This window comes from Shinella sp. M31 (genome assembly GCF_049199205.1).
Taxonomy (GTDB): domain Bacteria; phylum Pseudomonadota; class Alphaproteobacteria; order Rhizobiales; family Rhizobiaceae; genus Shinella.
Genome location: NZ_JBLZPH010000083.1, coordinates 18,331 through 70,159, shown reverse-complemented (window position 1 = coordinate 70,159; position 51,829 = coordinate 18,331). Strand labels below are relative to the sequence as shown.

Annotated in this window: 46 protein-coding genes and 1 tRNA gene; 12 read left to right on the top strand and 35 right to left on the bottom strand. The window is 63.3% G+C overall.

Going from position 1 to position 51,829, the window contains the following annotated elements:
• The 3 genes from ACOZKU_RS14315 to tpiA form a co-directional block, all read right to left on the bottom strand.
• The coding region (locus tag ACOZKU_RS14315) for a CTP synthase (protein ID WP_421579508.1) at window positions 1-1,476 on the bottom strand (1,476 nt) is incomplete at its 3' end.
• A gap of 136 nt (window positions 1,477-1,612) precedes the next feature.
• A complete protein-coding gene (gene secG, locus ACOZKU_RS14310) occupies window positions 1,613-2,122 on the bottom strand; it encodes a preprotein translocase subunit SecG (protein WP_421579443.1) in 510 nt (169 codons plus the stop codon).
• A 132-nt stretch (window positions 2,123-2,254) separates the two neighbouring features.
• Complete coding sequence (gene tpiA / locus ACOZKU_RS14305; protein WP_314094091.1) at window positions 2,255-3,025, bottom strand: triose-phosphate isomerase; 771 nt, start codon at window positions 3,023-3,025, stop codon at window positions 2,255-2,257.
• Between the two features lie 158 nt (window positions 3,026-3,183).
• On the opposite strand from tpiA, the gene ACOZKU_RS14300 reads away from it, so the two are divergent.
• Both ACOZKU_RS14300 and ACOZKU_RS14295 read left to right on the top strand, forming a co-directional pair.
• Complete coding sequence (locus tag ACOZKU_RS14300; protein ID WP_421579442.1) at window positions 3,184-4,761, top strand: caspase family protein; 1,578 nt, start codon at window positions 3,184-3,186, stop codon at window positions 4,759-4,761.
• 15 nt (window positions 4,762-4,776) lie between these two features.
• Entirely contained in the window at window positions 4,777-5,382 is a 606-nt protein-coding gene (locus ACOZKU_RS14295; RefSeq protein WP_421579441.1) for a hypothetical protein, read from the top strand.
• Between the two features lie 4 nt (window positions 5,383-5,386).
• Here the strand turns inward: ACOZKU_RS14295 and ACOZKU_RS14290 are convergent, their stop codons facing one another.
• Window positions 5,387-6,271 carry an alpha/beta hydrolase gene (locus tag ACOZKU_RS14290; protein WP_421579440.1) on the bottom strand — a complete coding sequence of 295 codons (885 nt, stop codon included), beginning with the start codon at window positions 6,269-6,271 and terminating at the stop codon, window positions 5,387-5,389.
• 296 nt (window positions 6,272-6,567) lie between these two features.
• On the opposite strand from ACOZKU_RS14290, the gene parE reads away from it, so the two are divergent.
• Window positions 6,568-8,634, top strand: a complete 2,067-nt coding sequence (parE, locus tag ACOZKU_RS14285; protein WP_421579439.1) for a DNA topoisomerase IV subunit B — start codon at window positions 6,568-6,570, stop codon at window positions 8,632-8,634.
• An 82-nt stretch (window positions 8,635-8,716) separates the two neighbouring features.
• Window positions 8,717-9,148, top strand: coding sequence for a hypothetical protein (locus ACOZKU_RS14280; RefSeq protein ID WP_421579438.1), 432 nt, complete (start codon window positions 8,717-8,719; stop codon window positions 9,146-9,148).
• On the opposite strand, the gene ACOZKU_RS14275 is transcribed toward ACOZKU_RS14280, so the two are convergent.
• Window positions 9,145-10,272, bottom strand: a complete 1,128-nt coding sequence (locus tag ACOZKU_RS14275) for a DUF2336 domain-containing protein (RefSeq protein WP_421579437.1) — start codon at window positions 10,270-10,272, stop codon at window positions 9,145-9,147. The genes ACOZKU_RS14280 and ACOZKU_RS14275 overlap by 4 nt on opposite strands.
• A gap of 128 nt (window positions 10,273-10,400) precedes the next feature.
• On the opposite strand from ACOZKU_RS14275, the gene ACOZKU_RS14270 reads away from it, so the two are divergent.
• Window positions 10,401-11,030: a hypothetical protein gene (locus tag ACOZKU_RS14270; RefSeq protein WP_421579436.1), complete on the top strand. Its 630-nt coding sequence runs from the start codon at window positions 10,401-10,403 to the stop codon at window positions 11,028-11,030.
• A 708-nt stretch (window positions 11,031-11,738) separates the two neighbouring features.
• On the opposite strand, the gene tig is transcribed toward ACOZKU_RS14270, so the two are convergent.
• From tig to ACOZKU_RS14250, 4 genes are all read right to left on the bottom strand, one after another.
• Window positions 11,739-13,214 (bottom strand): trigger factor, encoded by a 1,476-nt coding sequence (gene tig / locus ACOZKU_RS14265; RefSeq protein WP_421579435.1) that lies wholly within the window; start codon window positions 13,212-13,214, stop codon window positions 11,739-11,741.
• 180 nt (window positions 13,215-13,394) lie between these two features.
• A tRNA-Leu gene (locus ACOZKU_RS14260) sits at window positions 13,395-13,479 on the bottom strand.
• 149 nt (window positions 13,480-13,628) lie between these two features.
• A complete protein-coding gene (locus ACOZKU_RS14255; RefSeq protein WP_421579434.1) occupies window positions 13,629-14,219 on the bottom strand; it encodes a GDYXXLXY domain-containing protein in 591 nt (196 codons plus the stop codon).
• 2 nt (window positions 14,220-14,221) lie between these two features.
• On the bottom strand, window positions 14,222-15,325 hold the full coding sequence (locus ACOZKU_RS14250; protein WP_421579433.1) for a DUF2157 domain-containing protein: 1,104 nt from the start codon (window positions 15,323-15,325) through the stop codon (window positions 14,222-14,224).
• 1,054 nt (window positions 15,326-16,379) lie between these two features.
• Between ACOZKU_RS14250 and ACOZKU_RS14245 the strand changes: the two genes are divergently transcribed.
• The 3 genes from ACOZKU_RS14245 (at window position 16,380) to trmFO (ending at window position 18,577) form a co-directional block, all read left to right on the top strand.
• Complete coding sequence (locus tag ACOZKU_RS14245) at window positions 16,380-16,523, top strand: DUF1127 domain-containing protein (RefSeq protein ID WP_117371030.1); 144 nt, start codon at window positions 16,380-16,382, stop codon at window positions 16,521-16,523.
• A 344-nt stretch (window positions 16,524-16,867) separates the two neighbouring features.
• On the top strand, window positions 16,868-17,011 hold the full coding sequence (locus ACOZKU_RS14240) for a DUF1127 domain-containing protein (protein ID WP_117371029.1): 144 nt from the start codon (window positions 16,868-16,870) through the stop codon (window positions 17,009-17,011).
• A gap of 156 nt (window positions 17,012-17,167) precedes the next feature.
• On the top strand, window positions 17,168-18,577 hold the full coding sequence (gene trmFO, locus ACOZKU_RS14235; protein WP_421579432.1) for a methylenetetrahydrofolate--tRNA-(uracil(54)-C(5))-methyltransferase (FADH(2)-oxidizing) TrmFO: 1,410 nt from the start codon (window positions 17,168-17,170) through the stop codon (window positions 18,575-18,577).
• A 488-nt stretch (window positions 18,578-19,065) separates the two neighbouring features.
• On the opposite strand, the gene ACOZKU_RS14230 is transcribed toward trmFO, so the two are convergent.
• From ACOZKU_RS14230 to yajC, 5 genes are all read right to left on the bottom strand, one after another.
• Complete coding sequence (locus ACOZKU_RS14230; protein ID WP_421579431.1) at window positions 19,066-19,509, bottom strand: hypothetical protein; 444 nt, start codon at window positions 19,507-19,509, stop codon at window positions 19,066-19,068.
• A 76-nt stretch (window positions 19,510-19,585) separates the two neighbouring features.
• Window positions 19,586-20,437, bottom strand: coding sequence for a phytoene/squalene synthase family protein (locus tag ACOZKU_RS14225; protein WP_421579430.1), 852 nt, complete (start codon window positions 20,435-20,437; stop codon window positions 19,586-19,588).
• A gap of 15 nt (window positions 20,438-20,452) precedes the next feature.
• The gene (locus ACOZKU_RS14220; RefSeq protein ID WP_421579429.1) at window positions 20,453-20,839 is read right to left on the bottom strand and encodes an Mth938-like domain-containing protein; all 387 of its coding nucleotides are present in this window, start codon (window positions 20,837-20,839) and stop codon (window positions 20,453-20,455) included.
• Window positions 20,832-23,336: a protein translocase subunit SecD gene (gene secD / locus ACOZKU_RS14215; protein WP_421579428.1), complete on the bottom strand. Its 2,505-nt coding sequence runs from the start codon at window positions 23,334-23,336 to the stop codon at window positions 20,832-20,834. The genes ACOZKU_RS14220 and secD overlap by 8 nt, the downstream gene beginning before the upstream one ends.
• Window positions 23,337-23,479: 143 nt before the next feature.
• A complete protein-coding gene (gene yajC / locus ACOZKU_RS14210; protein ID WP_314094123.1) occupies window positions 23,480-23,818 on the bottom strand; it encodes a preprotein translocase subunit YajC in 339 nt (112 codons plus the stop codon).
• Between the two features lie 183 nt (window positions 23,819-24,001).
• Between yajC and ACOZKU_RS14205 the strand changes: the two genes are divergently transcribed.
• On the top strand, window positions 24,002-24,871 hold the full coding sequence (locus tag ACOZKU_RS14205) for an ATP-binding protein (protein WP_421579427.1): 870 nt from the start codon (window positions 24,002-24,004) through the stop codon (window positions 24,869-24,871).
• A gap of 39 nt (window positions 24,872-24,910) precedes the next feature.
• Here ACOZKU_RS14205 and ACOZKU_RS14200 read toward each other — a convergent pair whose 3' ends face one another.
• The 3 genes from ACOZKU_RS14200 to ACOZKU_RS14190 are packed head-to-tail and all read right to left on the bottom strand — an operon-like array spanning window position 24,911 to window position 26,151.
• Window positions 24,911-25,216, bottom strand: a complete 306-nt coding sequence (locus tag ACOZKU_RS14200) for an NIPSNAP family protein (RefSeq protein WP_314094126.1) — start codon at window positions 25,214-25,216, stop codon at window positions 24,911-24,913.
• 33 nt (window positions 25,217-25,249) lie between these two features.
• Complete coding sequence (locus ACOZKU_RS14195) at window positions 25,250-25,723, bottom strand: GNAT family N-acetyltransferase (protein ID WP_421579426.1); 474 nt, start codon at window positions 25,721-25,723, stop codon at window positions 25,250-25,252.
• Window positions 25,720-26,151, bottom strand: coding sequence for a rhodanese-like domain-containing protein (locus ACOZKU_RS14190; protein ID WP_421579425.1), 432 nt, complete (start codon window positions 26,149-26,151; stop codon window positions 25,720-25,722). The genes ACOZKU_RS14195 and ACOZKU_RS14190 overlap by 4 nt, the downstream gene beginning before the upstream one ends.
• A gap of 102 nt (window positions 26,152-26,253) precedes the next feature.
• On the opposite strand from ACOZKU_RS14190, the gene ftrA reads away from it, so the two are divergent.
• Complete coding sequence (gene ftrA / locus ACOZKU_RS14185; RefSeq protein WP_421579507.1) at window positions 26,254-27,252, top strand: transcriptional regulator FtrA; 999 nt, start codon at window positions 26,254-26,256, stop codon at window positions 27,250-27,252.
• A gap of 58 nt (window positions 27,253-27,310) precedes the next feature.
• Here the strand turns inward: ftrA and ACOZKU_RS14180 are convergent, their stop codons facing one another.
• The 15 genes from ACOZKU_RS14180 to ACOZKU_RS14110 form a co-directional block, all read right to left on the bottom strand.
• The gene (locus tag ACOZKU_RS14180) at window positions 27,311-28,876 is read right to left on the bottom strand and encodes a peptidoglycan DD-metalloendopeptidase family protein (protein WP_421579424.1); all 1,566 of its coding nucleotides are present in this window, start codon (window positions 28,874-28,876) and stop codon (window positions 27,311-27,313) included.
• Between the two features lie 141 nt (window positions 28,877-29,017).
• The gene (locus ACOZKU_RS14175; RefSeq protein ID WP_421579423.1) at window positions 29,018-29,644 is read right to left on the bottom strand and encodes a biotin biosynthesis protein BioC; all 627 of its coding nucleotides are present in this window, start codon (window positions 29,642-29,644) and stop codon (window positions 29,018-29,020) included.
• 267 nt (window positions 29,645-29,911) lie between these two features.
• Complete coding sequence (locus ACOZKU_RS14170; RefSeq protein WP_298103691.1) at window positions 29,912-30,568, bottom strand: protein-L-isoaspartate(D-aspartate) O-methyltransferase; 657 nt, start codon at window positions 30,566-30,568, stop codon at window positions 29,912-29,914.
• Window positions 30,565-31,335, bottom strand: coding sequence for a 5'/3'-nucleotidase SurE (gene surE, locus ACOZKU_RS14165; protein WP_421579422.1), 771 nt, complete (start codon window positions 31,333-31,335; stop codon window positions 30,565-30,567). Before surE ends, ACOZKU_RS14170 begins: the two co-directional genes overlap by 4 nt.
• Before the next feature lie 4 nt (window positions 31,336-31,339).
• Entirely contained in the window at window positions 31,340-32,623 is a 1,284-nt protein-coding gene (gene serS / locus ACOZKU_RS14160) for a serine--tRNA ligase (protein WP_421579421.1), read from the bottom strand.
• A 63-nt stretch (window positions 32,624-32,686) separates the two neighbouring features.
• Window positions 32,687-33,517 (bottom strand): twin-arginine translocase subunit TatC, encoded by an 831-nt coding sequence (tatC, locus tag ACOZKU_RS14155; RefSeq protein WP_314094138.1) that lies wholly within the window; start codon window positions 33,515-33,517, stop codon window positions 32,687-32,689.
• Window positions 33,514-34,128 (bottom strand): Sec-independent protein translocase protein TatB, encoded by a 615-nt coding sequence (gene tatB, locus ACOZKU_RS14150; RefSeq protein ID WP_421579420.1) that lies wholly within the window; start codon window positions 34,126-34,128, stop codon window positions 33,514-33,516. The genes tatC and tatB overlap by 4 nt, the downstream gene beginning before the upstream one ends.
• 50 nt (window positions 34,129-34,178) lie before the next feature.
• Entirely contained in the window at window positions 34,179-34,376 is a 198-nt protein-coding gene (locus ACOZKU_RS14145; RefSeq protein WP_117371012.1) for a twin-arginine translocase TatA/TatE family subunit, read from the bottom strand.
• A gap of 42 nt (window positions 34,377-34,418) precedes the next feature.
• Window positions 34,419-35,522, bottom strand: a complete 1,104-nt coding sequence (locus ACOZKU_RS14140; protein WP_421579419.1) for an ABC transporter ATP-binding protein — start codon at window positions 35,520-35,522, stop codon at window positions 34,419-34,421.
• 134 nt (window positions 35,523-35,656) lie between these two features.
• Window positions 35,657-36,358, bottom strand: coding sequence for an SMC-Scp complex subunit ScpB (gene scpB, locus ACOZKU_RS14135; protein ID WP_117371010.1), 702 nt, complete (start codon window positions 36,356-36,358; stop codon window positions 35,657-35,659).
• Window positions 36,351-37,166: a segregation and condensation protein A gene (locus ACOZKU_RS14130; RefSeq protein ID WP_421579418.1), complete on the bottom strand. Its 816-nt coding sequence runs from the start codon at window positions 37,164-37,166 to the stop codon at window positions 36,351-36,353. Before ACOZKU_RS14130 ends, scpB begins: the two co-directional genes overlap by 8 nt.
• A 74-nt stretch (window positions 37,167-37,240) precedes the next feature.
• On the bottom strand, window positions 37,241-38,260 hold the full coding sequence (gene nagZ, locus ACOZKU_RS14125; protein ID WP_421579417.1) for a beta-N-acetylhexosaminidase: 1,020 nt from the start codon (window positions 38,258-38,260) through the stop codon (window positions 37,241-37,243).
• An 88-nt stretch (window positions 38,261-38,348) separates the two neighbouring features.
• A complete protein-coding gene (locus ACOZKU_RS14120; RefSeq protein WP_421579416.1) occupies window positions 38,349-41,471 on the bottom strand; it encodes an SPOR domain-containing protein in 3,123 nt (1,040 codons plus the stop codon).
• Window positions 41,472-41,534: 63 nt separating this feature from the next.
• A complete protein-coding gene (argS, locus tag ACOZKU_RS14115; RefSeq protein ID WP_421579415.1) occupies window positions 41,535-43,295 on the bottom strand; it encodes an arginine--tRNA ligase in 1,761 nt (586 codons plus the stop codon).
• A gap of 67 nt (window positions 43,296-43,362) precedes the next feature.
• Window positions 43,363-44,583: a deoxyguanosinetriphosphate triphosphohydrolase gene (locus tag ACOZKU_RS14110; protein ID WP_421579414.1), complete on the bottom strand. Its 1,221-nt coding sequence runs from the start codon at window positions 44,581-44,583 to the stop codon at window positions 43,363-43,365.
• 219 nt (window positions 44,584-44,802) lie between these two features.
• Between ACOZKU_RS14110 and erpA the strand changes: the two genes are divergently transcribed.
• Window positions 44,803-45,135: an iron-sulfur cluster insertion protein ErpA gene (gene erpA, locus ACOZKU_RS14105; RefSeq protein WP_421579413.1), complete on the top strand. Its 333-nt coding sequence runs from the start codon at window positions 44,803-44,805 to the stop codon at window positions 45,133-45,135.
• A gap of 69 nt (window positions 45,136-45,204) precedes the next feature.
• Entirely contained in the window at window positions 45,205-46,008 is an 804-nt protein-coding gene (xth, locus tag ACOZKU_RS14100; RefSeq protein WP_314094241.1) for an exodeoxyribonuclease III, read from the top strand.
• 42 nt (window positions 46,009-46,050) lie between these two features.
• Here xth and exoR read toward each other — a convergent pair whose 3' ends face one another.
• The 3 genes from exoR to ACOZKU_RS14085 form a co-directional block, all read right to left on the bottom strand.
• Complete coding sequence (gene exoR / locus ACOZKU_RS14095; RefSeq protein WP_314094162.1) at window positions 46,051-46,854, bottom strand: exopolysaccharide production regulator ExoR; 804 nt, start codon at window positions 46,852-46,854, stop codon at window positions 46,051-46,053.
• A 353-nt stretch (window positions 46,855-47,207) separates the two neighbouring features.
• Window positions 47,208-48,458, bottom strand: coding sequence for an OmpP1/FadL family transporter (locus tag ACOZKU_RS14090; RefSeq protein WP_314094164.1), 1,251 nt, complete (start codon window positions 48,456-48,458; stop codon window positions 47,208-47,210).
• A 358-nt stretch (window positions 48,459-48,816) separates the two neighbouring features.
• Window positions 48,817-51,744 carry a valine--tRNA ligase gene (locus tag ACOZKU_RS14085; RefSeq protein ID WP_421579412.1) on the bottom strand — a complete coding sequence of 976 codons (2,928 nt, stop codon included), beginning with the start codon at window positions 51,742-51,744 and terminating at the stop codon, window positions 48,817-48,819.
• Window positions 51,745-51,829 lie beyond the last annotated feature (85 nt).

Sequence of the window (51,829 nt, the reverse complement as noted above, 5' to 3'; positions counted from 1 at the left end):
GCCGGAGAAGACGAGGCCGCAGTTTTCCAGCCGCTGCTTATACTCGACATTCACCTCGTAGCGATGGCGATGGCGCTCCGAAATATCCGTCGAGCCATAGATGTCGGCGATCTTCGTGCCGCCCTTCAGCGCCGCACGGTAGGCGCCGAGGCGCATCGTGCCGCCGAGATCGCCGGAGGCCGAACGCTTTTCCAGATCGTTGCCCTTCACCCATTCCGTCATCAGGCCGACGACGGGCTCGGCCGTCTTGCCGAATTCGGTGGACGACGCCTTCTCGATGCCGGCGAGATTGCGGGCCGCTTCCACGACCGCCATCTGCATGCCGAAGCAGATGCCGAAATACGGCACCTTGCGCTCGCGGGCAAAGCGCGCCGCGTTGATCTTGCCTTCCGAACCACGCTCGCCGAAGCCGCCCGGCACCAGAATGCCGTGCACCTTCTCCAGATACGGCGCCGGGTCTTCCTTCTCGAAGACTTCCGACTCGATCCATTCGAGCTTGACCTTGACGTGATTGGCGATGCCGCCGTGATACAGCGCCTCGATCAGCGACTTGTAGGCGTCCTTGAGGCCGGTATATTTGCCGACGATGGCGATCGTCACTTCACCCTCGGGCGTCTTGATGCGATCGGACACCTTTTGCCAGGCGTCGAGACGCGGCTTGGGCGCCGGCTCGATGCCGAAGGCGGCCAACACCTCGTCGTCGAGACCTTCCTTGTGGTAGGCGAGCGGCACGTCGTAGATCGAGGAGACGTCAAGCGCCTGGATCACGGCCGTCGCGCGCACGTTGCAGAACAGAGACAGCTTTTTGCGCTCGGCCTCCGGGATCTCGCGGTCGGCGCGCACCAGCAGGATATCCGGGTGAATACCCATGGCCTGCAATTCCTTGACGGAGTGCTGCGTCGGCTTGGTCTTCAGTTCGCCGGCGGCCGGGATGTAGGGCATCAGCGTCAGGTGGACATAGACGGCTGTGCCGCGCGGCAGATCGTTGCCGAGCTGGCGGATCGCCTCCATGAACGGCATCGCCTCGATATCGCCCACCGTGCCGCCGATCTCGCAGATGACGAAATCGTAGTCGTCATTGCCTTCGGTGACGAAGTTCTTGATCTCGTTGGTGACGTGCGGGATGACCTGCACGGTCGCGCCGAGATAGTCGCCGCGGCGTTCCTTGTCGATGATGTTCTTGTAGATGCGGCCGGTGGTGATGTTGTCGGTCTTTGTGGCCGAGCGGCCGGTGAAGCGCTCGTAGTGGCCAAGGTCGAGGTCGGTTTCCGCGCCGTCGTCGGTGACGAACACTTCGCCGTGCTGCGTCGGGCTCATGGTGCCCGGATCGACGTTGAGATAGGGGTCCAGCTTCCGGAGGCGAACGCGGTAACCGCGGGCCTGAAGGAGAGCTCCGAGTGCAGCGGCTGCGATGCCTTTTCCGAGGGAAGAAACCACGCCGCCTGTGATGAATACATATCGCGCCATGGGAGTCACCGGATACCTTTTCAAAATCGATTCCGCCACCGAAAAATCACCTTGCTTGTGATTTCGGAAGTCGCAATCGGCGTTTTACACAGAAGAAGGCCGGTTGGTGTGACGCAACCGGCCGGTTTGTTTTTTCTTTTGCGGCTTACTGGCCGCTCGGGACGCCGGCGTTGCCGCCCGTGCCCGTCGTCGCGCCACCGGTCGTGCCGGTGCCCGTCGTCGTCGTGGTGTTGCCGGTGCCGGTTGCCGCGCCGCCTTCGGTCGGAACGGCGTCGGTGCCGGTCGTCGCGGGCGTCTGGTTGGTGGTGTTCGTGTTGTTCTCAGTGCCCTGGTTCTGCTGGGTGCCTTCGGCCGGCTTCTGGCCGCCGAGGGAATCGAGAACCCCGCCCGTACCCGTCGTGCCGGGAATACGGTCGAGAATATCGGTCGGCTGCGATTCCCAGCGGGCGATGATGCCCATGCCGAGCGCCAGCACGAAGAACAGCGTGGCGAGGATCGCCGTGGTGCGCGTCAGGGCATTGGCCGTGCCGCGTGCCGACATGAAGCCGGAGCCGCCGCCGATGCCGAGGCCGCCGCCTTCCGAGCGCTGGATCAGCACGACGCCGATCAGCGCGACGACGACCATGAGATAGATGACGAGCAAGATGGTCTGCATGTTTAAGGATCCCGGCCAGACGGCCCAAAATTCAGGTTTGCGGCTCAATATACCAAGCCGTGCGCCATTCCAAGCCCTTCCCGCCAATCCGCCCGCCCTTTTGCTCGGGCAGGCGAATGATCAAAGCGGGTGTCAGGCCGTCAGCGCTTCATATGCGCGGTAGATGGCAAGGAAGTCGTCGGATTTCAAGCTCGCGCCGCCGATCAGCGCGCCGTCGACATTGGCGATGCCCATCAATTCCTTGGCGTTGCCGGGCTTGACCGAGCCGCCATAGAGGATGCGCATCCGGGCGCCCTCGCCCGCGAACCGGCTCTTGAGTTCGGCGCGCATGAAGGCATGCGCCTCCTCCACATCGGCAGCCGTTGGTGTTAGGCCCGTGCCGATCGCCCAGACGGGTTCATAGGCAATGACCGTGTTTTCCGCCGTCGCACCATCCGGCACGGAGCCGTCGAGCTGCGTCTTCAAGACGTCCAGCGTCTTGCCGGCCTTGCGCTCATCGCCGGTCTCGCCGATGCAGACGATCGCGACGAGGTCGTTCGCATAGGCGATTTCCGCCTTGGCGCGCACCAGCGCATCGCTTTCCTTGTGGTCAGTGCGGCGCTCGGAATGGCCGACGATGACATGGGTGCCGAAGCAGTCGGCGATCATTTCGGCCGAGATATCGCCGGTATGGGCGCCGGAAGCCTTTTCATGGCAATCCTGCGCACCGATCTGCAACGGGCTGTCGGTAGAGAGCGCGGTGGCCACATAAAGCAGCGTCGCCGGCGGGCAGATCAGCGTTTCGACCTTTTCGGAAAGCGGTCCCATCACGCCTTCGGCCATCGCCTTGATCTGGTCGAGCGATGCGCGCGTGCCGTTCATCTTCCAGTTTCCGGCAACAAGCGGGGTTACGTCCGGTGTCATGAGGCCTCCCTATTCCTAAAATTCCGTCGGCTTGCGGCGTAGCAAATCGAAGCCTCCAAGAAAAGCCGTCCCATGGCCAAGCGAATTCGAATATGCATAGAATATGATCCGTTCCTGCTCATATCGCGATCGGCGCATGAGGAAGGCGAAAGGGGCACATGCTTCCCTCGAGACTGGTCATCCTCCTCTTCCTGGCGGTGCTGCTTTCGGCCGGCAGCGCCGGCGCACAGGATTCGGCCAATGCCGGCGGTCAGACACGCGGTCTGATGCCCATCAAGACCGGGGTGGAAAAGATCACGGCTGGCGATACGCTGACGGTACCCGCCGCCTCCTTCAAGCGCATGGCGCTGGTCATCGGCATGTCGGCCTATAGCTCGATCCCGCCGCTGAAGAACACTGCCTCCGACGCCCGCGCCGTGGCCGATATGCTGCAACGCCTCGGTTTTACGGTGGATCTCGCCGTCGATGTCCCGCTCGTCCAGATGCAGGAAACGGTCACGGCCTTTTCGCGCAAGGTCGAGACCGCCGATATCGCGCTTGTCTATTATGCAGGCCATGGCGTGGAGGCGGCGGGGGAAAACTATCTCGTGCCCATCGATATCAAGGTCGACGACCCCGCGAAAATCCCCGATCAAGCCGTCAGCCTGTCGTCGGTGCTGCGCAGTGTGGAACGGGCACGAAAACTGCGCGTGGTCATTCTCGATTCCTGCCGCAACAATCCTTTCCCGAGATTGGCCGGCATGGTGGCGGCCAATGGCGCGACGCTCGGCGGCGACGGGCTCGCGGCGCCGGACCCGTCGCGGGGCATGCTGGTGATCTACGCGGCAGAAGGCGGCAAGGTCGCGCTGGATGGCGACGGCGAACACAGCCCCTTCGCCACCGCGATCCTCGAAAACCTGCCGAGGCCAAATGTCGAGATCGGCCTCGTCTTCCGTCAGGTGCGTGATCGCGTCATGTCGCTCACCGCCAATCGCCAGCAGCCGCATTTCTACGGCTCCCTGTCGGGCACCCCCTATTTCCTCGCCGGCGAGGATGCCGCCGTTGCCGACAGCGGCGACAAGGCTTCGCAATGGCAGACGCTGAAGCCCGACCAGGAGGTGCAGCTTGCCGCGCTGGCAGGTGAAGGCAACACGCGCGCCATGCTCGGCCTCGGCTACATGGCGCTGACGCCGGATACGAAAAAATTCCAACCCGAAAAAGCCTTCGAATTCTTCCGCAAGGCCGCGGATGCCGGCGATGCCGAAGCCATGTTCGAACTCGGCAAGCTCTACGAAAAGGGTATCGGCACGGCGCAGAACGTGCCGGAAGCGATCGAACTCTACCGGCAGGCCGCCGATCTCGGTTTCGCCGACGCGATCAACGATCTCGGCTTCCTCTATTATCAGGGCGCGGAGGGCTTGCCGCGCAATCCGCAGAAGGCGGTCGAACTCTTCATCCGCGCCGCGGACCTGCGCCACCCGCAGGCCATGTTCAACGTCGCGGCGCTGATCGACGACGGGCTGGTGCCCGGCAAGACGCCGGAGGACGCCGCCAGATATCTCTATCAGGCGCTGCGCTCCGGCGTGGATGATGTTCTCCAGCAGCTCTCGACCCGTCCGACCATGTTCAAGCAGGAAACGCGCGAGGCGCTGCAAGCCGAACTCAGCCGCAACAAATTCTACAAAGGCACGATCGACGGCGATATCGGCGTGGGCACCCAGCGCAGCATGCGCATGGCCTTCGGCGATCCGGAATAACAAGAGGAGGAAGGCATGATCAAATCGGCTTATCTGCGTTCGATCCACGCCGCGCTGCTGGCGGGCGCACTCACCCTCACGGCCATCCCCGATGTCCAGGGACAGACGAGTCCCGGCCGTGGCTCGACGGCCTCCCAAACCAGCAGCGACGCAACGTCGACCGCCGTTGCCGTGCCAACGGACTATCTCACATCCTCTATCGTCAGGAACATCAACGGCGCACGCGCGGAATGCGCCGGCTATGATCCCGTCTACCGCATCGACTGTCTGCGCCAGCGCTTAGCCGATATCGCCCAGCGCATTCCAGCCGGCCCGGCCTATGCGGAAGCGCGCCAGATCATCAGCCGCGCATCCAGTAAACTGGGCCGCATCCAGGCCGGCATCACGGACGCGAAGGCGCCGCGCCAGCGCTCGCGGGCCAATCCCCGCCTCAAGCAGACGAAGACCTATGCCGCGGTCAAACGGGAAAAGCTCAGTAAGGCGATGGAGCAGGCACGGCAGGTGATCGAGGAAGCATCGACGCAATTATTGCGCGCGGCCGAAAACTCGGAGAAACGCGCCAGCCATTATCAGCAGATCGCCGCCGCGCTCGATTCGACGAAGGTGCTTCTACGCTCGTGAAACCTTATTGAGACAACAGCCAGTTCAGCGTTTCGCGCCAGTCGGTCATGCGCACCGGCGTGCCGTGGCCGCCGGTCTGGAACAGCACGAAGCGGGTCGGAATACCCGCCTTGCGCAATTTGCGGAACACCGCGATCTGGTCGTTTGCCGCATAGACGCTGTCGCTGTCGCCATGGGTGAAGAAGACCGGCAGCTTCGCCTTGAAGGCCGGCGTCTTGGCATAGTCGCCATCCGCCGCCCCGCCCATCAGCACCATGCCGGACAGGCTTTTGACCGCAGCGGGATCGCGCACGACGCGGGCGCAGATGAAGCTGCCCATCGAGGCACAGGCGAGGATGACCGGCGCATCCGGCGACAGCGCCTTGGCGCGCAGGATTAGGCCTGAAATGCGCGCAGCGCCCGCATCGTCGAAGGATGGTACGCTCGGTGCATAATAGACACCGCCGCCGCGCACCGCGAGGTTCTTCAGCCGGTTGAAATTGCCGCCGAAACTCCAGTCGTTGCTGCCGAGCCGCCGGTCACCGCCGCGCCCATGGATGAAGATGACCGCGAAAGCCGCCCCCTCGCCCTTGCCGGTCATCGTCACATCGACCGGTCCCGCCGGCGTGTCAATCGTCGCATTCTGCTGCGCCTTCTTCACCGCCGTCGAGACATAGGTCGATTTCACCCGGCGTTCCGGCACCTGGTCGCGCCCGTTGATGTCGCGCATTTCCTGGTAATCGACGACCCGGAGCGCCCCGTCATCCGTCGTCTCGACCACCGTGCCATAGGCGAACAGCTCGTCCTTCCACGGCTGGAGCGTCACCGCCATCGCATCCTGCGCGGCCAGGCCGGCGAAGAGCGTGGCGAAAACCAGCCTTTTCAGGCAATGAACTGTGGACTGACGCATGAACGGCGGCTCCTTGGGGCTGGCGATACTTGCCATTCACCCGCCCGCAACGCAATCCTTGGCCAGCGGTTGGCGCGGCTTGACGACCGACGGACACGGGGACGCCGCCTTGAAGCGGCAAGACGAGACAGGACGGCCGTCCGGTAGAAGTCCGGCGTTGCCCTGCTGCCATCGCGGAATGTCCCGGAATCTGCCAGAGTCGCAAGTGATTCGCCGACCATCCCTTTTGCGCCAGATGCCGATCCCCCGGGGATCGGCGGGAAAAGCTGGCAAACGGAACAAACTCTGAACAGCCCATGCAAGACGACAACAACGACCTCTTCGCCAATATGCCTTCCGAGCCCGAGCGCCAGCCGGCCAAGCCGGTTGAAAAGCCCGTTGCCGCAGCGCCCGCGCCGGCGCGCGAGACCCGTCCGCCGCTGAGCGAGGGTTCCGGCGGCTACGACGCGTCCGCGATCCGGGTTCTTGAAGGCCTCGAGCCGGTGCGCATGCGCCCCGGCATGTATATCGGCGGCACGGACGAGAAGGCGCTGCACCATCTCTTCGCCGAAGTCATCGACAACTCGATGGACGAGGCCGTGGCCGGCCACGCCAATTTCATCGACGTCAATCTCGATGCCGAAGGGTTTTTGACGGTCACCGACAACGGCCGCGGCATCCCGGTGGAAAACCACCCGCAGATGCCGGGCAAATCCACGCTCGAAGTCATCCTCACGGTGCTGCATGCCGGCGGCAAGTTCGACGGCAAGGCCTACGAGACCTCGGGCGGTCTGCACGGCGTGGGCGTCTCCGTCGTCAACGCGCTGTCCGATGAGCTGGAAGTCGAGGTCGCGCGCAACAAGAAGCTTTACCGCCAGCGCTTTTCGCGCGGCAAGCCGGTCGGCGGGCTCGAAGAGCTCGGCGACGTGCACAACCGCCGCGGCACGAAGGTTCGCTTCCACCCCGACCCGGAGATTTTCGGCGCGCATGCCCGTTTCGACCCGGCCCGCGTCTTCCGCATGGCCCGCTCGAAGGCCTATCTGTTCGGCGGTGTCGAAATCCGCTGGAGCTGCGACCCGTCGCTGCTGCCCGAGGGTTCTGAAACGCCGGAAAAGGCCGTCTTCCACTTCCCCGGCGGCCTGAAGGACTATCTGCAGGCGACGCTCGGCAAGGAATACACCGTTACCCGTGAAATCTTCGCCGGCAAGAGCGAGAAGTCCGGCGGCCACGGCTCGCTGGAATGGGCCGTCACCTGGTATGGCGGCGATTCGCTGATCCATTCCTATTGCAACACCATCCCGACGGCCGACGGCGGCACGCACGAGGCGGGCCTGCGCATCGCGCTCACCAAGGGCCTCAAGGCCTATGCCGAACTCACGCAGAACAAGCGCGCCAAGGATATCACCACCGACGACGTGATGATCTCGGCGGTCGGCATGCTCTCGGTCTTCATCCGCGAGCCGGAATTCGTCGGCCAGACGAAGGACAAGCTCGCCTCGGTCGAGGCGCAGCGCATCGTCGAAAACGCGCTGCGCGATCCCTTCGACCACTACCTCGCCGATAACCCGGCCGAAGCGGCGAAGCTGCTGGAATGGGTGATCGAGCGCGCGGAAGAGCGCATGCGCCGCCGCAAGGAAAAGGAAGTCTCCCGCAAGACGGCGGTGCGCAAGCTGCGCCTGCCCGGCAAGCTCGCCGATTGCTCGCAGAACTCCGCCACGGGTGCCGAACTCTTCATCGTCGAGGGCGATTCGGCCGGCGGCTCGGCCAAGCAGGCGCGCAACCGCTCCAATCAGGCCATCCTGCCGCTCCGTGGCAAAATCCTGAACGTCGCCAGCGCCGGCCGCGAAAAGCTCGGCGCCAACCAGCTGATCTCCGATCTGGTGCAGGCGCTCGGCTGCGGCACACGGACGAAATACCGCGAGGAGGACCTTCGCTACGAGCGCGTCATCATCATGACCGATGCCGACGTCGATGGCGCGCACATCGCCTCGCTGCTCATCACCTTCTTCTATCAGGAGATGCCCGACCTCATCCGCGGCGGCCATCTCTATCTCGCCGTACCGCCGCTCTACCGCCTCAGCCAGGGCGGCAAGACGCTCTATGCCCGCGACGACGGCCATCGCGAGGAACTGATGCGCACCGAATTCAACGGCCGCGGCAAGGTCGAAATCGGCCGCTTCAAAGGCCTTGGCGAGATGCTGCCGGCGCAGCTCAAGGAAACGACGATGGACCCGGCCAAGCGCACCATCCTCAACGTCATGATCGACGACGTCGATTTCGAGGGCACGCGCACGGCCGTCGACGACCTGATGGGCACGAAGCCGGAAGCCCGCTTCCGCTTCATCCAGGAGCGCGCCGTCTTCGCCGACAACCTCGACATCTGACGGGGTTTCGGCCGAGCCTGCGCCTTACTTTCGCAGCAATACCCGCCTCTAACCGGCATCGTTCAATGCGGAAAGGACAGCCATGAAAGCTGCGCTCATCGTCATGACGATCATGGGCTGCGACGACAGCGCGACCCAATGCCACTATATCGATACGGTGCCGAAGAGCTGGCAGACCGTGGCGCTGTGCGACGCCCAGGCCGAGACCTATATCAACCGGCATCAGGACAAGAACTATCCGGTCATCGTCGCGGTCTGCGAAAGCAACAACGACCGCATGACCGCCGATGTGGCCAAGCCGGAACCGGAGGCAAAGCCGGCGGAAACGGCCGTGCAGGCCGAAATCCCGGTGCCTGCGGAGACGGCGGAAGCGCGCCAGGGTCTCGCGGCCCGTACCCTGAACTTCGTCAAGAAGGCCATTCCGGATGCCGCCTCCCTCAAGGCCGCGGTCGTCAAGCCCGTACGCTACGCCGAAGACGGCTATAGCTGGGTCATAAAGCGCTTTGCCGATTAAGCGGCTTCACGCGACGCAATGAGCGCATAGCTGCGCGCCGTCTGCCGCTGTTCGGCGATCGCCAAGCGCTCGACCAGTTCCAGCATGGACTGGCATGCCGGATTGCCGGTGGCGCGGGCCCGCGACAGCAGCCGTTCGGATACGGAAAAATCGCTCTCCCCGCCCTTCGCCTCACGCCGCCAGAGCAGGGTCGCCTCGGTGAAGAGCGCGCTGATGTCGCGGCCGAGCCCCGCCGTTTCATAAAGCGCGCGCACGGCCGCCTCGCGGCCATCGGAGAGGATGGAGCGGACCCGCCGCTCCGCCTGCCCCGAAAGATTGGTAATGGCGGCCGCGAAGAATTCCACGCGGCCGGTACACAGCGCATGCATCAGGAAAACCGGCGTCAGGCGTCCCGTGAGGCGCAGATGCTCGACAAGGCCTGGCATTTCCATCGCCGTCACATTCGCGACCATGCCGATCGTCGCCACGTCGCAGGCCTCGCGCGTGATGCGCTCCACACGGTTTTCGCCGATCGCTGCCTGGATGAGCCCGAAACCGGCCAGCGCCGTGCCGATCTTCTCCACCAGCGCCTGGCGTGCATCGCTGGGCAGGTCGTCGCGATCGAGCAGCAGCGCGCGGATTTCCGCGTCGTCGCCGAGACGCTCGGCGATGCGGCAAAGGCTGCGGCGCGACAGTACCGCGCCTTCGTTTTCTAGAAGGGCCAGCACCTCGGGCGCTTCGCCGATTTCCGCCATGGCGGCGCAAACGGCGCGCGAAACATAGCTGCGATGGGCAATCAGCATGCGCGTCGCATCGCTGCCCTTGGCGGCGAGATCGACGAGATCGGCGTCCGTCAGCAATGACGAACACAGGATGATCCGGGCGGCGATTTCCGGCTGGTCTTCAGCGAGAGGCAGGATAACGGCGCGCGGCGCGTCCTCGCATTCGGCGAGCGCCTCGGCCAAAGCCAGCCGAACCTTCGGCGCCGGGTCGTCGAGCAGGAACATCATCGCCATTTCGGCGGCGCGGCGATCGTCCGGCGCGATGCGCGCCTTTGCGTAAGCCTTCGCCAACACACTGGCAGCCTTCGCCCTGTCGGCTGCCCGCGCGGTCTCGACCCAACGAAGAAAAGCATGAACGATCAAAGGACGCCCCAAACGCCTGCACTAAGCTACTGAAAACACGCTAACGCCAAAGTGTTTAAGATTGGTTCACCATATCCATTAACCGAGCGGTCATTGCCAGAGGCGGCCACAAAGCCCTATGAAAAGCCATGACTCCGCTGCCCCGCGCCCTGCTCGCCCTCACTCCCGATCAGCCGATCCCCGCCAACCGGCGCGGCGTGCTGGTCCCCGCCGCGCAGATCAGCGAAACGGACATCGACGGTGCCATCGTCGTGGTCAAGACCGACTCGGATATCGCGACGCTGCAAAAGGCCCTCACGGCCGGCGCCGCCATGATCGCGCTCGCCGGCTGCCGCACCGGCGCCGATCTCCAACGCCTCGCCACATTGCTGCCGGTCGCGGAGGCGCAGACCGGCCGGACCGAAGGCAGCATATCGATTCTCGCCATGACCGACGGCATCCTGCCGGCCCCGGGCGCACGGGAAGGCCTTGCGGGGAAATCGAAGCGCCTCGCCGGCCTGGTGTGGGACCAGAGACGCCTTGTCTCGGCGCTCGGCGCGACACGGATGCGAACGGAATCCGGCGAATGGCTCCCCCCCTTCTCCACCGCTCGCGCCGCCACGCTGTTAACCGCGGCGGCAGCCAGCGTGCCCGCCTACGATTCGGCTTTTGACCTCGACGACGAGGCTTTTGCCCGAGCGTACGAGCAGTCCCGTGGCGAAGGCTTCTTTGGCCTGATCACCGCCACGGCAACGCAGACCGCATTCAAAGGACGATAGGCCGCGGCGTCGCTTGCCCGTCCTCGCGCCGCGTCATCATCCCCGTATTTTCCCCGCCCGCCAAACCTGTGTCTACAATCCTCCCATCCCGCCGCGGATACACTGCCAGGCGTGGCAGCGAGGCGGGATCGGCGCGGCGTGTGGGGCGAAGACGCAGAACCCTACGCACCGGGCCTGCGGAAAATGGTCTCCCTCCGGCGACATGGGGGAAGCGGCGGGGTGTCGGACCGATCCCGTCGTTTCATGCCCCAAATGGCGCGCCGGATGTGCCTGTGCGGCACGCAAGGGGGCCGGGACTGGCGGATGCGTCGGCATCGTCCGCCGGGCAGGAACAGGCCGGAAGGCGAAAGTCTTCCGTCGGGATCGCCAGAGCGTGCGGTTTCGATGTCAAAACGGCGCTGTTCCCGCCCGGAAACCGGCGAACGACATCAGCCATCCCGGCTTTTGCAGAGGGATCGGAGTCGCGGGCAAAAACCGCTGAACGGGGCGCTGAAAGGTGCCACCTACATACCATTCCACGAGGCAGCTTCCAGCGCCCCGTCCGGAATGCTCTTTGAAACCCCACGGGCGGCAAAGCCGTTGCGTGGATATTGGTGCGCAGGCGACAGGCCGCGAGCGGAATGGCGGCAAGGCATCCACAGCCTCTGTCGTGGAACGAAAAAGGCCGCCCGATGGGCGGCCTTTCCAGATGCGATCGTATCGAACCGATTATTCGGCGTCGCCTTCAGCGGCCTTCTTCTTGGCCGGGGCCTTCTTCTTCGGAGCGGCGTCTTCGCCTTCCTGAGCTTCGGCCTTGGCGGCAGCCTTCTTCTTCGGCGCAGCCTTCTTGGAGCCCTTGTCGTCGCCGTCTTCGTCGTCGGCGAGCAGGTCTTCCTTGGAAACGGTCTTGTCCGTTACCTTGATTTCACCGAGCAGGTGATCGACGACCTTTTCTTCGAAGATCGGTGCGCGCAGCGAAGCGGCGGCACCCGGGGTCTTCTGGAAGTATTCGAGGATCTGCTTTTCCTGGCCCGGGAACTGGCGCAGCTGCTGGTAGAGCGACTGCTGCATTTCCTCGTCGGTGACCTGGACGCCGGCCTTTTCGCCGATTTCCGAGAGAACGAGGCCGAGACGGACGCGGCGTTCGGCAAGCTTGCGGTATTCTTCGCGAGCAGCTTCTTCGGTCGTGTCTTCGTCAGCGAAAGTCTTGCCGGACTGGGCGAGATCGGTGTTGATCTGGCGCCAGATGTTTTCGAACTCGGCTTCGACCAGGCGCTCCGGGGTTTCGAACTTGTACATTTCGTCGAGCTGGTCGAGGATCTGACGCTTGACCTTCTGGCGGGTGACCGAGCCGTACTGGCTTTCGATCTGGCCGCGGACGATCTCGCGCAGCTTGTCGGCCGATTCGAGGCCGAGCTTGCTGGCCAGCTCGTCGTTGATCTCGACGTCGGCGGGAGCAGAAACTTCCTTGACCTTGATGTCGAAGGTGGCTTCCTTGCCGGCGAGGTTTGCGGCCGGGTATTCAGCCGGGAAGGTGACGGTGATGACCTTCTCGTCGCCAGCCTTCAGGCCGACGAGCTGCTCTTCGAAGCCCGGAATGAAGCGGTTGGAGCCGAGTACGAGTTCTGCGTCTTCGTCCTTGCCGCCGTCGAAGGCTTCGCCGTCGACCTTGCCGAGGTAGTCGATGGTGACGCGGTCGCCGTTTTCGGCCTTGCCCTTCTTGGTTTCGTAGGAGCGGGCGCTTTCGGCGATCTTGAGGATCTGCTCGTCGACTTCCTTGGCGTCGATATCGACGACTTCACGGGTGACGGCGATGCCGGAATTGTCCTTGAGGTCGATTGCCGGGATGACTTCGTAGGACAGCGTGAATTCGAAATCGGCCTGACCGTTCAGGATCTTTTCCGCTTCGGCCTGGTCTTCGGTCATCGCGACTTCTGGCTGCGTGGCCGACTTTTCGCCGCGCTCGGACAGGATCGCGGTCGGGCGGTCGCGGACGATCTCGTTGACGAGTTCGGCCATGACGGACTTGCCGTACATCTTCTTGAGATGGGCGAAGGGCACCTTGCCCGGACGGAAGCCGTTGATGCGGACACGGCCCTTCACGTCCTCAAGACGCTCGTTCATCTGAGCTTCCATGTCCTTGGCCGGGATGACGACCTTGATTTCGCGCTTCAGCCCTTCAGCGAGCGTTTCGATAACCTGCATGTTCAAACCTTTATTTCGAGTTGGCGGTGCTCAAACCGCGGTTCCGGTTATGGCGAGCACCCCGCCGGTCCATTTGCCGGCAGTGGCTTTACTGAATTCGGTGGCCTTTTGGCAAGCAAAATGGCGCGCTGAAATGCTCCACGCCGCGCGAAAACCCGTTGTTTTCGCGTTTTGTGGCTCTGGTGCGGGTAGAGAGACTTGAACTCCCACGCCTTGCGGCACCAGAACCTAAATCTGGCGTGTCTACCAATTTCACCATACCCGCTCTCAGAAACCTCGTTGCCACGGGCGACCGGGTCTCTTCCCCGGGGCCGCTCTCATGACGCCTTCCGAGCGCGGCGTCTCTATATCACCCGTTTCCGGCGGATCAAAGGAAAAATGACAGGCAAATGACCGTTCTCCCGGCAGTTACGCTCAATAAAGCGGCTCGTCGTAGACCGGCTCGCCGCGCAGGATCAGCCGAGCGATCTGCGGCGTGCCGTCTTTCGCCACGCGCGCCTCCACTTCGAGCTCTTCCTGGTTGCGGGCGTCTTCCAATACCTTGCCCTCGCCCTCCGGCACATAATAGCGCTCAAGGCCATAGCTGACGAAGAGGCTGTCCGGCAGCACGCCGTCGGTGACGGCGTAATAATCGAAGGGCTGCGTGCGCAGGAGAACGCTGCCCTCCTCCGGTGCGAGCGTGCCAAAACTCGCCTCGGTCGCCGTCCACAGCCCGTCCGCGCCGGGCTTCAGGCGCACGACAAGCCGCTCGCGGCCGTTCACCTTCGGCACCTCACCGGTCACGATGTCCTTCGGGATCGTCGAGATCGGGTAGGACAGGATGACATAGTCGCCGCTCAGCAGGTCGCGCGGATCGACCGGGAGCGTCTTCAGCCTGATATCCGCGCCATTGCGCAGGATCGAGGCGCGGCCTTCGACCATGTAGCCCAAGACGGCCGTCTGGAGCGCTGCCGCGATGATGGCGGCCGCAACCGGCGGAATGCGGAAAGAAGAGAATGTCGACATGCTCAGGCCTCCGCCTTGGTTTCAGCCTTGGAAAAACGGCGTTCGACGACGATCACGCCCCAGGCGATCAGCGCGACAACCAGACCCGAGATCAGGAAGAAGCCGGATGTGCCGATGATCGAGCCGATGGTCTCGGAGGCGAGATAAAGCGTTTCGGCCGCGAAGGTCGCGTAGCCGAGATAGCGCACCGCGCCGTTCTCCTTGCCCGACAACACGATGCCGCCGATGGCCGCGACGAGCGTGATGATGCCGAGCATCAAGCGATCCCCTACGGCGTCGTATTCGAAGTGAAGCACAAGCAGGCCCAGCAACAGCACAAGATAGGAATAGAAGGCAGGGGCAGCGCCTGCGCTGCGGGCCAGCGCATGGAGCGGCGATTGCGGCACGGCGGCCAGCAGATAGGCCAGCGCGCCGAGCGATGCGATTGATATCGCCGTGGTTGGGGTATCGTGTTCGCCATAGATGAAGGCAAGCCAGGCGACGAGCAGCAGATAGGCGATATGGCGCACGCGCCCGGCATCGGTGTAGCGCACCAGCAGGATGATGATGACGGCCATCAGCGGCATCAGCCACAGGAGCAGCGTATCGCTGGCATGATAGGCCTCGCTCCAATCCGTCCAGGCGACGACGAAGGCAAGGAAACCCGCAATGGCCGTCACCGCGCCGGAGCGGAAGAGCGCGGCCGCGATCACGGCGCCGGCGAACCAGACGAGCATCGCCTGAACCGCGTCGCCGGAGAGATGGTACATCTGCCCGACCAACGCGATGGCGCCGCCGAATGCCAGCGTGCCGGCCGCAAGGAAGGCCGCCGCAAGCCGCGGTGCGCCACGCTGGATGAGCATACCGCCCGCCAGATAGGCGCCCCAGATCAGCGCGACGATGCCGACAACGCGCACGAGGCGCGGGATCGCCTCCCAATTGGCGGCGACCAGCAGCAGCACGGCGGCCGACATCAGAAGAGCCGCAATCATCATGAGCACGCGGCCGAGGCTGAACGAGCTTTCGCGGGAATCATATTCCTTCAGGAGGCGATCGGCGGTGGGCGCTTCGAGCAAGCCCTGTTGCGTCCACAGTTTGAGATCGCGTTCCAACCTGCCCCGATACATCCGTCCCCGCCTCTCTTCAAAAACGCGCGCGACTCGCGCGCGCACCCTGTCAGCAGAAACGGTATAGCGCCGCCAGAAATTCGCAATCGCAGCGACAATTCGCCCATAGGGGCTAAAGGCGGCGCCACAGGCGCCATGATTAACGGGAAATAAAGAAATCCCTGGCAGATTTAGCAGCAAGACGCCGATGGCGTTTCGATTTCGGGCATGCAGCGGACGCATATCATCCATTCCCATATTGCACTGCACAAAATCGAGGGATCGGGTTAGAGTGCAGTCATCGATCAGAGATGGTTCGGACCGGAAACCAAGGCGCCGCTGAGGCGACAGGCAGACCGGAGGGTGGAATGGTCGAACGCCCGGCATGATGCCGAAAGACCCGATGCCGGAAACGGTATCGAACAGGAATTCGGAGTAGCGCACTCCTCCTCCCAGCGCTCCTCCGATACGATTGGCAACACTCCTCCTCCCAGTTGCCAGTCACTCTTAATGACGCCCGCCGGACCTCCTCCCCCGGCGGGCGTTATTGTTTTGCCTGACACTTGGCCAACCATACCCAGAATCTAAATCCCTCGTCGCCCTGCGGGTGCTCGTAATGCATTCAGCACCGGCGGGTCGACGCATGCGGCTCATGCATGGGTGACATTCCAATCGCGCGCTTTTGCCCGCCGTCCGGGCAGGCTATATCCTTTTCATCGGTCGGGCGACGTTCTCCTCCTCCCTACGTCCCCGACAAGGGTTGGCAGCCCCTCCTCCTCCCAAGCTGCCAATCGATATCAGCAACGCCCGCCGAATCTCCTCCCCGGCGGGCGTTGCTTTTTTGCGCTGCAACCAACCAATCCCACATGTCTCGTTTACCTTCGTGACGCCGAGCCCGGATTTTGGCCAGAATTTCGCCTAGATTTCCGCTTGACATGCACAAAACGCATGGGTGCCATACAGCAATTGCGCTGTCCTTTTTCGCAGCGCAGCGTATACTTCAATCCATCAGATCAGGGCGGCGCCAAAGACGAGCGGCCGCCCAGTACGCAAGCCCACGAAAGGGGTAAATGACATGAACCTGGCACGCTCTTTTAACAACTGGCGCAAATACCGTCAGACCGTCAGCGAACTCGGCCGTATGACCGACCGTGAACTTCGCGACCTCGGCATCGGCCGCAGCGATATCCCGTACATCGCTCGCAAGGCTTCGATCTAAGCCGAACACACCCTTCATGGGTCGCAATTTGAACGCCCTCCGGCTCCCACCGGAGGGCGTTTTCGGTTGCGCGTCTTTTTGCGGCGCACAATGTCGCAATTCCTCAACTGCGACATTGCGCGGGATGACAGCCGCGCGTGACTACTCCGGCCACATGCCTGGAATAGCAGCATTTTCCGGCTATTTCGCATGCAGTGCAGGCATCTGCCTCATCCGTCATCGTCTTATTGCACAAATGCATAGCAGCTGCATTTTCTTTGCACTGCACATTAACAAGGGTGTCGCGTATATAGGCGTCACAAACCGGTGAGAGACCTCCCGGCCAACACTTCGAGGAAGAGACCATGAACCCGATCCGTATTGCCAAGAACTGGATGTCCTACCGCCGCACGATGAACGAACTCGGCAACCTGTCGAACCACACGCTGTCGGACATCGGCCTGACCCGTTACGACATCCGCGACATCGCAGCCCGTTCCTTCCGCTAAGACATAGCCGGTTTCCGCCGCTGCGGCCGGAAACGGCCAGCGCGAGGGACGATCAAACGGCACCATCCGGTGCCGTTTTTGATTCCGGGGGCATGACGCCCCGCACATCCAGCTTTTCCTTGGAAATGCGCCGTTGCCCGTGATAACCAACCGCCCATGACCAAGACCTCTTTCCACACTCCCATCCATGTCATCGGCGGCGGCCTCGCCGGCTCGGAAGCCGCCTGGCAGATCGCCGAAACCGGCGTTCCCGTCATCCTGCATGAAATGCGCGGCGTGCGCGGTACGGATGCGCACAAGACGGACAGCCTCGCCGAGCTCGTCTGCTCCAATTCCTTCCGCTCCGATGATGCAACCTCGAATGCCGTCGGCGTTCTGCATGCCGAGATGCGGCTTGCCGGCTCGCTCATCATGCGCTCGGCCGATGCCAACCAGGTGCCGGCCGGCGGCGCACTCGCCGTCGATCGCGACGGGTTTTCCGCGGCCGTCACCGCCGCGCTCGACAGCCATCCGCTGATCGCCATCACCCGTGAGGAAGTGACCGGTCTTCCGCCGGAAGAGTGGGATCAGGCAATCATCGCCACCGGCCCGCTCACCGCGCCCTCGCTTGCCGCCGCCATCCAGGCACGCACCGGCGCCGATTCGCTGGCCTTCTTCGATGCGATCGCCCCCATCGTGCACACCGCCAGCATCGATATGGATGTCTGCTGGTTCCAGTCACGCTATGACAAAGTCGGTCCCGGCGGCACGGGCAAGGACTACATCAACTGCCCGATGGATGAGGCGCAGTACAACGCCTTCGTCGACGCGCTGATCGCCGGCGATACGACGGGCTTCAAGGAATGGGAAGGCACGCCCTATTTCGACGGCTGCCTGCCGATCGAGGTGATGGCCGAGCGCGGCCGCGAGACGCTGCGCCACGGCCCGATGAAGCCGATGGGCCTGACCAACGCGCATAACCCGACCGTCAAAGCCTACGCCGTCGTGCAGCTGCGCCAGGACAACGCACTCGGCACGCTCTACAATATGGTCGGTTTCCAGACGAAGCTGAAATATGGCGCGCAGGCGGAAATCTTCCGGCTGATTCCCGGCCTGGAGAATGCGGAATTCGCCCGCCTCGGCGGCCTGCACCGCAACACCTATATCAATTCGCCGACGCTGCTCGACCGCTCGCTGACGCTGAAGGGTCGTCCGGGCCTCCGATTCGCCGGCCAGATCACCGGCTGCGAAGGCTATGTGGAAAGCGCCAGCATCGGCCTGCTCGCCGGCCGTTTCGCTGCGGCCGAACGGCTCGGGCAGGCACCCGTTCTTCCGCCGGAAACCACGGCTTTCGGCGCATTGCTGAACCACATCACCGGCGGCCACATCGTCTCCGACGACGAGCCGGGCAAGCGCTCCTTCCAGCCGATGAACGTCAATTTCGGCCTCTTCCCGCCGCTGGAGCCGGGCGCAGTCGTCCGTCCCGAAGGGCTGAAGCGGTTTCGCGGCAAGGACAAGGCGGTCGCCAAGAAGCAGGCAACCGCCGCCCGCGCGCTGGAGGATTGCGCCCGCTGGCTCGGGCGCTGAAGGGTTTTGGACATCTGGTGCAGGATTTTTGAGCTATGAGCGTACTCAGAATCCACGATCTAAAAGATGGTATTCTTTCCGTTGATTTATATCGCGTGCTGAATCTTCTCCGCCCGCGATCCACTGAAGCGCGCTGGATGGTGGCGGCTGTCAGAGCCGTGCATACCGAGCAGGAATGGTTTGACGCGACAGGAGTTGGGGGGCAAGGCGCTCGATGCGGTGGCGAACAAAGGGCTGCCTCTCTCCGGCCGTGAACTATCTGAGCTTGCGCAACGCACAGCGCAGGTGATCTGGGGAGAGTTTACCGCTGCCCTGCCAGACGCCCTTCACACACCATGGCTCACGGTACGCGCGATCGACAGCTCGTTCTACGAAATTATCACATCAGACGAATCGGTCCTGGAAATAATCGTGTCCACGTTTAAGGACGTTCGGCCGGCTGAGGCGCCTTGGACGATGCTGCCTATTGGTGATGGTACTATCGCTCGCTAACCGGCCGGCTGGGCGTTGAGGTTTGCAGCGCCCGGCATGAAGCTGCCGAGCAGCCAGAGGGAGACTTCGGCTGCCTCCTTCTCGTCGCGGAATTCATAGGTGCCGCCTTCGAAGGCGGCATTGGCATATTCCACGGTCAGGCGTCGCGGGCCGGCGCTGTTGACGCGCACGGTACCCGGCTCGATCAGATGGCAGGCATAGTGGTGGCCGTGGGCCTGCATGCAGCCCGCCTTGCCGTCGTGCAGGCGAAGAAAGACCGTGCGGCGATCCCTGGTGGTCACGACGGCGCGGATGGCCTCCTCCGGGAAGGCCCGGCCGAACTCCACGATGGCGAGACCGGCATCCTCGCCCGCCTCTTCCTGACGGTCGTCACTGCGAAATTTATGGCGGAAGATCAGGCCGGCCACGAACAGACCGGCGATGATGATGGTCCAGAACATCGACTCTCCTCCCGCAAAACACGTTCAGCCGCTGTAGCGGACAAGGCTTGCGCCAGTTTTGCGTCTTGTCAGGTTTTCAGAACGGGCCACGCCGCAGAGCACGCCACATCCACCATTGCCGCCGCCACTGGGCGGGTTGAAGCGCGCCGTCAAGCGCGCTGGCGCCCGCTTTCTCCGCTGCCCTCAATATAGGCGCAACGAGCGCGACTGGCAAAAAGGCGGCACGATTCGCGATGGACACGCCATTGGCGGCGCCTGCCTTGGCAAGATGCTCGCGGCCGAGCCCGACGAAGGCTTCGACGGCGCGGGCTGCTGCGGCCGGGTCGTTTCCGGCAAGCAGTGCTTCCGGCGTCAGGCCCGTTGCCGCCATGAGGTCGGCCGGCAGATAGACCTGGCCTCGGCGACGGTGGATCGGCAGGAGAAGCAATGCGCCCGCGACGGTCTGTGCCACACCGGCATGACCGGCGGCTTCCGCGGATTTCGGGGCGTTTGCGGGATCGAGAATAAGGCTGGCGAGCTGGATCAGCGCGGAGGCCGTCTCGCCGGCATAGCCCTCAAGCGCCGCACGGCTTTCCATCGGGTCGTTGTAGACATCGAAGATGCGCGCCTCGATCATATCCGTCAGCACGGCGACCGGCAGGCGGTACTCCTTCACGCAGGTCATGAGGCCCGCGGCTAGCGGGTTGGCCATGGCGTCGCCGTCCGCCTCGCCTTCGAGCAGGTCACGCCACCATTGCAGGCGGATTTCGCCGGGCAGCGCCTCGCGCACGAGATCGCGCACGCGGGCGATCTCGGCGTTGAACGCATAGAGCGCGGCAAGCGGGCCGCGCTTCTCCGCCGGCGCCAGCAGGCATGCGAGATAGCGGTCGCGATCGGTGTCGCGGAGCACTGCCAGGCAGTGCGCATAATTGTCCTTGGTATCGGTCACGTCAGGTCTTTCGCGTCACACGGCGATCAGGGCGGCGGCGACCGCACGGCTTTCGGCCAGCATGACATTGAAGGTGCGCACCGCCGCACCCGTACTCATGGGGTCGGAGCGGATATGGCGTTCTCGCAGCGCGGTCTTGATCTCGGCCGGCAGCGGACGGATCTCCTTGCCGGTGCCGACGAGCAGCACCTCGATCTCGCCGGCCTCATCCAGCACGCGCGTGATATCGTCGAGCGTCAGCGGCGTGTCTTCCGTCTTGTCCCAGCCATGGATGCCCGAGGGCAGGCACAGGATGGAGCCACGATGCGACATGTCGGCGAAGCGGAAACCGCCATTGCCATATGCGTCGATCGGCGCCCGCCCGGGGAAATGCGCCTCCCGGATTTCGATGCCCTTAGCCATTGGCTCCCGTCTCCGGGACCGTCCGCGCCCCGCCCTTGCCGGGGCGGTAGCGCTCCGGCCGCAGGCGGAACAGAATGAGGATCGGCCCGGCAATGTAGATAGAGGATATGGTGCCGATCGCCACCCCGAAGAGCAGCGTCAGCGCGAAGGTGCGGATCGCCTCGCCGCCGAGAAGCGCCAGTGCCGCAAGCGCGATCAGCGTCGTCGCCGAGGTCAGAACGGTGCGCGACAGCGTTCGGTTGATGGCATCGTCTATCAGGATCGGCAGCGGCATCTGCTTGAAATGGCGCAGGTTTTCGCGGATTCGGTCATAGACCACCATCGTATCGTTGAGCGAGTAGCCTGCGACCGTCAGCAGGGCCGCGACGGCGGTGATGTTGAACTCGATCTTGGCGAGTGCCAGGAAGCCGAGCGTGAAGAACACGTCATGCGCCAGCGAGATGATGGCGCCGATGGCGAAATGCCATTCGAAGCGGACCCAGATATAGGCAACGAGCGCCAGCAGGCCGGCAACGAAGCCGAGCGTCGCCGTATCGATCAACTCGCCCGATATGGCCGGGCCGACCACCTCGACGCGGCGGAAATTGTAGTCGTCCTCCAGTTCACCGCGGGCGATGAGCACAGAGGTCTGTTCGGCATTCTCGCCTTCGCCCTGGGCGGTGAGGCGCACGAGCGCACGGCGCGGATCGCCTGTCGCATCGACGCTTTGGACATCGACGCCCGTGTCGGTGAGACGCGCTGCGATCTCGAAGAGATCGGCATTGCCGGTCTTCGCCTGGAGCTCCAAGGCTGCACCGCCCGTGAAATCGATACCGAGCCTGAGCTTGCCGACATAGAGCAGCCCGGCAACTGCAATCGACAGCACCGCCGTCAGCAGGAAGACGCCGTTGCGCACGGCCATGAAACGCAGGTTGAGGCGGTCGAACAGGCCGGTGCGCACGCCCTTGGGCAGATGCGTGATGTGGCTGCGGCCAAGCCAGGCACGCACCAGGCGCTGCGTCAGGCCGAAGGTGGTGAAGAGCGTTGCCAGCATGCCGATACCGACGGCGAGCGCGAAGGCACGCACGGGGGCGGCGGACAGCAGGAAGAGCACGGCGATGGCGATGAGCATGGTCGCCGAGGCATCCAGCACCGTGGCGCGGGCGCGGCCGAAGCCGGTATCGACGGCCGCGTCCAACGCGCGGCCGGCCTTGGTTTCCTCGCGGATGCGCTCGAAGATCAGCACGCTGGCATCGACCGCGATGCCGACCGTCAGGACGATACCGGCGATCATGGAGAGCGACAGCGGTGCGCCGATGAGGGCGAGGATCGCGAAGGTCAGCGTCACGTTGAAGAACAGCGAGAGCGAGGCGATGATGCCGAGCACGCCGTAGAAGAAGGTCATGAAGGCGACCACGGCGAGAACCGCCACGGCAAGCGCAATCACCACGGTGCCGGTAGAGGTGGCGCCCAGCGCGGGCTCGATCGAGCGCTCCTCGATAATCGTCACCGGCGCCGGCAGCGGGCCGCTTGCGACGATCCGGGCGAGGTTTGCCGCCCCTTCGGCATCGAAATCGCCGGAGAGGCGGCCGACGCCATCGGTGATGGCGCCCTGGATCTGCGAGGTGGAGATCACCTGGCCGTCAAGCAGGATGGCGATGGTGCGGCCGCTGTTGTCCCGGCTAAAGGCGGCCAGCCGCTCGGCGGCCTCGGCGCGCAGTACGAACTCGATGAAGGGTTCGTTGTTGGCCGCAGGCTCCGCCGAAGCGACATCCGCCGCGGTGAAAAGATCGTCGCGGCGCAGGAGATAGCCGACCGGCGGCTCGCCGGTGGAATAAAGCACTTCCGAGCCGGCCGGCGCGCCGTCCTCGATCGCGGTGTTGACGGGCATGCTGTCATCGACCAGCCGGGCCGAGAGCTTGCCGGCCTGCGACAGCAGGTCCTTGACGCGCTGCGGATCGCTCAGGCCGGGCATGGCGACGACGATGCGGCCGCGCTCGCCACGACCGACGGAAAGAGCGGGAATATCGAGGCTTTCGACGCGGCGGCGCACTGCATCGACGGCGCCGAGCGATGCGGCTTGCACAGCCTCGTCGACGGCGGCGGGGGACAGCACGATATTGAACTGGCCCGGCTGCGGCTCGCTGAGCGTGCCAAGATCAAGGCCGGCAAGCGCCTCGCGGGCCGCGTCCACGCGATCGCTCGCCGTCACCGTCACATCGACGGTATTTTCCGCGCCGTTGAGGTCACTATAGGGAATGCGGGCGGCGCGCAGCGTATTGCCGATGGTTTCCACGGCGGCGCGCAGGCGGTCTGCGGCGATGTCGCTGCGGGAAACCTCCAGAACGAGGCGGGAGCCGCCGGTCAGGTCGAGGCCGGGAACGAGGCGGTGCGCCGCCATCCAGTTCGGCAGGCCGGCGGCCATGCGGGCCGGCAGAAGGCTCGGCAGAAGGACAAGAAGGCTCGCCACGAGGACGAGCCAGAGAGCAAGGGTCTTCCAGCGGGCGGATTGCTGCATCAGGGTCTCGCTACGTCAATTCCGGCAAGGATAGAACCATTCTGCCGGAATTGCGTGAACCAAAAAACAACGCGGCGGGACGCCGGCTGAAAACCAGTCGGGCCACCCGGCCGAGTTTACCCCAGCCGGGCGGCAAGCCAAGCTTATTCCTTGACGGGTTCGCCCTTGACGCGGACTTCGCTGACGCCGCTGCGCACGACGCGCACCTTGGTGCCTTCGGCGATTTCAACTTCGAGTTCGCTGTCGTCGACGACCTTGGTGACCTTGCCGACGATGCCACCGCCGGTGACGACCTGGTCGCCGCGACGGATGTTCTTCAGGAGCTCTTCGCGACGCTTCATATTGGCGCGCTGCGGGCGGATGATGAGGAAATACATCACCACGAAGATCAGCAGGAACGGCAGGATCGACATGAGAATGTCAGCGCCGCCCGCTGCCCCGCCAGGTGCCGCCGTCTGGGCGAAGGCCTCGGTAATGAACATCAGCTACTCCTTGAAATCTTGAATTTACGCGGCCTGAGCGGCCATTTCGGTTGCCGGAATATAGGCAAGCGGGCCTTGAATGCAACACACGAGCGCGTCAACCCCGTTGTTTTCAAGCGCTTTCCCCCTTTTCGCGACCGCCCGCCGCATGCTACCCGGCATTCACGCATGAGGAGAGACACAGTGCAGGAAGATCACGTCAAGCTTCTGCTGGCCGAAATCGGCCGCATCACCGCGGCACTCGAGCGCCTGGCCGGCCCCGCCCCCGCAATCAACGACTGGAATGCCGCCGACGTCTTCGTCTGGTCGCCGGCCCGCCAGCATGTGCAGCCCGTCAAGCGGCCGAACCGCATCGAGATCGACCTGATCCGCGGTGTCGATCATGTGCGCGACATCCTCGTCGACAACACCGTGCGCTTCGCCCGCGGCCTGCCGGCCAACAACGTGCTGCTCTGGGGCGCACGCGGCATGGGCAAGTCCTCGCTAGTGAAATCGGTGCATGCGCTGGCGGCGAAGGAAACGGCGAGCGGGCTGAAGCTGATCGAGGTGCATCGCGAAGACATCGCGACGCTGCCGCAGCTTCTTGAGATCCTGAAGGACGCGCCCTTCCCGTCCATCATCTTCTGCGACGACCTGTCCTTCGACCATGACGACACGTCCTACAAGTCGCTGAAGGCGGCACTCGACGGCGGCGTCGAAGGACGGCCGGACAATGTGCTGCTCTACGCCACCTCGAACCGCCGGCATCTCCTGCCGCGCAACATGATCGAGAACGAGCAGTCGACGGCGATCAATCCGTCGGAGGCGGTGGAAGAGAAGGTGTCGCTGTCGGATCGTTTCGGCCTGTGGCTCGGCTTCTACAAGTGCAGCCAGAGCGACTATCTCGAGATGATCGACGGTTATGCCCGGCATTTCGGCCTGCAGATTTCGCAGGAGCAATTGCACGGCGAAGCACTGGAATGGGCGACGACGCGCGGTTCGCGCTCCGGCCGTGTCGCCTGGCAATATGTGCAGGATCTGGCGGGACGCCTCGGCATTGCGCTCAACAAGTAAGACGAGCGCCGGCCCTGAAACGGGCCGGCGTTTTGCTTTTCAAGAGAAGACGGGCCGCATGAAGCTGCGCTCGTAGCTGATGATGCTGCGATTGTGTTTATCCATGTCGAAGGCGGCGATGCATTCCGGATCGCTCACCATGCGGGTGCGGTAATCTTCGTAGGCCGCAAGGCTCGGGAAGCTGAACAGCGCAAGCGCGATGTTGTTTGCGCCCTCGCTCGGCAGGAAGTAGCCGTGATGCTGGCCGCCCATGCGGTTGACGATGGGGATCCAGGCGCGGGCATAGGCTTCGAATTCCGCCAGCTTATGCGGATCGATGACATATCTGAGAGAGCAGGTGATCAAGGGAATTCTCCATCTTTGATGGGGCGGACCATTTCAGATTCGCTTCTGCAAAGGCAGGGTCCAGTGCTGCCAATCCGCGTCACAGGCGCCACCCTGCCCCGCATAGAAGCGCTGCGCCGCCGCGTTGTCCGGCAGGACCGTCCAGCGCAGGGCGGAGGCGCCGATCTCGACGGCATGGGCGCGCAACCGCGCAAAAAGCGCCTGCCCCACGCCCTGCCCGCGAAACGCCTCCGCGACATAGAGTTCCTTGAGCACCACGACGGTTTTGAGATCGTAGGTCCAGGGAATGCGGTAGTGCACGGCGATGCCGGCAAGCGCCTGTCCCTTCACCGCCACGAAAACGCCGAAGGCGGGCGTGGCACCGAGCCCGTGAAGTCTGAGATCATCGGGTGTGACAGCGAAGGCATCGCTATAGCCTTCAAAGACGGCCAGCGCCCGCATGAGCCGCCAGACGGCTTCCACGTCATCATGCGTGAAGGGCCTGATGTGAAGGCCGTCCGCATTCATTCGGCAGCAATCGCCGGCAGGCTGCCCGGCTCGCTGCCGGTCGCGAAGGTATGGCCCTCGTCTTCCCAGCCGGTAATGCCGCCGATCATGATTTTGACCGGGCGGCCGAGGCGGGCGATCTTGAGGGCGGCCTGATCCGCGCCGTTGCAATGCGGGCCGGCGCAATAGGCGACGAAGACGGTGTCTTCAGGCCATTCGGCCATGCGCTCGGCGCTGATTTGCCGGTGCGGCAGGTGGATGGCACCCGGCACATGCCGGCGGGCATAGGCTTCCGGCGAGCCGATGACATGCAGCAGGACGAAGTCCTGATCGCCGGACTTCAGCGCCGCCGCGACGTCGGCGCAGTCGGTCTCGACGGACAGCAGCTTCAGGAAATGCTCGACGGCAACGGCGGGGGAAGCGGCCGGATAATCGGTGACGAAGCTCATGGTGTCTCTCCTTGTCGGGATGCGCGTTGTTGGGACGAGAGAGACATAGCCGGAGCGCAGCAATGCTTGCAGGTGGCATGATTGCCATATATCATCAAGATCATGACAAACCCGCTTTCGCTTCCGCCGCTTGCCAATCCGCTCGTCGTGGCTGTCGCCTATAACCAGCTCTGCACCTTCGAATTCGGCATCGCGACCGAGATTTTCGCCCTTGCCCGGCCGGAAATGGGGCCGAACTGGTACCGCTTCGCCGTCGCCGGTCTCGATGAGGGCGAAATGCGTTCGACGGGCGGGCTGCGCTTTGCCGTGGACGGTGGGCTCGACCTGCTGGCTGAGGCCGGCACGATCATCATTCCCGGCTGGCGCGGTACCGATGCGCCGGTGCCACTGGTGCTGATCGAGGTGCTGCAGGCGGCGCATGCGCGCGGTGCCCGTATCCTTTCCCTCTGCTCCGGCGTCTTCGTGCTGGCCGCCGCCGGCCTGCTCGACGGTCGGCGTGCCACAACCCATTGGCGCTATACGGATACGCTAACGGCGCGTTTTCCCGCCATCACGGTGACGCCCGATGTGCTCTATGTCGATGCCGGCAGCGTGCTGACCTCGGCAGGCACGGCGGCGGGGCTCGATCTCTGCCTGCATCTCATCCGCCGGGATTTTGGCACGGAGGCGGCCAATCTCGTCGCCCGGCGCCTCGTCATGCCGGCGCATCGCGACGGCGGCCAGGCGCAATTCATCCGTCAGGTCGTGCCACGCGCGCATGAGAGCAGCCGGCTCGGGCCGCTGCTCGACCATATGCGCGCAGACCTTGGAGCGGAACACACCGTCGAAACACTCGCCCGTCGCGCGGGCATGAGCGACCGCACCTTCCTGCGTCGTTTCGAATCGGCCACCGGCATGACGCCGGCCCGCTGGCTGCTCGCCCAGCGTCTGGGCAAGGCACGCGACCTGCTGGAAGAAACCAATGCCTCGGTCGAGGAAATCGCGGCCCTGTCAGGCTTCGGCACGACGGGCACGCTGCGCCATCATTTCCGCCTGCACCTGTCGACCACACCGGCCGCCTATCGCGAAGCCTTCGGGCGGCAGGCCGCGGCCCGGTCGTGAAACGCAAACGGGCGGCCAGAGGCCGCCCGCGCTATTTCATCCGGATATCCCGCCCCACCTATTCCAGGAAGGTCATCGGGTTGACCGGGGTGGCGTTCTTGCGCACCTCGAAGTGGACCTTCGGGCGAGTGGCGTTGCCGCTCATGCCCGAGGTCGCAACCGTCTGGCCGCGCTGGATCTTCTGGCCGCGCTGCACGTTCAGCCCACCGGCATTGCCGTAGACCGTGACGGTGCCGTCGTCGTGGCGGACGAGAACCGCGTTGCCGAGTTCCTTCAGGCTCGAGCCCGAATAGATGACCACGCCGTTTTCAGCCGCCTTGATCGGCGTGCCCTCGGGAACCGAGATATCGATGCCGTCATTGCGGTTGCCGTCGACATTGGCACCGTAGCCGGCGATCACCGCGCCGCGCACCGGCCAGCGATACTTGCCGATACCGGTCGATTCGGGCGCATCATCCGTCACGTCAGACTTTTCCGTCGCTTCGGTGACCGAGACCGTCTTCACCGGCGCCTTGTAGGCTTCCGGCTTCTTTTCCGCCGTCTCGACCTTCTTTTCCTTGCTGACCGGAACAGAGGCCGTCGTCGTCTTGTCGGTGGCGGCCTTTTCGGCCACGTCGGCACTGCCGCCGGCCGGGATCACCAGCTTCTGGCCGATGCGGATCGAGGCCGTATTGATGCCGTTCGCCTTCTTCAGCGCCTCGACCGAGACGCCGTTGCTGCGCGCGATCTTGGCGAGCGAATCGCCCGGCTGCACTTCGTAACCGCCCTTGCCGTTGCCTTCGCCGGCATCGGCGACGTTCGACGTCGTCTGACCGTTCTCCGACTTCTGCTTGTCGCGGCTGGAGGTGCCCGGCAGGATGGCGACGTTCTTCTCGCCCTTCTGCTCCGGGGTCGGCAGCTTGCCATCGACTTTCAACGTGTGATCCGTCGAGGCCTTTGCGGCGCTCGCGGTCGTCGAGAAGGTCGGGATGACGATCTTCTGGCCCGGCTCGGCATCCGAGGAACGCTTCAGACCGTTGGCGGCAAGAATTTCCTTTTCCGGCACGCCGTAGCGGTTGGCGAGCGTCTTCACGCTTTCGCCCTGGCGCAGCATGACGACGGGCGCATTGTTCGTCGACCAGCCGGCCTTGCCCTTGACGGTCTTCGCCGTCGCATCAGCCTCCTCGACGATGGCCTTCGCCTTGCGCTGCGGCAATTCCTGCGCCATCGCGATGTCCCGCTGGGCGCCGGCCGTCGGGTCGGAAAGCTCGCCGCGCTGGACGGTCATCGGCGTGGTCGCAAAACGCGTGCCGGAACCGTTCGTCGTGGACGTATTGATCGGATCGTAGGAGACATTGCCCTGATCCGGGAACGGCTGGTTCAGAGCTTCGTCGCGCGAACCGCCCATCGGGTTGACCTGCGCCACCTGGCCATTGCCGACCGTGCCGCGCGGAACCGGCTCGCTGCCGAGAAGCGTGCGGCGCGGAACCGAATTCGTGGTGATATTGTCAGAACCGGAGCTGGAGAAGAGGCCGCCAAAACGGGAAACGTCCGAGCTGCACCCGGTCGCAACGCTGGCCAGCAGGGCGGCCGCCATCAGACGGGTCGCAGTCCTACCAAAACTTGGCGATACACTCTTACGCATGAGACTACCCAATCGGTACGCTACTTGATGTAGACCGATTAAAGCGCGTTAGAGTTACTGCCCGGTTAAAACCAGGCTATCCGCGACGTTTTTTTGATGAATTGATAACCATGGCACGCGAGCGCAGGCGTCCACCGGGTATCAGAAGCCGGTGGCATACATGCTGTCGGCGCGTGAAATGCGGCCGGAGACGCGGGCGACGTTCTCATAATCGCCGGCACTCGGCTGGAAGATCGCCGAAATCGGCGTCGCGCGGCGCTGGCTGCGGTCGCCGGTGGCGGTCGCATTCTCGAGCGCGGCATCCGGCGCCGTCATGTCGAGGGCGCTTTCATTATAAGCGATGGCACGGAGCGCCGAAACGGCGGGTTCGCGGGTGCCGGCATAGCGGCCGTTGCGCTGGTCTTCGGCCGGCATGCTGTCGAAATATTCGATATAGGCACGGTAATAGCCCTTGCGGTCACCTTCCTCCAGGAAGTGGCCATAGGCTGCGTATTCGCGCTTCTCGAGGTCCGACGTGTCGAGATTGTTGCGCTCGGCCTCCGTCAGCGACGGCTGGCTGTAAGCCGTCTCTTCCTTGGCGACGCTGAGCACGAGGAGTGCATCGACGGACAGGCCGACATGGGCGGACGGATCATAGCTGCCGCCGGCGAGGTGCGCGGTCGACGCGACCTCGGCGTTTTCTTCAGTCGCCTTCCCGGCAGCCTTGGTCGCGAGATAAGCGAGGCTGTCATTGGTCGAGCTGCTGGCGATCCTGTTCGAAACGTACATTGCCCTCTCCATCGGAACTTCGGAAACCACTGGAAAACCGGCGTTCTGCGTGGAATTTGTGCTTCGTTATGGGCCTACGCTCCGAAACTTGCGCGAAGCTTACCAAAGTTAACAAATGGTTAACGCACTGTATTTTCAACGGGAATTCACGCCTCGCGTGTGGCGGGCTGCAGCGAGAGTTCCGATTTGCCGCGAAAATGCCGCAAGACTCAGCGGGCAAAAGCCCGCGGAGCCGCAAAATATTGATTTCGATAGGGTTTGGTGGGCTTAAAGAGCCTGTGCCATCTGGGGCACGATCGGCAGGTAGGGTACCTCGAAGAGGTCTTCGCGATCGAAGCGGCTACCGGTCTTGACCAGCTTGAGCATACGGCACTCGGTTTCGCTGACCATGACGGGTGCGATCAGCATGCCGCCGGAGACGAGCTGCTCGGCGAAGAAGCGCGGCAGGGCGGGAAAGGCGGCCGTGACGAGAATGCGGTCGAAGGTCCCCTCGCCCGGCATGCCATTGCTGCCATCGGCCTGGCGCACGATGACGTTACGGATGCCGGCCTTGTCGATGGAAGCCTGCGCATTGGTGACGAGCGTACGGTAGCGATCGACGGTCAACACCCGCTCGGTCATGCGGCCCATGACGGCGGCGGTGAAGCCGCTGCCGGTGCCGACTTCGAGAATGCGCTGGCCGGCCTTGAGGTTCAGGAGATGAAGGATGCGCACCGAGAGATCGATGCCTTCCATGAAGGATCCGCAATCAAGCGGCAACACGCGGCGCGAATAGGCCTCGCCGGCAAATTGCGGCGGCACGAACAGCGTGCGCGGCGTTTGCTCGACGGCGGTCAGAAGCTCGATATTGTTGATGCCCTGCCCGCGCAGGCGCAGCGCAAGAGCAGCAAAACCTTCCTTCTCGATCACCCGCCCCGTGCTCAATCCGCATCTCCTCCATTGAGCGCGCGCTGCACGCGGTCGAGCACGGAATAATCCGTCAGGTCGAGCTTCAGCGGCGTGACGGAGATTTTGTGGTTCTTCACGGCATGAATGTCCGTGCCGGCGCGGAAATCGCCCTTTCGCTCGCCGAAGCGCAGCCAGTAATAGGGGAATCCGCGGCCATCGGCACGTTCTTCGATCGTCAGGCCGAAATCGAGCTTGCCCTGCGCCGTGACCTCCATCCCCTGCACCTCTGCCGGTGCGCAGTTCGGGAAGTTGAGGTTGAAGAAGGTCCAGTCCGGCAGCTCCACATCCATCAGCTGGCGGATGAGTTTTGGCGCGTAGGCCTCGGCAACCTCCCACGGCACGACGCGGCCGCCGGCATGGTTATAGGCCTGGCTCAGCGCCATGGACTTGATGCCCTGCAGCGTGCCCTCGATGGCGCCGGCAATGGTGCCGGAATAGGTGACGTCGTCGGCCATGTTGGCGCCGGCATTGACGCCGGAGAGGACGAGATCCGGCTTCTTGTCCAGAACCTCGCGCACACCCATGATGACACAATCCGTCGGCGTGCCGCGCAGGGCGAAACGCTTGTCGTCGATCTTGCGCAGGCGTAGCGGCTCGGAGAGCGTCAGGGAATGCGCAAGACCGCTCTGGTCCGTTTCCGGGGCCACGATCCAGACGTCGTCGGTTAGTTCGCGGGCGATCCGCTCGAGGGCCGCGAGGCCCTCGGCGTGAATGCCGTCGTCATTGGTCAGCAGGATGCGCATGAACTTACGCGGCCTTCTCGATCTTCGTCACGCCACCCATGTAAGGCAGCAGGACCTCCGGCACGGTGACCGAGCCATCGGCGTTGAGGTAGTTTTCCAGAACGGCGATCAGCGCGCGGCCGACGGCGGTGCCCGAACCGTTCAGCGTGTGCACGAACTTCGTCGCCTTGTCGTCCTTGCCGCGATAACGCGCATTCATGCGGCGGCCCTGGAAATCGCCGCAGACCGAGCAGGACGAGATTTCGCGGAACGTGTCCTGCCCCGGCAGCCAGACTTCCAGATCGTAGGTTTTCCGCGCGCCAAAACCCATGTCGCCGGTGCAAAGCGTCATGACGCGGTAATGCAGGCCGAGGCGCTTGAGGATTTCCTCCGCGCAGGCCGTCATGCGCTCGTGCTCGTCGATGGCGCTTTCGGCATCGGTGATCGAGACGAGTTCGCATTTCATGAACTGGTGCTGGCGCAGCATGCCGCGCGTGTCACGCCCCGACGAGCCTGCCTCCGAGCGGAAGCACGGCGTCAGCGCGGTGAAGCGCAGCGGCAGCTTTTCCTGATCGAGAATGTCTTCGCGCACGAGATTGGTGAGCGACACTTCGGCGGTCGGGATCAGCCAGCGGCCGTCCGTGGTGCGGAACAGGTCTTCGGAAAATTTCGGCAGCTGGCCGGTGCCGAACATGGCGTCGTCGCGCACGAGCAGCGGCGCATGCACTTCCGTATAGCCATGTTCCCCCGTGTGGACGTCGAGCATGAACTGGCCGAGTGCGCGCTCAAGGCGGGCAAGCTGACCTTTCAGGACGGTGAAGCGCGAACCGGCGATTTTTGCCGCGGCTTCAAAATCCATGTAGCCGAGGGCTTCGCCGATTTCGTAGTGCTCCAGCGGCTTGTGGTTCCAGCCCGGCTTGTTGCCCCACTTGTGCTTTTCGACATTACCGGTCTCGTCCGAACCGACCGGCACGTCATCAAACGGGATATTCGGCAGGCGCGACAGGGCGTCGTTGAGCTCGGCGGTGGCCTGACGCTCCTCTTCCTCGGCGGCCGGGAGCTGGTCCTTGATAGCGGATACTTCGGCCTTCAGCTTGTCGGCAAGTTCGGTGTTCTTGGCGGCCATGGCCGCGCCGATCTCCTTGGATGCGGCGTTGCGGCGCGACTGCATGTCCTGCGCCTTCTGGATGACGCTGCGGCGCTTTTCGTCGAGATCGATCAAAGCCCGTGCGAGGGGCTCTGCGCCGCGCTTTGCCAGGGCGGCGTCAAGGGCTTCGGCGTTGTCGCGGATCCATTTGATATCAAGCATTGTCGTTCCAGGCGTTGCGTGGATGGAGCCCATCCCGCCCGGCAGCGACCCGCCGGCGAAGCCTTAGTCGGCTTCGCCCTGCGTTGCAGCGACCTCGTTTTCCGCATCCTGCGCGTTCGAGACGCTCGCCCGCTGCCGTTCGATGAGTCGGGCCGTATAGATGGAAATCTCGTAGAGAAGGATGGCCGGCAGTGCAAGGCCGATCTGGGAAACCGGATCGGGCGGTGTCAGCACGGCCGCCACCACGAAGGAGATGACGATGGCGTATTTGCGCTTTTCCTTCAGCGTCTGCGAGGTGATGAAACCGGCGCGCACCAGAAGTGACGAGATCACCGGAAGCTGGAACACCAGGCCGAAGGCGAAGATCAGCGACATGATGAGGCTGAGATATTCCGATACCTTCGGCAGAAGCTGGATCGACACCTGGCCTTCGCCGCCGCCCTGCTCCATGGCGAGGAAGAACCACATGACCATGGGCGTGAAGAAGAAATAGACCAGCGCCGCACCGATGAGGAACAGGATCGGCGACGCGATCAGGAAGGGCAGGAAGGCGGCGCGCTCGTTCTTGTAGAGGCCGGGCGCCACGAACTTGTAGACCTGCTGGGCGATCACCGGGAAGGCGATCACAAAGGCGCCGAACATAGCGACCTTGATCTGCGTGAAGAAGAATTCCTGCGGCGCCGTATAGATCAGCTCGACATTGCGGTGCGTCAGCCCCGCCCATTCCACCGCCCATTTGAAGGGCAGGACAAGCAGGTTGAAAAGCTGCTTGGCGAAATAAAAGCACACCAGAAAGGCAATGAAAAACGCACCCACGGCCCAGAGCAGGCGGCGGCGCAGTTCGATCAGGTGCTCGATGAGCGGCTGGGGCTTGTCATCAATATCGCCGCTCATGCCTCGCCCTTCTTGGTCTTCGCAATCTTGGTTTTGGCGGTCGCGACCTTCGCGGGCGCCGCCTTTTTGGCCGCAGGTGCCTTCTTCGGCTCCGCCTCGGCCTTCGCGACCGTCTTGCGCGGCTTTGCCACCGTGGCGGCGCCGTCATCGGCCTTCTTCTTTGCCGTCTTGCGGACCGGGCCGGCCTTGAGCGGCACGGCGGCGACGGGTTCAGCGGAAGCCGGCTTCGCCCCCTCGGAAGGGACGGCGATGGGAGCGCTGGACACGCTTTCGGCCGGATTGGCCGAAGGCGTCGATGTCGTGACGGAACTGGTCGCCTTGTGCAGATCGGCTTTCAAGTCGTCGCCCATCTGGCGCAGTGGATTGACCGCATCCCGGATGGTGTTGAGCGGATTGAGCTTCTGCGCTTCGCCGATGGTCTTGCGCAGGTCGTCGAGATCCGCTTCGCGCAGCGCCTCGTCGAACTGCTGGCGGAAATCGCCCGCCATGCCGCGCATCTTTGAGACCATGCGGCCGAACGTCCTGAGCATCTGCGGCAGGTCCTTCGGACCCACCACGATGATCAGAACGATGGCGATGACGAGTATCTCGGTCCAGCCGACATCAAGCATAGGAAACTGTCCTCATAGGCCGTAACCGGCGGTCAACGGCCGGATGCCGGTCACTTGACCTCGTCGGCCTTGTGATCGACCGTCTTCGCTTGGTCGGCGGCAGCGGCTTCCTCGTCGGACATGCCCTTCTTGAAGTTCTTGATACCCTTGGCAACGTCGCCCATCAGTTCCGGAATCTTGCCGCGGCCGAACAGCAGCAGCACAACCACCAGAACGATCAGCCAATGCCAGATGCTGAAAGAACCCATTTTCCTTGCTCCCTTACGAACCCTTACCCCGATGTAAGACGTTCAGTTGTTTTTTTCAAACACTAGAATATCCCGCTGGTTAGCCGAAAGCGTGACGTCACGCAATCCGGCGGCCAGCTGGTCTGCCCTCACCCGCGCCCGAACCGGCCGGTCCGTGCCGGGTATGGCGAGGTTCAGCAGTTCCACGACGCCGAGAAACCGCCGCGACAATATGCGCGCCGGAATCTCGCCGCCCGTCTCCAGAACCCGAAGCCCGGAGAGCCGCACGGCGACATGCACCTTTTGCCCGTCCCGGAAGCGGCTTCCATCCACATTGCCGAGCGGCGTTTCCACGACACCGCCGCGCACATGGCCCGAAAATTCGTTGATCTCGGAGAAAAACGCCGCGGCAAACATATCCTTCGGGTGAAGGTAGAGCTCCTCCGCCGTGCCGACCTGCACAAGGCAGCCATCCTTCAAAAGCGCGATCCGGTCGCCCATGCGCATCGCCTCCTCCGCGTCATGCGTGACGACGATGGCGCTGGCGCGCGACTGGCGCAAAATCGACAGCGTATCGGCGCGGATGGAATCCTTCAGGCGCGAATCGAGGCCGGAAAACGGCTCGTCCATCAACAGGACGGAGGGGCGCGGTGCCAGTGCACGGGCCAGCGCCACGCGCTGCTGCTCGCCGCCCGACAGCATGTGCGGAAACTTTTGGGCGTAATGCGAAAGCCCCACGCGCTCCAGCGCCACTTCGGCCTCGGCTTCCGCTTCGGCGCGCGGCAGCGCGGTCAGGCCGAAGCGCACGTTGTCGAGCACGGACATATGCGGGAAGAGCGCGAAATCCTGGAACATCAGGCCGACGCCGCGACGCTCCGGCGGCAGGAAGGTGCTTGGGCCGGCGATCTCGCGGTCGTTGAGCAGGACACGGCCCGCCGTCTGCGCCTCGATGCCGGCGGCAATGCGCAAAAGCGTCGTCTTGCCGGAACCAGAAGGGCCGAGCAGGCAGAGCACTTCGCCGGGCTCGGCCGTCAGCGAGATGCCGCGGATCGTCTGCTTGTTCTGGTAGCTGTGATGGATGTCTTCGAAGGCAAGGCGCGCGGCGAAGGTCACCGCCGATGCCCGTCTCGTCTCGTTATCGCTGGAGCCCGAGGGGTCCGAAGCCATTGTCAAATCTTTCCCTGTCACCGGCCGGGCCGGCCACAGTCCTGCCTGAACGGCTTTTCTTCTTCTGCTTACCGCGGAGGCGCATCCGGCTGTTTGTTTTCCCGGAAACCGCGGGGCCAGCCTATAAGCTTCGCCTATTCGTCTTCTTTCCCGCCGGGTGTCAAGAGCCCCAATTCCTCAAGATCGAGTTGGGTAATCGGGTCCTCGTCTTCGGCCAGCTCATCCTCGCCAAGCGGCAGAGGTACCTGAAAATTGGAGGGAATGCGGCCGGAAAGAAGGCCGGCGCCCTTCAATTCTTCGAGACCGGGCAGATCTCGCAGTTCCTCCAGGCCGAAATGATCGAGGAAATCCCGTGTCGTGCCGAAGGTGACGGGGCGGCCGGGCGTGCGGCGGCGGCCGCGAAAGCGCACCCAGCCCGCCTCCATCAGCACGTCGAGCGTGCCCTTCGAGGTTTGCACGCCTCTGATTTCCTCGATTTCGGCGCGGGTGACCGGCTGGTGGTAGGCGATGATCGACAGCACCTCGAGCGCGGCGCGCGACAATTTGCGCACTTCCGTCTCGTCGGTGCGGATGACGAAGGAGAGGTCGGGCGCCGTGCGGAAGGCCCAGCCGTCGTCGACCTGCACGAGATTGACGCCGCGCCCGGCATAGAGGCCCTTCAATTCACGCATGACATGCAGCACATCGACGCCGCGCGGCAGGCGCTCGGCGATGTAGCTCTGCGAAACCGGCCCGGCGGAGGCGAAGACCAGCGCCTCGGCGATGCGCGCGGCCTCATGCAGCCGGCGCGGATCGACGATCGTGCCGCCGTCCATCTCGTCGTCCCCATCAGCCATTATCAGCGTTCCCCTCGTCATCGCCCTCGGGCTTTGGGCCGCGGCGCAGATAGATTGGCTGGAACACGCCGTCCTGACGAAGCTCCAGGCGCCCTTCCCGCACCAGTTCCAGCGTCGCGGCGAAGGCGCTGGCGATCGCCGTGGTGCGCTCCGTCGGGTCGGTCAGGTAGCGCAGCATGAACTGGTCGAGCGCCATCCAGTCGTCATCCGCGAAGCCGCCGACGAGCAGCGACAGGATTTCGCGGGCATCGGAGAGCGACCAGACCGTGCGCTTCTCGATGGTCACCTGCGTGATCGCATGGCGCTGGCGCAGCGATGCATAAGCGTTGAGCAGGTCGTAGAGCGAGGCCTCGAAGGCAGAGCGGCGCTCCGTCGGAATATGCTCCGGCATGCCGCGGGCGAAGACGTCGCGGCCGAGGCGGTTGCGGTTGACGAGACGCGTCGCGGCATCGCGCATAGCCTCCAGCCGCTTGAGGCGGAAGGCCAGGCTCGCCGCCATTTCCTCGCCCGAGGGACCATCGTCCTTGGCCTGTTTGGGGATCAGCAGCCGGGATTTGAGATAGGCAAGCCACGCCGCCATGACGAGATAATCGGCGGCAAGCTCGATGCGGATTTTCCGCGCCTTGTCGATGAAGGCGAGATACTGCTCGGCGAGCGCCAGCACGGAGATACGGGTAAGGTCCACCTTCTGCGTGCGGGCGAGATGCAGCAGGAGATCGAGTGGGCCTTCGAAGCCGGCGAGATCGACGACGAGGCTTTCTTCCGAAAGCCCCCGCCCCTCGCCACCATCCTGCCACAAATCGTCCATCGGCGCTGCCGCGCCGCGGTCGTTCTTCTGTGGCTTGCTTCCCGGTCCTAACACGCAGCTCCTTATGCGGCGCTTCAGGACACCGCGATCATGGCATTGAACTCTTCGCGCAGCGCATGTTCGTCCGCGCCGTCGGGCGTCGTGAAGGCCGCACGCACCGCCTTGGCGCGCCGCAGGCTTTCGCCCGTCAGCGGCGGCGCATTTTCGGTCACCATGATCATTTCCTCCATGATGCCATGGCAATGCAACACCATGTCGAGGCCGGCGGCGATGATTCCCCGGGTTCTTTCGGCAATATCGCCCTTCAGCGCGTTCATCGACACGTCGTCGGACATCAGAAGGCCGTCGAAACCCATATGGACGCGGATGATCTCGCTGACAACCTTGGCCGAGGTCGTCGCCGGATTGTCGGCGTCGATGGCGGTGAAAACGATGTGGGCGGACATCGCCATCAGCTCGTCCTTCATACGGCGGAAGGGTACGAAGTCGCAGGCCTCGAGTTCTTCGCGGCTGGCATGCACCACCGGCAGATCATGATGGGAATCGACCATGGTGCGGCCGTGGCCCGGCATATGTTTCATGATCGGCAGCAGGCCCCCAGCCTTCAGGCCCTCGGCCGCCGCCTTACCCATGGCCGAGACGATTTCCGGCTCCTGACCGTAAGCGCGGTTACCGATGACATCGTGCACGCCGGGCACGGCGACATCCAGCACCGGCAGGCAATCGACATTGATGCCGAGGCGATAGAGATCGAAGGCGTGCAGGCGCGACATCAGCCAGGCGGCACGCAGACCCTTTTCCGCATCTGCGCGACAGATGGCGCCGAGTGCGGCGGCATTCGGATATTGCTGGACATGCGGCGGCTTGATGCGCTGGACGCGGCCGCCTTCCTGGTCGATCAGCACGGGAATGTCGCTGCCGCCGCCGATGCAGTCGCGCATTTCCGCCGTCAGGTCCGCGACCTGGGCGGGATCGCCGATATTGCGGCCGAACAGGATGAAGCCCCACGGTCGCTCGCTGCGGAAGAAGGCCTTTTCGTCTTCGGTGAGGCTCAGGCCCTTGCAGCCCGAAATGAAGGATTTCGATTCGCTCATGTCGGCAATCTCGGATGTTTGGCGTTGGATGGGCAAAAAGAAAGGCGCGGAACCCGTCCCGCGCCTTCCTAAAAATCCAGTCTCGACTTCAGCGCGTGACGAGGCAGCTGCCGCCTGCGCCCTTATAACGGCTGCACAGCGCGTTTGCTTCCTCACGCGAGCCGGCCGGGATGCGAATGCGGAAGAACGTGCCCTTGTTGGGGATTTCCGCCTTCTTGATATCCACGCCGCGGCCGCCGATGACGCTGCCGAATTTCGCCGAGAGGTTCTTGTAGGTCTTCTGCGCATCGGCTTCCGAAGGCACCGAGGCGATCTGGATGACGTAGCTGCCGGGCGCAACCGCCGCGACCTGAGTCTGTTCCGCTGTCTGCTGGGTCTGCGTTGCCGATGCTGTTTCGGTCGCGGCGACATTGCCGTTTTCCGTGACGGTGCCGACCACGGTGACCGGCTGGTCGACCGGGCGGGTAACCGGAACCGGCGCCTTGCCGTCCGTCGTCGTGCCTTCGGTCGTGGCGCCGATCGTGGTCGTCTTGACGGTGCGGACAGGGGCGGTGTCGTCGACTTCGGCGGTCGCCACTTCGGCAAGCGCCGAGCGCGGCTGACCGTCCGTCGCGTTCTGCTCGGCGCGCAGCGAAGAGTTGGCGTCGAGTGTTGCATTGGCCGTCGCGGCGACTTCGCCCGATGTGGCGGCCGTCGTTGCGGTCGCCTTGGCGTCGAGACCGGCGGTTTCGGTGGTGGGCTCGCTTACGATGTCTTCACGGGCGACGAGCGTGCCGTCGGGCTTGACGATCATCGTCTTGACCTTGCGCGGCGAGACGAGCGGCTTGCCGTCGGCGGTTGCCGTTTCCGGCTCGTCGACGCCCGGCAGCAGGCGGTTGGCGTCGTCCTCGGCCGTGGCGGGCATATCGGCGCCGTCGTCCGGCAGGGCTTCCGGCGTCAGCGTGCGCTGCACGACATCGACAGGCTCCTCCGTCGAGGTGACGAGCTGTTCCTGCTGCGGCGTGCCGGCATTGTCGCCGGCAACGCGGTCATAAACCGCCTTGTCCTGGTTCGGCACGGTCTTGCCGCCCTTTTCGGCAGGCACGACCTTGACTGGATCCTTGTCGGCGAGAATGACGCGCGGCTCGCCGGAGCCGGCCACACCACCGCCGGTGAAGGCGCTCCAGGCATAGACGCCACCGCCGCCAATCAGCAGCAGGCCGGCAATCGACGCGGCGATCAGCAGGCCGCGGCGCGGCCGCGACTGCTCGTCGTCATACCCATCGCCGCTGTAGAGCTGCGTGGCTTGGCCCGGATCGACCGGGATCGCCATGCGCTCGGGCTGGCTGAGCGAGCGGCGGAAATCCTCTTCCAGCGCGCGCTCGAAATCATCGACATCGTTCATCTGCGCGGCCGGCTGGGCGGCAGCAGCGACCGTGGCGGCGGAAACGCCGGCCTGGAGGCTTTCGCGGCGCGTCGGCTTGGCGGCCGGCTCGGTGAAGAGCTGGGCCATCTCGGCATCGATGTCGAATTCATAGTCCGGCTGGACGACCGGCGGCTTTTCCTTCTCGATGACCGGCAGCTGCGGCACGTCGAGTTCGGTGACAGGGGTAACGCCCTCATCCGTATCGGCGATCATCGTCGGATCGAACGGCAGCGAACCATCGGCCATCTCGGCGACGACCGGCTGCGGAACGGCGGTATAGGTGGAGACCGGCACGGCGACGGCAGGTTCGCGACGGACGGGCTTCTCAACCGCGACGGGCTTTGCGACCTCTGCCTTCACTTCAATCGGCTTCGCCTCGACAGGCGTGACGACCGCAGGCTTCGTTTCGACCTTCGCCGGCACGTCATCCAGCACGATGTCCGCGAGGTCGAGCTCGATATCCGAGAGATCGAATTCCATCGATTCGAAATCGATCTCCGGCTCGGGAACCGCCGCAGGGCGGGCTTCGACGACCGGACGAACCTCCGCGACCGGCGCAGGCTCGATCTTCTCGACGGGCTTCTGAACGACCGGCGTCGCGACCGAAGACAGTGCCGGGTCGCGCTGCTGGTTCATGGTCGGCGTTGCACGGCGGCCGAAGATCGAGGCGATATTGGCGGGATTGCGCGATTCACCCATGAAAGGCGTGCGCGCTTCGGGAACCGGGAAACGCTCCACGTCGGCCAGCAGGGCATCACGGTCGTCAATGACCGTTTCGACGGATTCTACGCGATAGTCCGGCGTCGCGTCGAAGACAGGCTCTTCGGCCTGCCATTGGCTTTCAACCTCGGCGGCGGCGCGGGCACGCTCCTCGCGGCTGTCGAAGGCGAGATCGGCGACGAAATGCGGCTCGTCGCTGGCATAGGCGGCTTCAGCCTGGAACGGCTCTGCAGCCGCTTCTGCGGAAATCAGCTCCTGGAAGGACGGCTCGGCATTGCTCTGAACCGTCTCGACGACAACAGGCTGCGGCTCGACGAACGTCGCTTCGGCAACCGGATGCAAGTCCGCAACGAGGTCATCGGCAAAGCCGTCACCGATCGATAGCTCGAGCTCGCGCTCAAGATCCAGGCCCAGATCGTCCGGAGAATTGTCGTCAGCGGCCATCGGCTGGAAACCGAGGAATTCCGGCTGACGCGCCTCGGACACGGAATGGCTGACAGACGTTACATCCGCAACCGGCTCCTGACGAACCGGCACCTCAAAGCGCGGCTCGAAGCGATCGGCAAATTGGCGGCCGGCGTGAACCACCGGCTCGGCTTCGACTGCGGGCACCTCATTGACGGCGGCTTCCAGCTCGTCGGCGAGGAGCAGCGACGAATCGGCTTCGAACACCGGTTCGGCTCCCACAGGTTCCTCGAAGACGGTTTCGGCGAAGGACGGCTCGCGATGCGCGGAAACCGTCGTCGCACCGTCGCGCACCGGCACCTCATCGATGAGGGCGGCGCGGTCTTCCACGACCGGCGCCGGCTCTTCGAAAATAGGCTCGACAGGATGGACGGCGGGCTTTTCGGCAGTACGGCTCGGCGCATCATACTGCTCGAAAGCACGCATGAGCTCGTCCTCAAGGGCCAGGACGGGGTTTTCCCGTCTTGGCACACCATCGACAGGCTCTGAGGGGGACTTGGCCACATCCTTGACCGGACGCGGCTCATAGCCGACGAGACGGGCGAGCTCGCTCAACGGATCATCGTCCGTCAAGAGATCCGTGTCCGCGGTTCCGCTTCGCGCGAAGTTCTTGTCTGCCATACTGCTTCCCACTCAAAAGCTACAAAGTCGCGTTTGCCAGCTTATTGTGGGCAAATGGTGACGTTATCGCATCTCGTCCGGTGCTGCCGTGCCTGTAATGGCAAGAGCAGACTTCAAAACGGAGGCAACCGCGTGCACCAGCCCAAGTCTGGCGATACTCAATTCTCTATTTTTATCGTTAACAAACCGTAATTCCGGTTGTTCTTTGCCTTTATTCCAATGCGCATGGAAAGCGCTGGCAAGATCATAGAGATAAAAAGCGATGCGATGAGGCTCCTGCGCCAGTGATGCGGCCTCGATGACGCGCGGATATTCTGCGAGCTTGGCAAGAAGCTGGAGCTCGCTCGGATCCGATATGTTGCCTTTGATCGCGCCCGCAAGATCGAGCGACGCGATGTCGAGACCCGGAAACGCTTCGGCCGCCTGTCGGAACACCGACATGCAGCGCGCATGGGCATACTGCACGTAGAAGACAGGATTGTCCTTGGACTGCTCGGTCACCTTGGCGAAGTCGAAGTCGAGCGGTTCGCTGTTCTTCCGGTAGAGCATCATGAAGCGCACCGGATCGCGGCCGACTTCATCGACCACATCGCGCAGCGTGACGAAATCGCCCGAGCGCTTCGACATCTTCACCGGCTCGCCGTCGCGGAACAGTTTGACCAGCTGGCAGAGCAGCACCGTCAGCTTCGCCTTGCCTTCCGACACGGCACGCGCGACGGCCTCCAGGCGCTTGACGTAACCCCCATGGTCGGCGCCGAGCACATAGATCATCTCGTCGAAGCCGCGGTCGTACTTGTCCTTGAAGTAGGCGACATCGGCCGCGAAATAGGTGTAGGAGCCATCCGACTTGATCAGCGGGCGGTCGATATCGTCACCCACTTCCGTCGAGCGGAACAGCGTCTGCTCGCGGTCTTCCCAGTCTTCCGGCAGCTGGCCCTTCGGCGGCGGCAGCACGCCCTTGTAAACGTGACCCTTGAAAGTCAGGTCATTGATGGCGGTGCGGATCGGCGCCCCGTTGCCGGCATGCAGCGAACGCTCGGAGAAGAACACGTCGTGCTTGACGTTGAGGGCGGCCAGATCCTCGCGGATCATCGCCATCATCATCTCGATCGTCTTTTCCTTGACGATCGGCATCCACTGCGCTTCCGACATGGCGCGCAGCGTCGTGCCGTGTTCGGCCGCCAGCGCTTCGCCAACCGGGACAAGATAGTCACCCGGATAGAGTCCGGAGGGGATTTCGCCGATCACCTCGCCGAGCGCCTCGCGGTAGCGCAGGAAGGCGGACTTGGCCAGCACGTCGATCTGCGAGCCGGCGTCGTTGATGTAATATTCCTTCGTCACCGCATAGCCGGCAAAGGCCAGCAGGTTGGCGAGCGCATCGCCGACCACGGCGCCGCGGCAATGGCCGACATGCATCGGGCCGGTCGGATTGGCGGAGACATATTCGACATTGACCTTGCGGCCGGCGCCAAGCGAACCGCGACCGTAATCGGTGCCCGCGGAGACGATATCGGCGAGCAGCTTCTGCCAATAGGCGACCGACAGGCGCACATTGATGAAGCCCGGACCGGCAACGCTGACATCAGCGACTTCGCGATCGTTCTTCAGCTCGGCGACGATGAGATCGGCAAGTGCCCGCGGATTGAGGCCGAGCGGCTTGGCCAGCACCATGGCCGCATTGGTCGCGACATCGCCATGGCTGGCATCACGCGGCGGTTCGACGCTGATACGGCTGAAATCGACATCGGCACGCTTCTCGCGCACGATCTCAAGTCCTTCGAGTACGTTTTTGATTCTGCTATCGAAGTCTGTAAAAAGGTTCATCTCATCCATCCGCTCGCGGCGAGCCTTTTGCGGCCCATCCTGCGAAGTAGTTCGGTTCGGCGGGTGACTATCGCAAATCCGGGGTATGGTCAAACAGCCGGCGGTGCGTGTCGATCGCGTAGTTGTCGGTCATTCCGGCGAGATAATCGCCGACATGACGGGCCCGCGCGGATTCCGGCATGCTGGCAATGCGATCCACCCAGTAGTGCCCCTTCATGAGTTTCGGGTCATCCATATAGGCATGATAGAGGTCCGTCAGGATCTCTGCCGCACTTGCCCGCACGCGCATCACGTCAGGGTGTCGGTAGATGCGTGAGAACAGGAGCCTCTTGATCTCTTTGTCCGTCACCGACATTTCCTCGGTGAAGGTCGCGAGACAACGATGGGCCTTGCGCACATCCTGCGCGCTTTCCGGCCGCTCCTCGCGGATCGCCGCCTGCGCGTAGCCGATGACATCCTCGACCATGCGGGTGATCTGACGGCGCATGATCTCGTGGGTGAAGCGCGGCGCTTCCAGGCCCGGATACTTGTCGGAGACTTCCTTCATCAGGCCGGCGAGGAACGGCACCTCCTCCAGCATCTCGAAGGTGAGGTAACCGGAGCGCAGCCCGTCGTCGATGTCATGGGTGTTGTAGGCGATGTCGTCGGCGATCGCCGCGACCTGCGCTTCCATGCTGGCGAAGCTGCCGAGTTCCAGGTCGTGCATCGCGCAATATTCGAGGATAGGGCGCGGCACGTCCTCGCCATGGGTGCATTCGCCCGTCGGACCGATCAGCGGGCCATTGTGCTTGACGAGGCCCTCCAGGCTCTCCCAGGTCAGATTCAGCCCGTCGAACTCCGCATAGCGCCGTTCCAGCTTGGTGACGATGCGCAGCGACTGGGCATTGTGGTCGAAGCCGCCGAAGGGTTTCAGTACCGCGTCCAGCGCGTCCTCGCCCGTGTGACCGAAGGGCGTGTGGCCGAAATCGTGCACCAGCGCCACGCCCTCGGCGAGGTCTTCGTCCAGTTTCAGGGCGCGCGCCAGCGCACGGGCGATCTGTGCCACCTCGATCGTATGGGTGAGCCGCGTGCGATAATGGTCGCCGTCGGCGGCGATGAAGACCTGCGTCTTGTGCTTGAGGCGACGGAAAGCGGTGGTGTGCACGATGCGGTCGCGGTCGCGCTGGAAGTCCGAGCGGGTCGGGCTATCGCTCTCGGCATGAAGCCGTCCACGTGTCGTCCAGGGGTCGGACGCATAGATCGCCCGTTGCCCGGCGCCGAACCCAAGCGCATGTCTGTCAAACGTCATTCGTCACCTGCAGTCACACCGCCCATTGACGCGGCCTCAATGCCTTCATACCTATAGTGTGCACAGCGGCAAGTCCGGCTGCAAGCAGAGCTTGAAAAACAAATCTTTTCAATGATTTGTCCAGATAGCCTGGAGCAGTGGGGCCAAAGGCGGCGAAACCGTCGCCATCCGCACAAGGAAGCGATTCTCTCCGGATCTTGACCCCGGCAGGAGGCAGACATGACCGACAAGTCCGTTACCATCTCCGATTCCGCCGCCCGGCGCATCGCATCGATCCTGGGTTCCGCGCCCGACAAACAGGCGCTGCGCGTCTCCGTCGAAGGCGGCGGGTGTTCCGGCTTTTCCTATAAATTCGACCTCGTCGCGGGCCAGCAGGACGACGACATGGTGCTCGAAAAGGATAATGCCAAGGTGCTGATCGACCAGCTCTCGCTCGTCTATATGGACGGGTCCGAGATCGACTTCGTCGACAACCTGCTCGGCCAGTCCTTCCAGATCAAGAACCCGAACGCCGTCGCCAGTTGCGGCTGCGGGACCAGCTTCTCGATCTAAGCAATCTCTTCCGCAATTCCGGACACTTTTGCCGGAATTGCTCTGACTTCACAGGAACCCCGCATGCCGATCAAGATTGCCACCTGGAACATCAACGGCGTGCGGGCGCGCATCGACAATCTCGTCGCATGGCTGAAGGAATCGAACCCCGATATCGTCGGCCTGCAGGAGATCAAGACGGTCGACGAGGGCTTTCCGCGCGCCGAAATCGAGGCGCTCGGCTATCATATCGAAACGCATGGCCAGAAGGGTTTCAACGGCGTTGCGCTGCTCTCCAAGATCCGCCCGGACGAGGTCAACCGCGGCCTGCCCGGTGGCGAGGGTGACGAACAATCCCGTTTCATCGAGGGCGTGTTTTCCGTCGAGGGTGGCGCAATCCGCTTCTGCTGCCTCTACCTGCCAAACGGCAACCCGCCGGAGGATCCGGTCAAGTATCCTTACAAACTTTCCTGGATGGATCGTCTCGTCGTCTTTGCCGAGGACCGGCTAGCGCTCGAAGAGCCGCTGATCCTTGCCGGCGATTACAACGTCATTCCCGAGCCGCACGATTGCTGGGATGTGAAAGTCTGGGAGCGCGATGCGCTCTACCTGCCGCCGACCCGCCAGGCCTTCCGCCGGCTGGAAAATCTCGGCCTTACCGATGCCGTGCGCGCCTCGTCCGATGCGACGCCGCTCTATACGTTCTGGGATTACCAGGCCGGAGCCTGGCCGAAAAACAACGGTATCCGCATCGACCACCTGATGCTCTCGGCTGAAGCTTCCGACCGGCTGGTCTCGACAGGTGTTGAAAAGCACGTGCGCAATTGGGAAAAGCCGTCCGATCACGTGCCGGTCGTGGCCGTGCTCGACTACGCGCTATCGACGGCCGCGTAGCCAGCAGGCGACGAAGCGCCCTGCCCTGATTTCATGAAATTGTTATTCGCCCGAATTGAAGCGAATGTTCTGCGCGAGCGCCACGCCCTTGCGGCGGTCTTCCTCACTCGCCACCGAAAAGGCTTCTTCCTGGGTGGCCTGTAGCCATGCGCAATCCTTCGGCGGGCAATGGTCAAGCGCGGCGGTCATGAAGGCAAGGCCACGGGCCGTATCGCCTTCCTGGAAGATGATGTTGCCGAACAGACCGAGCGCACCGGCATGGCCGTTGTTGCGCGCACGGTTCAGCCACTTCTTGGCCTGATGCACGCTGACGGAGCCGCCCTCGCCTGAAAGCATCATGCGGCCGAGCTGGAACTGCGCTTCGGGAATACCGAACGCGGACGCGGCCTGGAAATAGAGCTGGCGGGCCTGGGCAAGGTCGATCTTGACGGGGCTGTCGGAAATGCCGCGGCGATAATAGCCGGCAAGCGCGATCAGCGCATTGGCGAAGTAGCCAGTGTCTTCCGAGCCTGGCTCGACGCCGGCCTGGGCAATCTCGCTATAGATCTTGAAGGCTTCAAGATCGTTTTCCGGCACGCCGTCGCCATCGGCATACATGTTGGCGAGCGCCCAGCGCGATCCGGTATGGCCCTTTTCCGCCGCGTAACGGTAGGCCTCGACGGCATCGCTTTTGCGGCCTTCCTTGTAGGAGAAGAAGCCGAACTTGAAGAGGTCGAACGGACCGCTTTCCCGGCTGACGCCGGATTGTGTGTCAAATGCGAAGGCCTGGGACGCCATCCCGGAGGAAAGCGAAAGACACAGGCCCATTACCAACAGTTTCATCGGCATCAACTCGGACTTCGGCATCGACTCTACAATTCCGCGCCTGGCCTTCTGAAATGCACCAAACCGGGAGGGCACGGGGTCCGTGCGGGTTTCCGGCGGCAATGACATCGGCTGGCTCATCGTTTCCTTAAGCGCGGTTCCACGCGTCTATATGTCCTTATCGCTGCGCCCCGTTTGTGGCGGGAAATGGACATTTGGGCGCTTGCATAGGGGTGTAGCAAACTCTGGAAAAAAATGTGTTGCGATTCCGTCACATATTTTCAGGCTTCGCTGTGGTTTCCCCAAAAGGCGGGCTGCAGTGCAACGAAGTGTTAACCAAGAAAAAGGGCCCGGCGATGACGCCGGGCCCTTTTCCGATGCTTCTGGTCCGCCGATCAGAACTTTACTTTGAGCGAGGTCGAGATCGCCGTCACGACATCCGTGCCGAAATCGTAGCTTACGCGCTGACCGAAGGTGCGGCCATCCTTGACGATCTGGCCGGAAGAACCGCTGGTCAAGATACCGACGGCGCCGCCGAGACGCAACTCGATATTGTCGGCGGCCGCGTAGGAAACGCCGGCGCCGAGCGTCCAAGTGTCGGTCTGCGTGCCGATACCGGTGCTGGTGCCACGGTCCCAGGTAATGCTGGCCGCGCCGCTCAGCTTGTCGTTAAACTTGTGTCCAACGCCGCCCGACACGGTCCAGCCGTCACGATAGAGCAGGTCAAGCGACGTGACTTCCGTCGGACCGCTGGTGGTGCAGGCGATGCCGCGTGTCGCCTTCGGGCAGAATGGCAGGCTCTGGAGCTGGCTCCAGTCCGTCCACTTGACCGAACCGAACACCAGCCAATCGGGCGCGACCCCCGTCTGGACCTTGAGTTCGAGCGAATCCGGCATTTCAGCAGAACCGAATACCGGCGTCACGATGCCCGCGAGCGGATTGACGGCGGCCGGAACTTGCGTCAGGTCCATCGTGCCTGTGATGTCGTTGAGCTTGACGGCGCTGTTGTACACAAGGCTTGCGCGCAGAGCGTATTCCTCGATCTCATAAGCAACGCCAGCGCGCCATCCCCAACCTTCGCCTTCCAGCTCCAGGCGGCCGACGCCGTTGATCGGCGCCCCATCCGGAACTGCGAAGACCAGACGATCCTTGAAGCCGGAGACTTCCTGGTAAAAACCACCGCCGATGAGGCGCAACTGGCCCGGACCGGCATCGAACGAATAGGAGCAAGTGCCGGCGTAGTTGTGGCTCTCGATCTTGGTTTCGATATTGTCGTTGGCGCCAGCCCAGTTGCTGCCCGGATTGCTATGCGCACCCCAGGGCTGCGAATAGTCGACCATGCAGTTGATGGCCGGCGCGAGCTTCGCCTTGAAGCCGATGCGCGGCACCCAGTAGCCTTCGGTATCACCGATGCCGTTGGACGGCCGGCCATTCAGGTCGCCGTCCAGCGGATTGATATCCGTGACATTGTCGAGTTCACGCTGCGGATTGACATAGGTCACCGCGCTTTCGAACGCATAATCCGACGGATCGAACAGCAGATCGATGTTGTATCCGCCACGCTCCAAGCCGCCGGCATGGGCGGATGTCGCTGCAAGCAGCGCACTTGCCGCCATCAGGCCTCGGCCGAAATTCTTTCCAAACATGCAAAACCTCCCCTGCATAAGTCTTGCGTAGACACGGCTGCCTCTGTCCCGCGCCTCTCCGACACTGACTATCGAAGACGCGCGCTGCCTTGGCAAACCCCAGTTCTTGCCTATGATTTCCCGTGCGTGGCTGCAGAATTACGTAAGATTTTTCTGAAGCACCTCAGCATTCATCGCGCGCGAAATAAAATTCCTTATTTTTTGAAATTATCGCCCATATTCGGATTTATTTTTCAACACAGCGACACCGTGTCACATTTCGACCACATTGATTTTTTTGCAGCCACCATACGAATAAAAAGCCGCGCCGGGGTCGCCGGCGCGGCTATTTGTTCGTTTTCACACGCAATGCGTGGAATCAGCCGGCTTCGCTGACCCGTGTCAATGCTACGGCAAGGCTCGCCAGCTGCTGTTCCAACTCAGCGAAACGCTCGCGCTCCGCTTCCACCACCTCGGGCTTGGCATTGGCGACAAACTTTTCGTTCGAGAGCTTGCCCTGGATGCGGCCGGCTTCCGCCTTGGCCTTTTCGATCGCCTTCTCGAGACGGGCCTTTTCAGCGCCGAGATCGATCAGGTTGCCGAGCGGCAGGCAGGCTGTGGCCTCGCCGACGACGATCTGGGCGGCACCCTTGGGAGCCGCATTCTCGAGGCCGATCTCGGAAACACGCGCCAGGCGACGGATCGCGCTGTCGTGCGTTGCAAGCCGCTTCTGGGTCAGTGCATTCGCACCGACCACGATGAGCGGCGCGGTGGCGCTCGGCGGCACGTTCATCTCGGCGCGAACCGAGCGGATGCCGGACACGAGGTCGATCAGCCAGTTGATCTCGTCGGCCGCGGCATCGTCACCATAGGCGGGTGCCGGCCATTCGGCGTGGCAGATCAGGCTGTCGCGGGTCTTGCCCTCGCCTGCCGTATGCGCCCACAGCTCCTCCGTCATGAAGGGCATGAAGGGATGCAGCAGCTTGTAGGTCTCTTCCAGAACGTAAGCCGCGCAGGCCTGCGATTCCGCCTTGGCCGCTTCGTCGTCGCCGGAGAACACCGGCTTCAGCAGTTCCAGATACCAGTCGCAGAACTGATTCCAGATGAAGCGGTAGAGCGTGCCGGCCGCATCGTTGAAGCGATAGGTTTCGATCGCCTCGGTAACGTCGCGCGCCGTGCGGGCAAGTTCCGTCAGGATCCAACGGTTGATCGTCAGCGAGGCCGCTTCCGGTACGAATTTCGGATCGGAGGCGACGCCGTTCATTTCGGCAAAGCGCGTGGCGTTCCACAGCTTGGTGCCGAAGTTGCGGTAGCCGGCGATGCGTGCCGGATCGAGCTTCACGTCGCGGCCCTGCGCAGCCATGACGGCCAGCGTGAAGCGCAGCGCGTCCGCACCGTATTCGTCGATCAGTTCGAGCGGATCGATGACGTTGCCCTTGGACTTCGACATCTTCTGCCCGTTCTTGTCACGCACCAGCGCATGGACATAGACGGTATGGAACGGCTCGACGGGGTTGCCGAGCTCATCCTTCATGAAGTGCAGGCCCATCATCATCATGCGGGCGACCCAGAAGAAGATGATGTCGAAGCCGGTGACCAGCACGTCCGTCTGGTAGTATTTCGCCAGTTCCGGCGTCTTTTCCGGCCAGCCGAGCGTCGAGAACGGCCAGAGTGCGGAGGAGAACCACGTGTCGAGCACGTCCTCGTCGCGCGTCAAAATTTCGCCTGGCGCGAAGTTTTCCAGCTTCTCCTCGACCCAGGCCTTCCACGGGCCTTCATGGGCGATGTAGTGCTGAATGGCGGCATGCAGCGCCTCTTCCTCGGTCTTCTCGACGAAGACCTGACCGTCCGGACCGTACCAGGCCGGGATCTGGTGGCCCCACCAGAGCTGGCGCGAGATGCACCACGGCTCGATGTTTTCCATCCATTCGAAATAGGTCTTTTCCCAGTTCTTCGGAACGAAGTTGGTGCGGCCCTCGCGAACGGAGCGGATGGCCGGCTGCGCCAGCGTCTTGGCGTCGGCGAACCACTGGTCGGTCAGCATCGGCTCGATGACGACGCCGGAGCGGTCGCCGAAGGGCTGCATGACCTTCTTGTTCTCGACATAGGGAATGTCGTTGCCTTCGGCATCCTTGACGGTGACGGCGAGGCCCTCGGCATTGATGGCATCGACGATGCGCTTGCGGGCTTCATAACGATCGAGGCCGCGATATTCGTCGGGAACGAGGTTGATGTCGTCGACTTCGGCCTCGTTGGGAACATGGCCGGACTTGGCGATCTCAAGCGCCTGCGCGGCATAGACCGCATAGGGCTCGCCATCGGCGCGCATGGCGGCCTGCGTGTCCATCAGACGGTAGAGCGGAATGTTGTTGCGCTTGGCGACCTGGTAGTCGTTGAAGTCGTGCGCGCCGGTGATCTTGACCGCACCGGAGCCGAAATCCTTCTCCGGATATTCGTCGGTGATGATCGGGATTAGACGGCGGTGTTCCTTCGGGCCGACGGGAATTTCGCAAAGCTTGCCGACGATCGGCGCATAGCGCTCGTCGGTCGGATGTACGGCAACCGCGCCGTCGCCCAGCATCGTCTCGGGGCGCGTGGTGGCGATCGAGATATAGTCGCGCTCTTCCTGGAAGGTGACGTTGCCGTCGGCGTCCTTCTCGACATAGGTATAGGTGGCCCCGTCAGCGAGCGGGTACTTGAAGTGCCACATATGGCCGTCGACTTCCTTGTTCTCGACTTCGAGATCGGAAATCGCTGTTTCGAACTTCGGATCCCAGTTGACGAGACGCTTGCCGCGATAGATCAGGCCTTCCTTATAGAGAGAGACGAAGACTTCGAGCACGGCTTCGGACAGGCCCTCATCCATGGTAAAGCGTTCGCGCGACCAGTCGCAGGAGGCGCCGAGGCGCTTCAGCTGGTTGAAGATCAGGCCGCCCGACTCGGCCTTCCACTCCCAGACCTTCTCGATGAACGCCTCACGGCCCATCTCGCGGCGGCCCGGCAGCTTTTCGGCAGCAAGCTTGCGCTCGACGACCATCTGGGTCGCGATGCCGGCATGGTCCATGCCCGGCTGCCACAGCACGTCCTTGCCGCGCATGCGCTCGAAGCGGACCATGATGTCCTGCAGCGTGTTGTTGAGCGCATGGCCCATATGCAGCGAACCCGTGACGTTCGGCGGCGGGATCACGATGGTGAAGGTATCGGTGCCGGGCTTGGCGCCCTCGCCGGCGCGGAAGGCATCCGCCTCTTCCCACGTTTTGGCGATGCGCGGCTCGACCGCTGCGGAATCATAGGTTTTTTCAAGCATTTTCGTGCGTGGCCTGCTGTTTATCGGTTGGGGTTTTGTAAACCGGATGGCCGGCATGGAGTCAACAATATCAGAAGAAAAGCGG

What these genes read in the sequence shown, in the direction of transcription:
- ACOZKU_RS14175 (WP_421579423.1), bottom strand. Translation starts at nt 29,644, where the DNA reads ATGTACGTTTCGAACAGGATCGCCAGCAGCTCGACCAATGACAGCCTC.
- ACOZKU_RS14255 (WP_421579434.1), bottom strand. Translation starts at nt 14,219, where the DNA reads ATGTCGACATTCTCTTCTTTCCGCATTCCGCCGGTTGCGGCCGCCATC.
- tatC (WP_314094138.1), bottom strand. Translation starts at nt 33,517, where the DNA reads ATGAGCGGCGATATTGATGACAAGCCCCAGCCGCTCATCGAGCACCTG.
- ACOZKU_RS14195 (WP_421579426.1), bottom strand. Translation starts at nt 25,723, where the DNA reads ATGAATGCGGACGGCCTTCACATCAGGCCCTTCACGCATGATGACGTG.
- scpB (WP_117371010.1), bottom strand. Translation starts at nt 36,358, where the DNA reads ATGGCTGATGGGGACGACGAGATGGACGGCGGCACGATCGTCGATCCG.
- ACOZKU_RS14130 (WP_421579418.1), bottom strand. Translation starts at nt 37,166, where the DNA reads ATGGACGATTTGTGGCAGGATGGTGGCGAGGGGCGGGGGCTTTCGGAA.
- ACOZKU_RS14090 (WP_314094164.1), bottom strand. Translation starts at nt 48,458, where the DNA reads ATGTTTGGAAAGAATTTCGGCCGAGGCCTGATGGCGGCAAGTGCGCTG.
- ACOZKU_RS14110 (WP_421579414.1), bottom strand. Translation starts at nt 44,583, where the DNA reads ATGACGTTTGACAGACATGCGCTTGGGTTCGGCGCCGGGCAACGGGCG.
- ACOZKU_RS14220 (WP_421579429.1), bottom strand. Translation starts at nt 20,839, where the DNA reads ATGGCTAAGGGCATCGAAATCCGGGAGGCGCATTTCCCCGGGCGGGCG.
- serS (WP_421579421.1), bottom strand. Translation starts at nt 32,623, where the DNA reads ATGCTTGATATCAAATGGATCCGCGACAACGCCGAAGCCCTTGACGCC.
- secD (WP_421579428.1), bottom strand. Translation starts at nt 23,336, where the DNA reads ATGCAGCAATCCGCCCGCTGGAAGACCCTTGCTCTCTGGCTCGTCCTC.
- ACOZKU_RS14290 (WP_421579440.1), bottom strand. Translation starts at nt 6,271, where the DNA reads ATGCGTCAGTCCACAGTTCATTGCCTGAAAAGGCTGGTTTTCGCCACG.
- ACOZKU_RS14295 (WP_421579441.1), top strand. Translation starts at nt 4,777, where the DNA reads ATGATCAAATCGGCTTATCTGCGTTCGATCCACGCCGCGCTGCTGGCG.
- erpA (WP_421579413.1), top strand. Translation starts at nt 44,803, where the DNA reads ATGACCGACAAGTCCGTTACCATCTCCGATTCCGCCGCCCGGCGCATC.
- ACOZKU_RS14300 (WP_421579442.1), top strand. Translation starts at nt 3,184, where the DNA reads ATGCTTCCCTCGAGACTGGTCATCCTCCTCTTCCTGGCGGTGCTGCTT.
- secG (WP_421579443.1), bottom strand. Translation starts at nt 2,122, where the DNA reads ATGCAGACCATCTTGCTCGTCATCTATCTCATGGTCGTCGTCGCGCTG.
- trmFO (WP_421579432.1), top strand. Translation starts at nt 17,168, where the DNA reads ATGACCAAGACCTCTTTCCACACTCCCATCCATGTCATCGGCGGCGGC.
- parE (WP_421579439.1), top strand. Translation starts at nt 6,568, where the DNA reads ATGCAAGACGACAACAACGACCTCTTCGCCAATATGCCTTCCGAGCCC.
- exoR (WP_314094162.1), bottom strand. Translation starts at nt 46,854, where the DNA reads ATGCCGAAGTCCGAGTTGATGCCGATGAAACTGTTGGTAATGGGCCTG.
- ACOZKU_RS14270 (WP_421579436.1), top strand. Translation starts at nt 10,401, where the DNA reads ATGACTCCGCTGCCCCGCGCCCTGCTCGCCCTCACTCCCGATCAGCCG.
- nagZ (WP_421579417.1), bottom strand. Translation starts at nt 38,260, where the DNA reads ATGAGCGAATCGAAATCCTTCATTTCGGGCTGCAAGGGCCTGAGCCTC.
- surE (WP_421579422.1), bottom strand. Translation starts at nt 31,335, where the DNA reads ATGCGCATCCTGCTGACCAATGACGACGGCATTCACGCCGAGGGCCTC.
- ACOZKU_RS14245 (WP_117371030.1), top strand. Translation starts at nt 16,380, where the DNA reads ATGAACCTGGCACGCTCTTTTAACAACTGGCGCAAATACCGTCAGACC.
- ACOZKU_RS14280 (WP_421579438.1), top strand. Translation starts at nt 8,717, where the DNA reads ATGAAAGCTGCGCTCATCGTCATGACGATCATGGGCTGCGACGACAGC.
- ACOZKU_RS14250 (WP_421579433.1), bottom strand. Translation starts at nt 15,325, where the DNA reads ATGTATCGGGGCAGGTTGGAACGCGATCTCAAACTGTGGACGCAACAG.
- ACOZKU_RS14145 (WP_117371012.1), bottom strand. Translation starts at nt 34,376, where the DNA reads ATGGGTTCTTTCAGCATCTGGCATTGGCTGATCGTTCTGGTGGTTGTG.
- ACOZKU_RS14240 (WP_117371029.1), top strand. Translation starts at nt 16,868, where the DNA reads ATGAACCCGATCCGTATTGCCAAGAACTGGATGTCCTACCGCCGCACG.
- tatB (WP_421579420.1), bottom strand. Translation starts at nt 34,128, where the DNA reads ATGCTTGATGTCGGCTGGACCGAGATACTCGTCATCGCCATCGTTCTG.
- tpiA (WP_314094091.1), bottom strand. Translation starts at nt 3,025, where the DNA reads ATGACACCGGACGTAACCCCGCTTGTTGCCGGAAACTGGAAGATGAAC.
- yajC (WP_314094123.1), bottom strand. Translation starts at nt 23,818, where the DNA reads ATGTTCATTACCGAGGCCTTCGCCCAGACGGCGGCACCTGGCGGGGCA.
- ACOZKU_RS14180 (WP_421579424.1), bottom strand. Translation starts at nt 28,876, where the DNA reads ATGCGTAAGAGTGTATCGCCAAGTTTTGGTAGGACTGCGACCCGTCTG.
- ACOZKU_RS14230 (WP_421579431.1), bottom strand. Translation starts at nt 19,509, where the DNA reads ATGTTCTGGACCATCATCATCGCCGGTCTGTTCGTGGCCGGCCTGATC.
- tig (WP_421579435.1), bottom strand. Translation starts at nt 13,214, where the DNA reads ATGCAGGTTATCGAAACGCTCGCTGAAGGGCTGAAGCGCGAAATCAAG.
- argS (WP_421579415.1), bottom strand. Translation starts at nt 43,295, where the DNA reads ATGAACCTTTTTACAGACTTCGATAGCAGAATCAAAAACGTACTCGAA.
- ACOZKU_RS14190 (WP_421579425.1), bottom strand. Translation starts at nt 26,151, where the DNA reads ATGAGCTTCGTCACCGATTATCCGGCCGCTTCCCCCGCCGTTGCCGTC.
- ACOZKU_RS14140 (WP_421579419.1), bottom strand. Translation starts at nt 35,522, where the DNA reads ATGGCTTCGGACCCCTCGGGCTCCAGCGATAACGAGACGAGACGGGCA.
- ACOZKU_RS14085 (WP_421579412.1), bottom strand. Translation starts at nt 51,744, where the DNA reads ATGCTTGAAAAAACCTATGATTCCGCAGCGGTCGAGCCGCGCATCGCC.
- ftrA (WP_421579507.1), top strand. Translation starts at nt 26,254, where the DNA reads ATGACAAACCCGCTTTCGCTTCCGCCGCTTGCCAATCCGCTCGTCGTG.
- ACOZKU_RS14120 (WP_421579416.1), bottom strand. Translation starts at nt 41,471, where the DNA reads ATGGCAGACAAGAACTTCGCGCGAAGCGGAACCGCGGACACGGATCTC.